The organism is Streptomyces sp. NPDC090106 (assembly GCF_044747265.1).
Lineage (GTDB): Bacteria > Actinomycetota > Actinomycetes > Streptomycetales > Streptomycetaceae > Streptomyces.
This window is the reverse complement of record NZ_JBIVDS010000020.1, coordinates 1-56822: the sequence shown is the minus strand read 5'-3', so window position 1 is coordinate 56822 and position 56822 is coordinate 1. Positions and strand designations below refer to the sequence as shown.

Annotated in this window: 51 protein-coding genes and 1 riboswitch (1 of these 52 running past the window's edge); of the genes, 25 read left to right on the top strand and 26 right to left on the bottom strand. The window is 74.5% G+C overall.

Annotated elements, in window-relative coordinates:
- Position 1, top strand: a 1-nt sliver of a protein-coding gene (locus ACIPSE_RS42570) for a DUF4442 domain-containing protein (RefSeq protein WP_401674591.1). 437 nt of this gene lie to the left of the window's left edge; only 1 of the gene's 438 nt is visible here; the start codon falls outside the window, past its left edge; the stop codon is cut by the window's left edge — 1 of its three bases falls inside, at position 1.
- Between the two features lie 100 nt (positions 2 to 101).
- Here the strand turns inward: ACIPSE_RS42570 and galU are convergent, their stop codons facing one another.
- Positions 102 to 1052 (bottom strand): UTP--glucose-1-phosphate uridylyltransferase GalU, encoded by a 951-nt coding sequence (gene galU / locus ACIPSE_RS42565; RefSeq protein WP_401674401.1) that lies wholly within the window; start codon positions 1050 to 1052, stop codon positions 102 to 104.
- A gap of 397 nt (positions 1053 to 1449) precedes the next feature.
- Between galU and ACIPSE_RS42560 the strand changes: the two genes are divergently transcribed.
- From ACIPSE_RS42560 to ACIPSE_RS42550, 3 genes are all read left to right on the top strand, one after another.
- Positions 1450 to 3243 (top strand): RICIN domain-containing protein, encoded by a 1794-nt coding sequence (locus ACIPSE_RS42560; RefSeq protein ID WP_401674399.1) that lies wholly within the window; start codon positions 1450 to 1452, stop codon positions 3241 to 3243.
- A gap of 235 nt (positions 3244 to 3478) precedes the next feature.
- Entirely contained in the window at positions 3479 to 5947 is a 2469-nt protein-coding gene (locus ACIPSE_RS42555) for a beta-glucosidase (RefSeq protein WP_401674397.1), read from the top strand.
- A gap of 116 nt (positions 5948 to 6063) precedes the next feature.
- Positions 6064 to 6714 (top strand): DedA family protein, encoded by a 651-nt coding sequence (locus ACIPSE_RS42550; protein WP_401674395.1) that lies wholly within the window; start codon positions 6064 to 6066, stop codon positions 6712 to 6714.
- 18 nt (positions 6715 to 6732) lie between these two features.
- Here ACIPSE_RS42550 and ACIPSE_RS42545 read toward each other — a convergent pair whose 3' ends face one another.
- The gene (locus ACIPSE_RS42545) at positions 6733 to 7266 is read right to left on the bottom strand and encodes a gamma carbonic anhydrase family protein (RefSeq protein WP_401674392.1); all 534 of its coding nucleotides are present in this window, start codon (positions 7264 to 7266) and stop codon (positions 6733 to 6735) included.
- Between the two features lie 114 nt (positions 7267 to 7380).
- Here ACIPSE_RS42545 and ACIPSE_RS42540 point away from each other — a divergent pair, with 114 nt between their 5' ends.
- A complete protein-coding gene (locus ACIPSE_RS42540) occupies positions 7381 to 8130 on the top strand; it encodes an acyltransferase (RefSeq protein WP_401674389.1) in 750 nt (249 codons plus the stop codon).
- Positions 8131 to 8140: 10 nt separating this feature from the next.
- Here the strand turns inward: ACIPSE_RS42540 and ACIPSE_RS42535 are convergent, their stop codons facing one another.
- Entirely contained in the window at positions 8141 to 8998 is an 858-nt protein-coding gene (locus tag ACIPSE_RS42535) for an EamA family transporter (protein WP_401674387.1), read from the bottom strand.
- A gap of 93 nt (positions 8999 to 9091) precedes the next feature.
- Between ACIPSE_RS42535 and ACIPSE_RS42530 the strand changes: the two genes are divergently transcribed.
- Positions 9092 to 9664: a helix-turn-helix domain-containing protein gene (locus ACIPSE_RS42530; RefSeq protein ID WP_401674384.1), complete on the top strand. Its 573-nt coding sequence runs from the start codon at positions 9092 to 9094 to the stop codon at positions 9662 to 9664.
- Between the two features lie 43 nt (positions 9665 to 9707).
- Positions 9708 to 10262, top strand: coding sequence for a YbaK/EbsC family protein (locus ACIPSE_RS42525; protein ID WP_401674382.1), 555 nt, complete (start codon positions 9708 to 9710; stop codon positions 10260 to 10262).
- A 1-nt stretch (position 10263) separates the two neighbouring features.
- On the opposite strand, the gene ACIPSE_RS42520 is transcribed toward ACIPSE_RS42525, so the two are convergent.
- A complete protein-coding gene (locus tag ACIPSE_RS42520; protein WP_401674379.1) occupies positions 10264 to 11325 on the bottom strand; it encodes a cation diffusion facilitator family transporter in 1062 nt (353 codons plus the stop codon).
- 61 nt (positions 11326 to 11386) lie between these two features.
- Here ACIPSE_RS42520 and ACIPSE_RS42515 point away from each other — a divergent pair, with 61 nt between their 5' ends.
- Entirely contained in the window at positions 11387 to 11746 is a 360-nt protein-coding gene (locus ACIPSE_RS42515; protein ID WP_401674376.1) for an ArsR/SmtB family transcription factor, read from the top strand.
- Between the two features lie 9 nt (positions 11747 to 11755).
- Here ACIPSE_RS42515 and ACIPSE_RS42510 read toward each other — a convergent pair whose 3' ends face one another.
- Positions 11756 to 12988 carry a 4-hydroxybenzoate 3-monooxygenase gene (locus ACIPSE_RS42510; protein ID WP_401674374.1) on the bottom strand — a complete coding sequence of 411 codons (1233 nt, stop codon included), beginning with the start codon at positions 12986 to 12988 and terminating at the stop codon, positions 11756 to 11758.
- A gap of 82 nt (positions 12989 to 13070) precedes the next feature.
- Here ACIPSE_RS42510 and ACIPSE_RS42505 point away from each other — a divergent pair, with 82 nt between their 5' ends.
- Together ACIPSE_RS42505 and ACIPSE_RS42500 are read left to right on the top strand one after the other, a co-directional pair.
- Positions 13071 to 14207: a radical SAM protein gene (locus ACIPSE_RS42505; protein ID WP_401674371.1), complete on the top strand. Its 1137-nt coding sequence runs from the start codon at positions 13071 to 13073 to the stop codon at positions 14205 to 14207.
- A 10-nt stretch (positions 14208 to 14217) separates the two neighbouring features.
- Positions 14218 to 14430, top strand: coding sequence for a radical SAM-modified peptide, FtsH ternary system-associated (locus ACIPSE_RS42500; RefSeq protein WP_401674368.1), 213 nt, complete (start codon positions 14218 to 14220; stop codon positions 14428 to 14430).
- A gap of 18 nt (positions 14431 to 14448) precedes the next feature.
- Here the strand turns inward: ACIPSE_RS42500 and ACIPSE_RS42495 are convergent, their stop codons facing one another.
- The 16 genes from ACIPSE_RS42495 to ACIPSE_RS42420 form a co-directional block, all read right to left on the bottom strand.
- Complete coding sequence (locus ACIPSE_RS42495) at positions 14449 to 15756, bottom strand: VWA-like domain-containing protein (protein ID WP_401674366.1); 1308 nt, start codon at positions 15754 to 15756, stop codon at positions 14449 to 14451.
- Between the two features lie 227 nt (positions 15757 to 15983).
- Positions 15984 to 17246, bottom strand: a complete 1263-nt coding sequence (locus tag ACIPSE_RS42490; RefSeq protein WP_401674363.1) for an AAA family ATPase — start codon at positions 17244 to 17246, stop codon at positions 15984 to 15986.
- A 52-nt stretch (positions 17247 to 17298) separates the two neighbouring features.
- A complete protein-coding gene (locus ACIPSE_RS42485; RefSeq protein ID WP_401674361.1) occupies positions 17299 to 18678 on the bottom strand; it encodes a hypothetical protein in 1380 nt (459 codons plus the stop codon).
- Positions 18679 to 18853: 175 nt separating this feature from the next.
- A complete protein-coding gene (locus ACIPSE_RS42480) occupies positions 18854 to 21985 on the bottom strand; it encodes a hypothetical protein (RefSeq protein ID WP_401674358.1) in 3132 nt (1043 codons plus the stop codon).
- A gap of 241 nt (positions 21986 to 22226) precedes the next feature.
- Entirely contained in the window at positions 22227 to 23996 is a 1770-nt protein-coding gene (locus ACIPSE_RS42475) for a hypothetical protein (RefSeq protein WP_401674356.1), read from the bottom strand.
- Positions 23993 to 24697, bottom strand: coding sequence for a hypothetical protein (locus ACIPSE_RS42470; RefSeq protein WP_401674353.1), 705 nt, complete (start codon positions 24695 to 24697; stop codon positions 23993 to 23995). Before ACIPSE_RS42470 ends, ACIPSE_RS42475 begins: the two co-directional genes overlap by 4 nt.
- Complete coding sequence (locus ACIPSE_RS42465) at positions 24694 to 24984, bottom strand: hypothetical protein (protein ID WP_401674351.1); 291 nt, start codon at positions 24982 to 24984, stop codon at positions 24694 to 24696. Before ACIPSE_RS42465 ends, ACIPSE_RS42470 begins: the two co-directional genes overlap by 4 nt.
- Before the next feature lie 3 nt (positions 24985 to 24987).
- Positions 24988 to 25797, bottom strand: a complete 810-nt coding sequence (locus tag ACIPSE_RS42460; RefSeq protein WP_401674348.1) for a hypothetical protein — start codon at positions 25795 to 25797, stop codon at positions 24988 to 24990.
- Between the two features lie 54 nt (positions 25798 to 25851).
- Positions 25852 to 27009 (bottom strand): AAA family ATPase, encoded by a 1158-nt coding sequence (locus tag ACIPSE_RS42455; RefSeq protein WP_401674346.1) that lies wholly within the window; start codon positions 27007 to 27009, stop codon positions 25852 to 25854.
- Positions 27006 to 28883 (bottom strand): ATP-binding protein, encoded by a 1878-nt coding sequence (locus ACIPSE_RS42450; protein ID WP_401674344.1) that lies wholly within the window; start codon positions 28881 to 28883, stop codon positions 27006 to 27008. Before ACIPSE_RS42450 ends, ACIPSE_RS42455 begins: the two co-directional genes overlap by 4 nt.
- Entirely contained in the window at positions 28880 to 29782 is a 903-nt protein-coding gene (locus tag ACIPSE_RS42445) for a hypothetical protein (RefSeq protein ID WP_401674342.1), read from the bottom strand. The genes ACIPSE_RS42450 and ACIPSE_RS42445 overlap by 4 nt, the downstream gene beginning before the upstream one ends.
- The gene (locus ACIPSE_RS42440; RefSeq protein ID WP_401674339.1) at positions 29730 to 30767 is read right to left on the bottom strand and encodes a JAB N-terminal domain-containing protein; all 1038 of its coding nucleotides are present in this window, start codon (positions 30765 to 30767) and stop codon (positions 29730 to 29732) included. Before ACIPSE_RS42440 ends, ACIPSE_RS42445 begins: the two co-directional genes overlap by 53 nt.
- A complete protein-coding gene (locus ACIPSE_RS42435; protein ID WP_401674338.1) occupies positions 30757 to 32226 on the bottom strand; it encodes an effector-associated domain EAD1-containing protein in 1470 nt (489 codons plus the stop codon). Before ACIPSE_RS42435 ends, ACIPSE_RS42440 begins: the two co-directional genes overlap by 11 nt.
- On the bottom strand, positions 32223 to 33314 hold the full coding sequence (locus tag ACIPSE_RS42430; RefSeq protein WP_401674336.1) for a HesA/MoeB/ThiF family protein: 1092 nt from the start codon (positions 33312 to 33314) through the stop codon (positions 32223 to 32225). The genes ACIPSE_RS42435 and ACIPSE_RS42430 overlap by 4 nt, the downstream gene beginning before the upstream one ends.
- Positions 33311 to 34057, bottom strand: a complete 747-nt coding sequence (locus ACIPSE_RS42425) for a hypothetical protein (RefSeq protein WP_401674334.1) — start codon at positions 34055 to 34057, stop codon at positions 33311 to 33313. The genes ACIPSE_RS42430 and ACIPSE_RS42425 overlap by 4 nt, the downstream gene beginning before the upstream one ends.
- Complete coding sequence (locus tag ACIPSE_RS42420) at positions 34054 to 34914, bottom strand: effector-associated domain EAD1-containing protein (protein ID WP_401674332.1); 861 nt, start codon at positions 34912 to 34914, stop codon at positions 34054 to 34056. Before ACIPSE_RS42420 ends, ACIPSE_RS42425 begins: the two co-directional genes overlap by 4 nt.
- Positions 34915 to 35144: 230 nt before the next feature.
- Here ACIPSE_RS42420 and ACIPSE_RS42415 point away from each other — a divergent pair, with 230 nt between their 5' ends.
- Genes ACIPSE_RS42415 through ACIPSE_RS42400 form a run of 4 tightly spaced genes read left to right on the top strand, consistent with a single transcriptional unit; the run spans position 35145 to position 40942 of the window.
- Complete coding sequence (locus ACIPSE_RS42415; RefSeq protein ID WP_401674329.1) at positions 35145 to 37274, top strand: hypothetical protein; 2130 nt, start codon at positions 35145 to 35147, stop codon at positions 37272 to 37274.
- Positions 37271 to 39097 (top strand): hypothetical protein, encoded by a 1827-nt coding sequence (locus ACIPSE_RS42410; protein ID WP_401674327.1) that lies wholly within the window; start codon positions 37271 to 37273, stop codon positions 39095 to 39097. The genes ACIPSE_RS42415 and ACIPSE_RS42410 overlap by 4 nt, the downstream gene beginning before the upstream one ends.
- A 10-nt stretch (positions 39098 to 39107) precedes the next feature.
- Positions 39108 to 40364, top strand: coding sequence for a hypothetical protein (locus tag ACIPSE_RS42405; RefSeq protein WP_401674325.1), 1257 nt, complete (start codon positions 39108 to 39110; stop codon positions 40362 to 40364).
- Positions 40361 to 40942: a hypothetical protein gene (locus ACIPSE_RS42400; protein ID WP_401674322.1), complete on the top strand. Its 582-nt coding sequence runs from the start codon at positions 40361 to 40363 to the stop codon at positions 40940 to 40942. Before ACIPSE_RS42405 ends, ACIPSE_RS42400 begins: the two co-directional genes overlap by 4 nt.
- A gap of 10 nt (positions 40943 to 40952) precedes the next feature.
- On the opposite strand, the gene ACIPSE_RS42395 is transcribed toward ACIPSE_RS42400, so the two are convergent.
- Positions 40953 to 41846 (bottom strand): formylglycine-generating enzyme family protein, encoded by an 894-nt coding sequence (locus tag ACIPSE_RS42395; RefSeq protein ID WP_401674320.1) that lies wholly within the window; start codon positions 41844 to 41846, stop codon positions 40953 to 40955.
- A 58-nt stretch (positions 41847 to 41904) separates the two neighbouring features.
- Complete coding sequence (locus tag ACIPSE_RS42390) at positions 41905 to 42312, bottom strand: CoA-binding protein (RefSeq protein ID WP_401674318.1); 408 nt, start codon at positions 42310 to 42312, stop codon at positions 41905 to 41907.
- Positions 42313 to 42386: 74 nt separating this feature from the next.
- Positions 42387 to 42575, top strand: a riboswitch (cobalamin riboswitch).
- Positions 42576 to 42617: 42 nt separating this feature from the next.
- Here ACIPSE_RS42390 and ACIPSE_RS42385 point away from each other — a divergent pair.
- The 9 genes from ACIPSE_RS42385 (at position 42618) to ACIPSE_RS42345 (ending at position 52157) form a co-directional block, all read left to right on the top strand.
- A complete protein-coding gene (locus tag ACIPSE_RS42385) occupies positions 42618 to 43631 on the top strand; it encodes an ABC transporter substrate-binding protein (RefSeq protein ID WP_401674316.1) in 1014 nt (337 codons plus the stop codon).
- Positions 43628 to 44644 (top strand): FecCD family ABC transporter permease, encoded by a 1017-nt coding sequence (locus ACIPSE_RS42380; RefSeq protein WP_401674314.1) that lies wholly within the window; start codon positions 43628 to 43630, stop codon positions 44642 to 44644. Before ACIPSE_RS42385 ends, ACIPSE_RS42380 begins: the two co-directional genes overlap by 4 nt.
- The gene (locus ACIPSE_RS42375; RefSeq protein WP_401674312.1) at positions 44641 to 45411 is read left to right on the top strand and encodes an ABC transporter ATP-binding protein; all 771 of its coding nucleotides are present in this window, start codon (positions 44641 to 44643) and stop codon (positions 45409 to 45411) included. Before ACIPSE_RS42380 ends, ACIPSE_RS42375 begins: the two co-directional genes overlap by 4 nt.
- Before the next feature lie 95 nt (positions 45412 to 45506).
- Complete coding sequence (locus ACIPSE_RS42370) at positions 45507 to 46211, top strand: hypothetical protein (RefSeq protein WP_401674588.1); 705 nt, start codon at positions 45507 to 45509, stop codon at positions 46209 to 46211.
- Positions 46208 to 46750 carry a SixA phosphatase family protein gene (locus ACIPSE_RS42365; protein WP_401674310.1) on the top strand — a complete coding sequence of 181 codons (543 nt, stop codon included), beginning with the start codon at positions 46208 to 46210 and terminating at the stop codon, positions 46748 to 46750. Before ACIPSE_RS42370 ends, ACIPSE_RS42365 begins: the two co-directional genes overlap by 4 nt.
- Before the next feature lie 17 nt (positions 46751 to 46767).
- Positions 46768 to 47193 (top strand): DUF6210 family protein, encoded by a 426-nt coding sequence (locus tag ACIPSE_RS42360; RefSeq protein ID WP_401674308.1) that lies wholly within the window; start codon positions 46768 to 46770, stop codon positions 47191 to 47193.
- Between the two features lie 87 nt (positions 47194 to 47280).
- The gene (locus tag ACIPSE_RS42355) at positions 47281 to 47907 is read left to right on the top strand and encodes a YigZ family protein (RefSeq protein ID WP_401674306.1); all 627 of its coding nucleotides are present in this window, start codon (positions 47281 to 47283) and stop codon (positions 47905 to 47907) included.
- A gap of 72 nt (positions 47908 to 47979) precedes the next feature.
- A complete protein-coding gene (locus ACIPSE_RS42350; protein ID WP_401674303.1) occupies positions 47980 to 49143 on the top strand; it encodes an exonuclease SbcCD subunit D in 1164 nt (387 codons plus the stop codon).
- Positions 49140 to 52157 (top strand): AAA family ATPase, encoded by a 3018-nt coding sequence (locus ACIPSE_RS42345; protein WP_401674300.1) that lies wholly within the window; start codon positions 49140 to 49142, stop codon positions 52155 to 52157. The genes ACIPSE_RS42350 and ACIPSE_RS42345 overlap by 4 nt, the downstream gene beginning before the upstream one ends.
- On the opposite strand, the gene ACIPSE_RS42340 is transcribed toward ACIPSE_RS42345, so the two are convergent.
- Complete coding sequence (locus tag ACIPSE_RS42340) at positions 52125 to 52571, bottom strand: Lrp/AsnC family transcriptional regulator (protein ID WP_401674298.1); 447 nt, start codon at positions 52569 to 52571, stop codon at positions 52125 to 52127. The two genes, ACIPSE_RS42345 and ACIPSE_RS42340, sit on opposite strands and share 33 nt — an antisense overlap.
- Positions 52572 to 52713: 142 nt before the next feature.
- Here ACIPSE_RS42340 and ACIPSE_RS42335 point away from each other — a divergent pair, with 142 nt between their 5' ends.
- Positions 52714 to 53196: a rhodanese-like domain-containing protein gene (locus ACIPSE_RS42335; protein WP_401674295.1), complete on the top strand. Its 483-nt coding sequence runs from the start codon at positions 52714 to 52716 to the stop codon at positions 53194 to 53196.
- A gap of 73 nt (positions 53197 to 53269) precedes the next feature.
- Here the strand turns inward: ACIPSE_RS42335 and ACIPSE_RS42330 are convergent, their stop codons facing one another.
- Both ACIPSE_RS42330 and ACIPSE_RS42325 read right to left on the bottom strand, forming a co-directional pair.
- Positions 53270 to 54958, bottom strand: coding sequence for a DUF885 domain-containing protein (locus ACIPSE_RS42330; protein ID WP_401674292.1), 1689 nt, complete (start codon positions 54956 to 54958; stop codon positions 53270 to 53272).
- A gap of 33 nt (positions 54959 to 54991) precedes the next feature.
- A complete protein-coding gene (locus ACIPSE_RS42325; RefSeq protein ID WP_401674290.1) occupies positions 54992 to 55483 on the bottom strand; it encodes an Lrp/AsnC family transcriptional regulator in 492 nt (163 codons plus the stop codon).
- Positions 55484 to 55543: 60 nt separating this feature from the next.
- On the opposite strand from ACIPSE_RS42325, the gene ACIPSE_RS42320 reads away from it, so the two are divergent.
- The gene (locus ACIPSE_RS42320; protein WP_401674287.1) at positions 55544 to 56731 is read left to right on the top strand and encodes a trans-sulfuration enzyme family protein; all 1188 of its coding nucleotides are present in this window, start codon (positions 55544 to 55546) and stop codon (positions 56729 to 56731) included.
- Positions 56732 to 56822: the final 91 nt, after the last annotated feature.

Genomic DNA, 56822 nt, shown 5'->3' with positions numbered 1-56822 from the left:
AGCGCACCGCCGAAGCGGCGCTACGAGGCCCCGGTGGCGTACGGCCGCCGGGGCGGGGACGCGTGCGGTCACCGTGGCCGGGGGGCGATGCCGGGACGCGGTCAGGCGGCGAGCCGGCGGCCGTCCGTCTCCGCCGTCGCCACGAACTCCTTGAGCCAGGACAGGAACTCGGGCCCCAGGTCGGGGCGGTCGCAGGCCAGGCGCACCACGGTGCGCAGGTAGTCGGCCTTGTCGCCGGTGTCGTAGCGCAGCCCGTCGAAGACGACCCCGTGGACCGTGCCGTCGGCGGCGAGTTCCTGGAGCGCGTCGGTGAGCTGGATCTCGCCGCCGCGCCCGGGCTCGGTGCGCTCCAGCGCGTCGAAGACTCCGGGGTCGAGGACATAGCGCCCGATCACGGCGTAGTTGCTGGGCGCCTCCTCGCGCGCGGGCTTCTCGACGAGCCCGGTGACCTTGACGACACCGTCCTCGCCGGTGGGTTCGACGGCCGCGCAGCCGTAGAGGTGGGTCTGCTCCGGCGCCACCTCCATCAGGGCGACCACGGTGCCCGCGTACCGCTCGCGCACGTCGAGCATCTCGCCGAGCAGCGTCTCGCGCGGGTCGATCAGGTCGTCGCCGAGGAGCACGGCGAAGGGCTCGTCGCCCACGTGCCGGCGGGCGCAGAGCACCGCGTGGCCGAGGCCGAGGGGCTCGCCCTGGCGGATGTGGTGGATGTTGGCGAGCCGCGCCGGGTCGCGCACGGCGTCGAGGCGGACCGTGTCGCCCTTGGCGGCGAGCGCCTGCTCCAGCTCGAAGGCGTTGTCGAAGTGGTCCTCGATGGCCCGCTTGTGGCGGCCGGTGATCATCAGTACGTCGTCGAGCCCGGCGGCTGCGGCCTCCTCGACGACGTACTGGATGGCCGGCTTGTCGACGACCGGCAGCATCTCCTTGGGCGTGGCCTTCGTCGCGGGCAGGAACCGCGTGCCGAGACCGGCGGCCGGGACGACCGCCTTGCGCACGGTCCTGGCGGGCGTGGTGGGGGTGGCGGGGGTGGCGGGGGTGTGGGGGACGATCATGCGGCCCATGGTGGCCGACGGTGATGAGAGCCGGCCCAAAGAACCATGGGAGCCCGCTGTGCGTCCGATCCGAGCCGCCTGAGGGTGAGGAGATTTCGTGCGCCAACTGCCTTTGCGTGTACACAACTTGATGCCGTTCTGACAGCGGTGTCGAATACGGGTGCGGATACCGCCGGTAACTTTTCTGAATTCACGGCTTTTTGAACTTCGGTCACTCGAACTTCTTGTTCCCTGTGAGAAGCGTGTGCGAAAGTGACCGCCCCGAATGCCGATGCGGTAACCCGTGCTGCACTCCGTGCCGTACTCCGCGAGGCATAGGTATGCACCAATCACGCACCTGCTTTCCGACGGGAGCGCTTTCCCCGGCGTGACCCGCGGCTTGGAAGGAAATGGTTCAGTGCAATCCCCTCACCCTCCCCGGCCCCCTTACCCGCCGTACCTCGGGGCCGTCCCGGAGGAGTCCGACCGCGGTCTCGTGGCCCAGCTGGGCGGTGCCCAGGGCGGAGCGCGCGCGGTGTCCCTGCTGCTGGCCCGGCACTGGCGGGCCGCCCACGAGTACGCCGTCATCTGCCTGGCCTCCTCGGCGAGTTCGGCGGACCTCGTGACCGCCGCGGCCTTCCAGCGGCTGTTCGGCCGGGTGACCGGGGGCGCGGTGCGGCCCCAACTCCTCGTCGCGGTACGGGACACGGTCAAGGAGTGGGCCGCGGACGACCGAATTGCCGCCGCCCTGCCGGAACTTCGCAAGCCCGCCGGCGGGCGGGGGCTGCGGGCCGCCCGGGCCGTCACACCCGAAAGGCGGCGGATCGCCGAGCGCGCATTCCAGGCGCTTCCCGGGGCCTCGCAATGCCTCTTGTGGCATGTCGAGGTCGAGGCCGAACCCATATCCGTACCGGCCGGTCTGTCGGCGGTCGACGTGGGCCGGGCGGCCGACGCCCTGGAACAGGCCAGGGAGCAATTCCGGCAGGGCTGCGTCAGGGCCCACCGGGAACTCGCGCCCACCAAGGAATGCCGCTTCCACAACCGGCTCCTCGACGTCCCGATGCGCCGGGGCGGGGCACTGCTGCCCGATGTGCGACAGCATCTGCTGGTGTGCCGTCACTGCCGGCACGCCGCCGAACAGCTCAGCCATTTCGACGGCGGTCTGGGGGAACTCCTCGCCGAGACCGTCCTCGGCTGGGGCGCCCGCCGCTATCTCGACTCCCGTCCCGGACGCGCCGGAGCCGCCCGGCGGACCACGTCGAGGCGCGCCACGGGCGGCCGGCACCGCCCCGTCCCGCGCCGCCCGCGTCCCAGGGCCGTGGCGGTCGTCGGGCTGGTCTCCCTCGCCCTGCTGGCGACCGTGCTCGTCGCCCGGAGCTGGTCCGACGACGACGGCGTCCCCGTCCCGCGCGCCACCTGGGGGGCGCCGAGCGGTCAGGACACCGTGCCGGGCCCCGTGCCCACCGAGCCCGGCTCCTCCCCGTCCGCGGCCTCCGCGACCGAACCGGTGGAGACCGGCGGCGGCAGGCTTCGCGGCCTCGTCTCCGGACTCTGTCTCGACCTGCGCGGCGGCCGGGTCCGGGACGGCGTCGCGGCGACGCTCGCCACCTGCTCGACCGCCCCGTCCCAGCAGTGGACCCACCAGGACGACGGACTGCTGCGCAGCCTCGCCGACCCGGGGCTCTGCCTCGGCTCCGACCCCGCCGGACGCTCGGTCTCCCTGGTCGGCTGCCTGGTCCACGCGGGCGAGGTCCAGTACGACCTCACCGTGAGCGGGCGGATCCTCCTGCGCTGGCACAAGGAGCTCGCCGTCGTGCCCGACCGGGCCGGGCATGTGGTCGTGGCCGAGAAGGACGCGTCCGCGGCGCAGCGCTGGCTGCTGGAGAGCGTGGCGTCCGCGGGGTCCGCGGGGTCCGCGGGGCATGGGGAGGCCGAGCCGAAGGGGGAGGCGGCGGCTGCGGAGCCCCGGCTCTCCGCGACCCCGTCGCGGTCACCGGCCGCGGAGGCGCCCGGGTCGGGTGGGTCGGGTGGACCGGTCGAGCCGGTCGAGCCGGTCGAGCCGAGGGTGGCTCGGGTGGGGCACGGCGGGGCCGGGTCCGCGCAGGTGGGGGCCGGTGAGGGTGCCGCCGAGGGGCCCGTTCCCCTCAAGGAGGTCGCCGTGCTCCCGGTCGCGCGGACGGTCGTGACCGCGCTGGAGTCCGTTCTTCGGTGAGGCCCGGTGGGGACTGGTGGGGCCCCGAGGAGACCGGTGGGGCCCGGTGGGGACCGGTGGGGTGAGTGAGGGCCGGTGCGGGGGAGTCCCTCGCACGCACTCGCCATTGTCATGCACATTGACACGAGTCATCGTCGGTTCTAAGTTCCCGCCGCGTCCCTGGCGTTTCTGACGAAGCGTCAAGTCGGTCCTGGCGCATAGTGCGCTGAGATGCACACCGAAGGAGTGACGGCTCATGACCGACACCGTCTCCCGGCGATCCACCCTGCGTCTGCTGGGTGCGGCCATCGCCGTGGCCGCGGCGGCCACCGGCGGGCTCCCACCCGACCGCGCCCACGCCGTCGCCGGACCGGAGCGGGGTGCGAGTCCCCGCGTCGCGGACCTCCTCGCCGACCTCACCCTCGACGAGAAGATCTCCCTCCTGCACGGCGCCACCGACCCCGCCTCGCTCGGCCAGGCGGGCTACGTCCCCGGCGTCCCCCGCCTCGGCATCCCCCCGCTCCGCCTCGCGGACGGCCCGGCGGGCGTCCGTGTCACCCGGCACGCGACCGCGCTGCCCGCCCCGGTGCTGCTGGCCTCCGCCTTCGATCCCGCTCTGGCCCGCCGCTACGGCCGGGTCATCGGCCACGAGGGGCGTGCCCTCGGCCAGGACGTGCTGCTCTCCCCGATGGTCAACCTGATCCGCACCCCCTACGCGGGCCGCAACTTCGAGACGTTCGGCGAGGACCCGCTGCTCTCCGCCGATCTGGTCGCCGCCGAGATCGAGGGCATCCAGGGCGAGGGGCTGATCGCGACCGTCAAGCACTACGCGCTCAACAACCAGGAGAAGGACCGCATGACCGTCGACGTGCACGTCGACGAACAGACCCTGCGCGAGGTCGAGCTGCGCGGCTTCGAGGCCGCCGTGGACGCGGGCACCGGTGCCGTGATGGGCGCCTACAACAAGGTCGACGGCGACTACGCCTGCGAGAACGAGCCCCTCCTCACCGGCGTCCTGCGCGACGGCTGGGGCTTCGACGGCTGGGTCATGACCGACTGGTTCGCCGCCCACAGCACCGCGAAGGCCCTCGCCGCCGGTCTCGACATGGAGATGCCCTCCGGCACCTACTTCGGGCCGGCCCTGAAGCAGGCCGTGCAGGACGGCACCGTCCCCGAGGAGCATGTCGACCGTTCCGTACGCCGGATCCTCGCCGTCATGGACCGCTTCGGCCTCCTCGACGGCACCCCGCCCGCACGTCCCGAGCGCGACGCGGCGGCCGGAGCGGCCGTGGCCCGGGAGGTCGCCGAGGCGGGCGCGACCCTGCTCCGCAACGCGCACCGCACCCTGCCGCTCGCGCCCGGCGGCCCGGTCGCCGTCATCGGCCCCACCGGGACGCTGCCCTTCGTCAGCGGCGGCGGCAGCGCGCATGTCGTCCCGGACCACGCCGACAGCCCCCTCGACGCCATCGCGTCCCGTGCCGCGACGGTCACGCACGCCCTCGGCGAGGACCTCTTCGGCAAGGCGATCCCGGCCTCCGCGCTCACTCCGGCCTTCGACACCGAGGGCCAGGGCCTGGACGCCGGCAAGGTCTGGAGCCACGACGGCACGCTCACCGTCGCCGAGGACGACGAGTGGACCTTCGTCCTGCACTTCTCCTCGGCGCCCACCGCCCGCCCCAAGGTGCTCCTCGACGGCACGGAACTCTTCCCGCAGGCCGCCGGATACGGGGAGTACTTCGCGGGCGGGCTCGTCTCCGCGGCCCCCGACGGGCTGTCCGTGCGCCGGGGCACCCGTCGGCTCGCCGCGGGCACCCATACGCTGCGGATCACCGCGCAGGGCGGCGCCGACGGGCTGCTGTTCCGGCTGCGCCGCATCACCGGAGCCACGCGCGCCGACGACGTGGCCGAAGCGGTCGCGGTCGCACGGGCCGCCCGGGACGTCGTCCTGTTCGCCTACGAGGACGCCACCGAGGGCCAGGACCGCACGACCGTCGCCCTCCCCGGCCACCAGGGGCGCCTCATCGAGGCGGTCACGGCGGCCAACCCGCGCACCACGGTCGTCCTCAACACCTCGTCCGCGACCTCGATGCCCTGGCTGGAGCGGACCGGGGCCGTGCTGCAGATGTACTACCCCGGCCAGGAGGGCGCCGCCGCCACCGCCGCCGTCCTGTTCGGCGAGACCGACCCCGGAGGCCGCCTCACCCAGTCCTTCCCGGTGGACGACGACCACCACCCGACCGCCGGTGACCCCCGCCGCTACCCCGGCGTCGACGGCGTCGAGGAGTACACGGAGGGCATCCGGCTCGGCTACCGCTGGTACGACGCGGAAGGCGTGCGGCCCCTCTTCCCGTTCGGGCACGGACTGTCGTACACCTCCTTCTCCTACGGGGAGCTGAGCGTGCGGGCCGACCGGCGGGGGCTGGCGGTGAGCTTCGACGTGCGCAACACGGGGCGCCGGGCGGGCATCGCGGTGCCGCAGGTGTACGTCGGCCGCTCACCGGACCTCCGGCTCGACCAGGCGGTACGGGTGCTGGGCGGCTACCGGAGGCTCTCCCTGCGGGCGGGGGAGCGGAAGCGGGTCACGGTGCGGGTCGACCGGCGCACGCTCTCGTCCTGGGACGCCGCACGCCACGACTGGGTGCTGGGCACCGGGCGGCGGGACGTGTGGGTGGGGTCGTCCGCCGGGTCGTTCGCGTTGCGGGGCAGCGCGGAGGTCGGGCGCTGAGCGGGCGAGGCGCCGCAGGACCGGGTCCGTCGCCGCGAGCCGTGAGCGGGTAGGCTTCCCCGGCGCACGCTCGTACGAGCGTGCGCCGGGGAAGACAGGACTGGGAGGAACCTGCGGTGCACGTCCAGGAGTGGCTCGAGACCGTACCCGCGGTCAGCATCTACCTGCTGGTGGGGCTGGTCATCGGCCTGGAGAGCCTGGGCATCCCGCTGCCGGGCGAGATCATCCTCGTCTCGTCGGCGCTGCTGGCCTCCCAGCACGGCGACATCGACCCGGTGATCCTCGGCGTCTGCGCCAGCGCCGGTGCGATCATCGGCGACTCCATCGGGTACGCCATCGGCCGCAAGGGCGGCAGGCCGCTGCTGGCCTGGCTCGGCGCGAAGTTCCCGCGGCACTTCGGCGAGGCGCACATCGCGACCGCCGAGCGGTCCTTCGAGAAGTGGGGCATGTGGGCCGTCTTCTTCGGCCGCTTCGTCGCCCTGCTCCGCATCTTCGCCGGGCCCCTCGCCGGCGTGCTGCGGATGCCGTACTGGAAGTTCCTCATCGCCAACGTGCTCGGCGGCATCGTCTGGGCGGGCGGCACGACGGCCGTCATCTACTACGTGGGTGTCGTCGCAGAGTCGTGGCTGAAGCGGTTCTCGTGGCTGGGCCTGGTCGCCGCCGTGCTGGTCGGCCTCACCTCGATGCTGGTGCTCAAGCGCAAGGCGAAGAAGGCGGCGGCCCAGCACCCGGCGGCCGAACCGGAAGCCGTCCCGGCCGCCGACTGAGCGTCGCCCGCCCGGGGGTCACGGCTCCCGGTGCACCTCGCCGTGGGCCTTCGCGAGGTCCGCGTACAGGGTGCCGTTCAGGGTGACGCCCTGCCGCTCCTCCTCCGTCAGCTCCCGCCGCACCTTCGCCGGCACGCCCGCGACCAGTGACCCCGGCGGGACGACCATGCCCTGCGGCACCAGCGCCTGCGCCGCGACCAGCGAGCCCGCGCCGATCACCGCCCCGTTCAGCACGGTCGCGCCCATCCCGATCAGGCAGTCGTCCTCGACGGTCGCCCCGTGCACGACGGCGTTGTGACCGACGGACACCCGCGCGCCCACGGTGACCGGGAACCCGGGGTCGGCGTGCAGGGTGCAGTTGTCCTGGATGTTGCTCTGCGCGCCCACGGAGATCCGCTCGACGTCGCCGCGCACGACGGCCCCGTACCAGACGCTCGCCTCCGCGTGGAGCGTCACGTCGCCGATCACCGTCGCGCCCGGCGCCACGAAGGCCGTTCCGTCGATGTCCGGTTCCCGGCCGCCGATGCCCGTGATCAACGCCTTGTGCGTCATCGCCCTCTCCTCCTCGTCGTGGTCAGTGGCACCGTACGCCACCCGGTGGGGCGAAGATCACAAGGCCCCGGACTGACCGGGCACGGGTCCGCCCCGTACGGTGAGCGGGTGCTCATGCGCAAGAACACGTTCTCATCCTGGCGACGCCGCACGGCGCAGCGTGCCGTCCACGCGGGCTGGTCCTGGGTGCAGCGCACGGGCTCCGTGACCGCCGAACACCCCGGCCGCTTCCGCTTCGGCGCCATGGGAACGAGTACCAGACTCGCCTTCCCGCTCGGCACCGTCTTCGGTGAACCGTGGATCCATCTCGGCTCCCACTGCATCGTCGGGGAGCAGGTCACCCTGACGGCGGGCCTCATGCCCGACCTCGACCTCGGCCCCGACCCGATCCTGCGTATCGGCGACGGCGTGGTCCTCGGCCGCGGCAGCCATGTCATCGCCGACACCACGGTCACCATCGGCAGCGACTGCTACTTCGGCCCGTACGTCTACGTCACCTCCACGAACCACTCCTACGACGATCCGCACGAGCCCATCGGTAAGCAGTGGCCGCGGATGGAGCCCGTCCGGATCGGCTCCGGCTGCTGGATCGGCACCGGCGCGGTGATCCTGCCGGGCGCGCGGATCGGCCGGAACGTGGTCGTCGCCGCGGGGGCCGTGGTGCGGGGCGAGGTGCCCGACCACGCCGTGGTGGCGGGGGCGCCCGCCCGTGTCGTACGGCGCTGGACGGCGGGGGAGGGCTGGCAGCCGCCGCTCAGGACGCCCGCCCCGGTGCCGATCCCGGACGGGGTCACCCCGGAGCAGCTCAACGCGCTGGCCGGGATGGACGAGGCGACGGCGGCGCGCCTCGCGGAGCTGGACTGACCCGGCGGGGTCAGCCCGTGGCCAGGAGCAGGGTGCCCATCAGGGCCAGGCCCGCGCCGGCCGTCTGGACCGCGCGCAGCCGCTCGTGCAGGAGGCCGCGGGCCGCCAGTGCCGTCACCACCGGGTACAGCGAGGCGAGGACCGCGGCCACGGTGACCGGACCGAGCCGGGCGGCGACCGCGTAGGTGCCGTTCGCGGCGACGTCCGCGAGGCCCACGAAGGCGAGCGCCGGGAGCGCGGACCAGGGGAAGCCGTCGGCGGGCAGGGCGGGGGAGCCCCGGCGGACGGAGGCGTACAGGGCGGTGCCGCCGACCGCGACATTGGTCAGGCGCTGCACGAACAGGGCGAGGAACAGACCGGTGACGTCGGTGGAGGCCTCGGCGATCAGCGCGAACACGGTCCCGAAGCCCAGGGCGGCGACGAGGGTCAGCAGGATGGCCTGCCGCTGGACCGGGGCGCCCCTGAGCTGGGGCCCGCCCGCCAGGACGATACCGAGGACGGCCACCGCGATGCCCGCCACCTGCGTCACTCCCGGCCGCTCGCCGAGGAAGAGGCCCACGCCGACCGGTACGGCCACGCCGAGGGTGCCGAGCGGCGAGACGACGCCCATCGGACCGAGGGCGAGCGCCTTGTAGAAGCAGATCAGCGCGACCGGCCCGACCAGACCCGCGGCGACCGCGAACCACAGGCGGGGGCCCGCCGCGCTCCAGGCGCCGGTGGCGGTCACGATCACCCCGAGCACGGTCGCCGCGATGCCCTGCGAGACCACGACCACCGTGAGCGCGGGGACGCGCCGGGTCAGCAGTCCGCCGCCGAAGTCCGCGAGCCCCCACAGGAGGCTGGTGGCCAGGGCGAAGAATGCTGTCACTGGAAGCCTCGCAGTACAGTTCGGTGAACGATCGGGTGCACCACACCGTAGTTCATTACCTTGAACTGTGTCATTCAGAATATTGGACGTGATGTGTCGGACCTCGAACTGCTGACCCAGTCCCTCGCGCGCAACGTGAAGCGCTGGCGCACCGAGCGCGGCTACACGCTGGACACGCTCGCGGCGCGCGCCGGGGTCAGCCGCGGCATGCTCATCCAGATCGAGCAGGCCCGCACCAACCCGAGCATCGGCACGGTCGTCAAGATCGGCGACGCCCTCGGCGTCAGCGTCACCACCCTGCTCGACTACGAACAGGGCCCCAAGGTGCGGATCGTCCCGCCCGGGCAGGTCGTCCGCCTGTGGCACACCGACGCGGGCAGCTACAGCAAGCTCCTCGCGGGCACCGAGGCACCGGGACCGCTGGAGATGTGGGGCTGGAAGCTGATGCCGGGCGAGGGCAGCTCCTCCGACCCGCATCCCGTCGGCACCGTCGAGATCTGCCATGTCACCGCCGGTGAACTGACCCTCACCGTCGACGGCACCGAGTACCGCGTCCCGGCCGGCTCCAGCGCCACCTTCGAGGCCAACGCCGCGCACACGTACGGCAATCAGGGCGAGGTCCCGACGGAGATGCTGCTCGCCATCTCGGTGCCGCCCGCCACCTGAGACGCCGTCCGAGCCGCCGCGGGGGCTGTTCTAGCATGCGGCCATGGACGCACCCATCGGACACTTCGACCACGCCGCCCCCGCCCCCGACCGCCTCGACGAACTGACCGCCCCTGTGGCCGACGCGATCCGGGGCTGGAGCGGGAGCATCCCCGCCGACCAGATCGTCTACGTCGACACCGACCCGGAGTGGGCCGACACCGCCGTCTTCGTCGAGCACTACGGGCGGGAACTGCTCGAACAGTCCGCGAACTGCGTCGTGGTGGCCGGCAAGCGGGGCGGCGAGACCCAACTCGCCGCGTGCGTGGTCCTGTCCACCACCCGCGTCGACGTCAACGGCGTCGTCCGCCGTCAACTGGGCGCCCGCAAGGCGTCGTTCGCCTCGATGGACGTCGCCACGGGCGAGACCGGCATGGAGTACGGCGGCATCACGCCCGTCGGACTCCCCGCCGACTGGGCCGTGCTGGTGGACGCGCGGGTCGTCGAGCTGCCGTACGTCCTCGTCGGCAGCGGGCGTCGGCGCGGCAAGCTGCTGGTGCCGGGCAAGGCGTTCGCGGAACTGCCGGGCGCCGTGGTGATCGAGGGGCTCGGCGGCTGACTCAGGCCGCCGTGTGATGGGCGAGCGCGTGGTGCGGATCGTCCTCGCCGGGCAGCGGCGCCGGATCGGCGTGCACCAGGGCGGCCGTCAGCCGCGGTACGGCGTGCAGCAGCGCGTGTTCCGCGTCGACGGCGATCGCGTGGGCCTGCCGTACGGTCGCGTCGCCGTCCACGACCACCGCGACCTCGGCGCGCAGCCGGTGCCCGATCCAGCGCAGCCGCAACTCGCCCACCCCGCGCACCCCTTCGACGTCCCGCAGGGCGTGCTCGGCCCGGTCGACGAGGGCCGGGTCGACCGCGTCCATCACCCGCCGGAACACCTCCCGCGCGGCGTCCCGCAGCACCAGCAGGATCGCCGCGGTGATCGCCAGCCCCACGAGGGGGTCGGCCGCCTGCCAGCCCAGCGCCGAGCCGCCCGCGCCGACCAGCACCGCCAGGGACGTGAAACCGTCCGTGCGGGCGTGCAACCCGTCGGCGACCAGCGCGGCCGAGCCGATGTCCCGGCCCACCCTGATCCGGTACCGGGCCACCCACTCGTTGCCCGCGAACCCGACGAGCGCGGCCACCGCCACCGCGGGGACGTGCTGCACGGGGCGCGGATCGAGGAGCCGTTCGAACGCCGTCCACCCGGCGAACGCCGCCGACGCCGCGATCGTCAGCACGATGGCGATACCGGCCAGGTCCTCGGCCCGCCCGTACCCGTAGGTGAAACGCCGGGTCGCGGCCCGCCGCCCGAGCACGAACGCGATGCCCAGCGGTACGGCCGTCAGCGCGTCGGCCGCGTTGTGCGCGGTGTCGCCCAGCAGCGCCACCGAACCCGACACCGCGACGACCACCGCCTGCGCGACCGCCGTCACCCCGAGCACCGCCAGCGACACCCACAGGGCCCGCATGCCACGCGCCGAGGACTCCAGGGCCGCGTCCAGCTTGTCGGCGGTGTCGTGGGAGTGGGGCGTGAGGAGATGCGCGAGACGGTGCCGGAGCGCGCGCGGGCGCTGATGGGTGTGGGGGTGCTCGTGGTGGTCCTGCGGGTGGTGGTGTCCGTGGTGGTGCTGGTGGCTCACGTCGATCCCCTTCCGGCGCGGTGTGGTGGACGTACCCGCCTCACGGGGCCATTATGTGCGTATGAGCGCACGCATGCACCTGTCACCTGCGCATCATGCGCACCCGCGTACCCCCGGCGACGAACAGTTCGCCCTCGCCGCCGAACTCCTCGCCCTCCTCGGCGACCGCACCCGGCTCACGCTGCTGCACGCCCTCGCGGGAGGGGAGGCCGACGTCACCACCCTCACCGAGACGTGCGGGGCGGCCCGTCCGGCCGTCAGCCAGCATCTGGCCCGGCTGCGGCTCGCGGGACTCGTCGGCACCCGCAAGGAGGGGCGCAGGGTGATCTACTCCCTGCGCGACGGGCATCTGCGCCGCCTGGTCGACGAGGCGCTGAACGTGGCGGACCACCGGCTCGGCGACCGGCCGGAGCACGACTGAGCGCGCCGCTCAGTACTCCTGCGGGTCCGGGTCCTTGCCCAGGTACTGCTCCGCGAAGGCCAGCCCCGCCGCCGGGGAGGCGAAGATGCGGCGCAGGCGGGCCTGCGTGGTCCCGGCGAGGTAGGGGTCGCCGGACGAGGTGCCGTGGTAGACGTCCGAGAGCCACTGGGAGAACTCCTGGTAGTCCCAGACCCGGCCGAGACAGGCCGCCGAATAGCCGGCGAGACCCGTGCCGTCGCCCCGGGTGAGGCGGGAGACGAGCGCGTCGCCGAGCAGGAACGCGTCGTGCAGGGCCAGGTTCATGCCCTTCGCGGCGATCGGCGCGGTCAGGTGCGCGGCGTCCCCGGCGAGGAGGAGGCGGCCGAACCGCATCGGCTCCACCACGTAGTTGTGCATGTCCAGGACACGCTTCTCGATGAGGGGGCCCTCGGTGAGCGGCGGCGCGCCGTTCGCCCCCAGACGCTTTCTGAGCTCCGACCAGACCCGGTCGTCCGGCCAGTCGGCGGGGTCGTCGCCGGGCGGGCACTCCAGGTAGTAGCGGGTCACCTCGGGGCTGCGGGCCATGTGCCCGGCGAAGCCGTCCGGGTGGATGCCGAAGACCACGCAGTCGTTCGAGGGCGGCGCCTCGGCGAGCAGGGCCAACCAGCCTATGGCGTAGTCGTGCCGCGATATGTGCGCCCGGTCAGGCGTGAGGAGCGTACGCGTCACACCTCGCGCCCCGTCGGCGCCCACCACGAAGTCACAGGGGATCAGCCGGTGTTCACCGGTGTCCGGGTCGGTGTACTCGACGGTGGGGCGGTCGCCGTCCAGGTCGTGCAGCCGTACGTCCCGCACCCCGAACCGGATGTCCCCGCCGCGCACGTCGGCGTACTCCCGCACCAGGTCCGTCACCAGCAACGGCTGCGGATACACCCAGTGATGACGATCCGTCAGGCCGGTGTACCCGAAGCGGTACCGTTCTCCGCCGAACCGGAACTCGCACTCGCTGTGCCGCTGGGCCCGCGCCAGGAGGTTCACCGCGAGTCCCCGCCGTTCGAGGCCGCGGACCGCCCACTCCTCCAACACCCCGGCCCGGGGCCGCTGTTCGATGAAAGCGCGGCTCTCGGTCTCCAGGACGACACAGTCCACGGACGCGGCCCGCAGGATGTTCCCGACCGTGAGACCGGCCGGTCCGGCGCCGATGACGACGACCGGCTTGTGGAGGGGGAGCGCGCCGCTGGGGAGGGGGGAGGCATCGGTCACCCGAGCATTATGTCCGCGCCCTGCGGCGGCCGGGAACCGAGTACGGTGGACATCAGGGTGACCACGGGGTGGGGGTGACGCGGTGGTCGCATGGGTGCCCGCGGACTTCTACCGGGCCGTCGACGGCGGACTCCAGTGCACGCTCTGCCCGTTCCGCTGCCGCCTGCGCGACGGCGACACCGGCGCCTGCGAGGTGCGGCGACGCGACGGCGACCGGGTGCTGACCGCGACCTGGTCCACGACCGTCGAGCACTGGTCCTCCGTGGAGCGCAAACCCTTCTACCACTTCCGCCCCGGCCTGCCGCTGCTGACCCTGGCCCCGCCCGGCTGCTCCTTCCGCTGCGACTACTGCGTCAATCACCGTGTCTCGCAGTACGGCAGGGACCCCGACGCCCGGGTCACCGCGCACACCGTCGATGTCGGGAAGCTGGTCGGGTCCGCGGCCGAGCGGGGCGCGGGCCTCGCCCTGTCGTACTCCGAACCCTCCCTCGCCGCCGAACTCACCCTCGAACTCGGCGCCCGGGCGGGCCCGTTGGGCGTCCCGCTGGTCTGGAAGAGCAACGGCTTCCTCACGCCGGAGGCCGTCGAACGCGTCGCGCCCGTCCTCGCCGCCGTCAACATCGACGTCAAGGCGGCCGGGGAGAGTGAACACCGGCGGCTCACCGGGGCGTCCCTGGCCCCGGTGCTGGAGGCGGCCCGGCTCTTCCGGGACGCGGGCGTGTGGGTCGAGATCAGCACGCCCGTCATCCCCGGCACCAGCTCGGACGACCGCCAACTCGCCTCCATCGCCGGGTTCGTGGCCTCCCTGGGCGCCGACACCCCCTGGCACCTGCTGCGCTTCACCCCCACCTACCGGATGGGCGACCACCGTCCCACCGCCCCCGAACGCCTCGCGTCCGCCGCCCGCGTCGGCCGCGCCGCCGGGCTCCGGCACATCTACGTCGAACGGGCACTGGGCGCCACCGGACGGGCCACGCACTGCCCCGGCTGCGGGGTCGAAGTGGTGACCCGGGGGGTATGGGGTCGGGCGGAGAGCCGTCTGCGGGGCGGAAGTTGCCCGGCATGCGGGGAACGGATCGCCGGGGTGTGGGACGGCGACGCCCCCGGGGACCCGTGCGCGGGGCCCCGGCCGGAGGATGCCGATGCGAGCCGAGCCCGTGCGAGCCGAGAAGAGGCGAGCGAGTCGCCGCGAGCCAGTGGATCCGAGCAACCGACGTGAGGAGCCCGACGTGAGTGCCGAGTACCGGTTCGTGGAGGACCTGCCCGATCTCATCGACGCGTCCGAGTACGACGACCACCCCGAGGGAGGGCTCGTACGGCTGCGCATCAGCTGGGACGAGAAGGGCGTCCAGGTGCTCGGCGACGCCTTCCGGCCCGACCTGCTGGAAGCCCTCCTGGAGAGGATGGGACCCGACGAGGTGGAGCAGATGCTCTGCGGCTGAGGCCCGCCCGCCGGACCCTCACCCGATCTCGACGACCCGCGCCCACGACGGCGGCGCCTCCGGGACGTAGTCCGGGTCCTGCTCGTCCACGGCACGGGCCGGACGCGGGAAGAGGCCGACGACGACCCGGCTCGGGGGCTGCGCCGACGGCCACGGCGTCTGGCCGTCCGTCAGGGCGACGATCACGTCCGGGCGGGGCCGCGACGCCTGGGCCCGCGCGAAACCCGAGCGCAGGTCCGTCCCGCCCCCGCCGAGGAGTTCGATGTGCTCGGCCCGGCACAGCGGCACGGCGACCCCGGCCGCCGCGTCGCAGGAGATCACGGACACGAGGTCCCGCCGCCCGCCCACCGCACGGGTGATCGCCGCCACCTCCAGCAGCGCACCGCCCAGTTCGGCGTCGCTCACCGACGCCGACGTGTCGATCACCACGCAGACATGGGGCGGCGTACGGCGCAGACTCGGCAGCACCACCCCCGGCAGGGCGGCCGAGCGGCGGGACGGGCGCCGGTAGCTGTGGTTCTCGCCCGTCCCCGGCGCACCCGCCGCCGACCGGATCGCCGCCCCCAGCAGGCGCCGCCACGGCTGCGGCGGATGGAACGCCTCCTCCGCCCACCGCTGCCACGCCTTCGGAGTGCTGCCCGGCCGCGCCTTGATCGCCTCGGCGACCCGGAACCGGACCGCGTCCCGCTGCTGCCGGGTCAGCCCCTGCGCCCCGTCGGGCCCCAGCTCCCACGGCCGGACCTGGCCGTCGGCTCCGCTGCCGCAGTCCAGCCAGGCCAGGCTCGCGGCGAGCCCGGACATCGACGACGCCCGCAGGTACTCCTCCATCAGCTGCCCTTCGGGCAGCCCGAGCAGCGACGGCAGGATCGCCCCGGCGGGCCGGGGCAGACCGTCGCCGTAGATGTCGTCGTTGATCTCGAAGTCGGCGGCGATGTTCCGCCGCCGCGCCTCGCCGGGCCCGAACTCCTCGTTCTCCCGGGCGTACCGCTCGCCGCGCCCGTGATGGTCGCGCAGCAGATGGGACACCTCGTGCACCCACACGCCCGCCAGATCCTCCACGGACATCCGGGCCACGAAGGCGGGGGAGACGTAGCAGCGCCAGTGCGCGTCCACCCCCATGGTCGGCACCGAGGGGTCCTCGACCACGTGCAGGGCGAAGAGCGCGGTCGCGAGATACGGGCGGACCTTCACCGCGTGCAGCCGCGCCGCCAGCAACTTCTCCCGGTCCAGCGGCAGTCCGGGCGGACCGGGCGGCCCCGTGTGGCCGGGCGGCGGCGGCCGGCGCACCGTGACCCGCACCGGGCGGGGCGCCGGGGGCGGGGACATGGGGTGCGGCACGGGGCGGGGCGGCCGGCGGGCCCGGGGCCGCGCGCTGTCCGCGGGACCGCCTGGGAGGGTGCCGTTTGTGGTGCTACCTGGGAGGGCGCTGTCCGCGGGACCACCGGGGAGGGCGCCGTTTGCGGAGCCACCTGGGAGGGCGCCGTCCGCGGTGTCACCCGGGAGGGCTTCGGCGCCGCTCGTGGGGTGCTCCGTGCGCGGGCCGTCGGCGCTCGTCATCGCGTCACCTTCTGTCCCGGGCCGGCCGTGGCGCCCGCCACCGAGCGGTCCGCGCGTTCGGCGAGGCCGATGATCCCGGCCAGGCGCTCCACCGACGCCGGCACCTCCCACGCGTCGCGCCGCAGCCCGGCCAGCGCCTTCGCCGGACCCACCAGCAGATCGGGGGAGCCCGTCTCCAGCGCCCGGACCAGCACGGCCCAGGCCGCCTCCCAGCGTTCGGCGCTCGGCCGTGCCCCGATGGCGGCCACCACCCCCTCCAGCGCGGCCTGCCGCAGATCGCCCCGCTGAGGCAGCTCGGCGAGCGGCGGGTCGGCCAGCAGCGCCTCCGGGTCCGGAAGGTCCAACCGGTCCAGGTGGGCGAGGAGTTCGAGGCCCGGACCGTCCCCCACGGCACCGCGCACCAGGAGCGCCAGCACCTCCCGGGACACGGACGCCGCCGTACCGAAGGCCAGCAGCGTCAGCGCCGCCTCCCAGCTGCGGGGCGAGGGCCAGGCCCCACCGCGCCGGGTCTCGGTGCTGGGCAGCCGGTGGATCAGCGTGGGCCGCGCGTCCAGGAAGCCGCACACCACGCGCCGGGCGAACGCCACCGCGTCCGCGAGCCGTTCGGGTGCGAGGCGGGGCAGCTCGGCGCGGGGCCAGACCCCGCCGAGGCCGCGCACCACCACCTCACGGTCGTGCACCCAGTGCAGGTGCACGAACCGGTTGGCCAGCGGCGGGCTCAGCTCCCACCCGTCCGCCGCCGAGGCACGCGGGTTGGCGGCGGCCACGATCCGTACGCCCGGCGGCAGTCGCAGCGCGCCGACCCGCCGTTCCAGCACGACCCGCAGCAGCGCGGCCTGCACCGCCGGGGTGGCGGTGGACAGTTCGTCGAGGAAGAGCAGGCCCCGCCCGGCCCGTACGAGGTCCACGGCCCACTGCGGCGGTGCCATCGGCACGCCCTGGGTCGCCGGGTCGTCGCCGACGATCGGCAGTCCGGAGAAGTCGGACGGTTCATGGACGGAGGCGATCACGGTCGTGAGCGGCAGACCGAGCGAGGCGGCGAGCTGGGTCAGTGCCGCCGTCTTGCCGATGCCCGGCTCGCCCCACAGCAGCACGGGCAGATCGGCGGCCACGGCCAGGGTGAGCGCTTCGAGCTGTTCGTCGGGGCGGGGCTCGGTGGTTGTCGTCCGCAGCAGGGTCAAGAGACCGTCCGCTACGGCGAGTTGCGTGTCCGTGACGGTGTCGGTCGTCGATTCGGGCATGAGCGCGCTGGAGATCATGGGCATCACCTTGGGAGGTAGGAGAGGGAAGAAGGAGGGGGAGTGCGGCGCGTCAGCGGAACTGGCCGGTGCGGTGCCGGCCTCGCAGCTCCCGCTTGCGGCGCATCGGCACGGGGGTCCCGCGGTCGAGGCGGGGCCGGACGCCGGGCGTCGTGCGGTCCGGGTCGAGGGCGTCGCCGGCGCCGGGGTGTTCGGCGACGAGTCCGGAGCGGAACAGACCGTGGTCGATCCGACCGGCCACGGCCGCCTCCAGCTCCTCCCGCAGCGGCCCGTCCCGCAGCACCGCCGCGGGACCGAGCAGTCCCTCGACCGCGGCCAGCGCCCCCGTCACATCACCGTGGGCGAGCCGCTCCCGGACGGCCGGGAGCGCCTCCGGGGTGCGGTGCGCCGCGTCGATCGCCCGCAGGCAGGGCAGCGGAGGACCGCCGAACGCCACCAGCAGTTCCTCGCGGCGCAGTTGGACCGCGTCATGGTCGACCGCGGTCAGCACACCGTCCCGCAGCGCGATCCGGTGCACCTCGCCCCGGCACTCCACCCGGTGCGGATCACCAGGAGTGTCATCGAGGGGTTCGGGCGGTGTGCCGTACCCCGGGAGCGCGGCGGCGACGAGCGGATGCAGCCGTTCGCGCGCCAGCAACCCGGCCCGCAGCAGCTCCAGATCGGGCAGCGTCCGGGCCGCCGCCTCCGGCAGCACCGGCAGTTCCGCGATCCGCTGGGCGGGCAGCGTCTCCCGCAGCGGCCGGCACACCGGGGCGTGGCTGTCGTCGGGCGCGGTGAGTTCCAGCACCGCGTGGCGCCGCGCGCCCAAGCGCACGGTGAACGCCCCGCGCGGCGCCTTCCCCTCGGCCCGCAGCAGCAACTCGGCCTCGGCGGCCCAGCGTTGCCGGGCCCACGGGGTCTCGTCGCCGCCACAGCGCCCCGCCAGGTCCCCGCTCCGCCCGGCGTCCCACAGATGCCGGTGCAGGTCGAGCCGGAAGCGCCGGTCGGGGTGCGGGTGCGGGTGATGCCTCGGGGCGCCTTGGCCGGACGCGTCCCACAGGGCCAGCGACATCCGCTGCCCGGCGTCCGCCCAGGCCGGCGGTGTCCGCACCACGAGGTTCAGCGAACTACCGTAGCGCGCGAGGGAGATGGTGAGGCCGGGCCGCAGCCGCCCGTCGGGGGCGATCCGGGGCATGTGCCAGCGCAGCAGATCAGGCGCCAGCCGGCGCAGATCGGCCTTGAGGCGGCAGAACAGTTCGGTGCCGTGGCGTTCACGCACGGCGCGCAGATCGAGATCGACGTCGACACGGGCGGCGGCACAGGCCCCGGCCCAGTCACCGACCGCACGCCGGGCGGTCGCGGTCTCGATCATGGACGGTGGCACGGCGTACTCGCGCACGCGCTGCCACAGGGAGAGGCGGGTCGGAATGCTCTTCGCGAAGTGAGATGCCATCAGCACTCACCGGTCGCGAGAGATTCCCCCCATCCGGAACAGGAGGAGTGAGTCATCGGCGGCATCATAGGCACGGAGTCGGTGATCTGTCAGTCGGGATTCTCTCCCCGGGTTCTCCGGGTTCTCCGGGTTCCCCGGGTTCCTCGGGTTCCCCGGCTCCCGCCTCCCCTCGACCTCACAGCCGTTCAAGGAGCTGCGTCAGCACGCGCCGCAGCTCCTCGGCGGTCGGTTCCGGGGCCAGCACCCAGGAGTCCGGGCCCGTCGTCGGCACCGGCCGGTGCGGGTAGTGCACGCGAAGGGTCAGCGCGTCCGGCAGCGGCAGGGGCGGTTCGTGGACATGGGTGAGCAGCAGGGTGCGGGGCGCGCCGGAGTCGACGGCGGTCAGGTTCCGTGCCGCCTCCCGGGCCAGCGCCGCCGCCCGTGCCGGGTCGGCGGGTTCGGGCATCACCGGCGTCCACAGCCGCCGCAGGTCCGCCGGTGACGTCAGCCGGGCCGGCGTATCGCGGCCGTCCAGCCGTACCAGGGCCAGCGCGCGGCCGGCCTCCAGGAGCGCCGTCGCGAGGAGGTGCGCGCACAGCCGCAGACAACTGCCCACCTGGCCCTGGGCGGCGGCCCCCGTGTCCAGGACGAGGACGGCGTCCCGCTCGGTCCACGGCAGACGGCCGCGCCGGGTCCGGTACAGCAGGGCGTCCTGGGCCCACAGGGCGTTCAACAGGTCCGGGGGGAGCGCCAGTTGGCCGGGGACGAGCCGGTCCGGCGGGCCGTGGCGGGCCCAGCCCGCGGGGGCGCCCGCGGTGGCGGGGCCCTGGACGTCGTCGCCCAGTGGCACGGGCAGCCGGGAGGGCAGGTCCGGCAGCCGGGCGGCGGCCTGCGCGGCCGAGGCCCACGGGGTGTCCGCGAGGCGCAGCGGCAGCGCCGGATCCTGGCAGACCGCGTCCGGCCCCAACAGGGCCAGCAGGGGCAGGAGTTCGCCTTGCACGCGGTTCAGGGCGGCGTCCAGCGCGTCCGCCGGGACGGACGGCTTCTCCGGCTGTTCGCCACTGCCTCCGAGCCCCCACTCCAGGGTCGTCCGCAGCTCCTGGAGGGGCACGCCGGGCGGCGGCGCGTACCGGGGGTCGGGCGGCAGCCGGGACGCGACGACCGCGGTCAGCGCCGGATGCGCGGAGCGCGGCCAGCCGAGGTCCCGCAGGGCCCGGGCGGCCCGGCCGCCGTGGACGAGGCGGCGGCCGGGGCGGGCGTCGGGCCGCAGCAGCGCGGAGAGGTCCGCGAGCGCGTCCAGCGGCACGGCCGCGTCGACCGCGGCGGCCATCGTGCCCAACTCGGCCAGGTACTCGGGGGATTCGGGCAGCGGCGGGCCCGGTTCGGTGGCCTCGCCGGAGGTGAGGACGTCCCACAGGAGGGTGCGTCCGCCGCTGTACGTCGTCGCCAGTCGCCGTCCGTCGAAGGACCAGCGCACGGACCACACATGGCCGGGCACCGGCCCGTCGGGTTCCAGGGTCATCGCGACGGTGCCCCGGGTCACGTCCCACACCTCGACCTGGGTGGTGCCCGGGCCGGGGCCCGGCGCGGCGAGCAGCGAGCCGTCCGGGGACCAGGCCAGCGCCGGTGCCCAGCCGGGCCCGCCGGGGGTGCCGAACTCCCGTTGCAGCCGCCAGGTGAGCGTCGACCACACCGTCAGCGGCCCCTGCCCGGCGAGGGGCGCGGCGGCGAGGCGGCTGCCGTCCGGGGACCAGGCGACCCGGGCGGTGAACCCGCCGGACGGCAGCTCCAGACGCCCGGCCCGCACCTGCCGTGCCATGTCCCACAGCTGCACCCCTCCCCGGGTGCCGGCCGCGAGCATCGCCCCGTCCGGCGACCAGTCGGGGCGCCCGACCCCCTCGGCCAGGTACAGGCTGCGGTGCTTGCGGAGGGGGGTGCCGCGCGGGTCGAGCGTGTGGACGTACAGGTGGGTCGGGCCGGGGCCCGGCTCGGGGACCGCGAGCACGGCGGTGCCCTCGGCGGGGGCCGGACACCAGGCGGGGGCCTGCCCGCCGGCGAGCACGGACCGGGTCTCGCCGGTGTCGGCGTCGAGCACGCTCAGCCCGGTGCGCCCCTCGCGGGAGGCGCAGGCGAGCAGCCCGGCTCCGGCGCAGAGTTCCAGGTCGTGGGCGCCGCCCGGGCCGGTGGCCGCGCCCGCCGACCACTCGGTGCCCGTCCCGCCGGGGACGCGGGCCGCGAGGGTGCCCGGTTCGGTCTCCAGGACGTACCGGCCCTCGCGCGACCAGGCGCCGGACGGGGCCCACAGTCCGTCGCCGCCGTCGTGCAGCAGGGCCGGGCCGGCGATCCGGGGCGCCCGGTCCCGCAGCGACGGCAGGGCGCGGCCCACGGACCGGCACATCGCCGCGGCCCAACTGCGCAGCAGCACACCGACCCGCCGCCCGGCCGGGTACGGCGCCGCGTCCGGCAGCTCCCACAGCTCCGGGCCGGTCCGGCCGGTGAACAGCAGGCGGCCGGTCGGCGAGACGCTCAGGCCGCGCGCCGACGTCACCCGCGCGGGCAGATGCGCCACCGGTTCCAGGGTCCGGTCCAGGACGAGCAGCGTCTCCTGGTCGGTGGCGGCCACCAGGAACCGTCCGGTGCGGCTGAATCCCAGCCCGACCACGGCACCCGGCAGTGGCGCGTCCGCCAGGGGGCGGCCCATCGCCCGGTCGACCAGGTGGAGGCCGGAGGTGTCGGCGAAGGCGAGCGCGTCCCGGTCCGGGGACCAGGCGACGGCGGTGATGCCGGTGCGGCTGGTGCAGGGCGCGAAGTCCATGCGGACCGGGGAGACGTTCCACAGCTGGAGCGCGGTGGGTGTGGCCAGACACAGCTGACGGCCCTGCGGGTCCCAGGCCGGTGCGACCACCGGGTCCGGCAGCATCGGCAGCGTGGCCGAGGTGAGGGTGCCGCGGTGGTGGAGCTGCACCCAGTCGCCGACGCAGGCCACCCACAGCCCGTCCGGCGACACCGCGAGGGTGTGCGCGCCGGTCGGCGCCGGGAAGCCGTCGTCGGCCCGGACGCCGCTGTCACCGTCGTACACCTCCACGCGGCCGTCCCGCAGGACGAACACCTCGCCGCCGTCCGGGCCCCACGCCACGTCCTGCGGCGGCCCCTCGCCGGGCGTCGACCACAGCACCCGGCCGGTGTCGTCACGGCAGGTCAAGGCGGCCTCCGCGAGCTGGAGGAACGCGGTGCCGTCCCGGGAGAGCCCCGCGCCCGGCTCCGCGCCGGTCAGCGCGAGAAGCCGGCGCGGGAGGGAGGGAGCCGCGATGCCGGTGTCGGCGGTCACTCGGCCTCCGCCCTCTCCGGTGGAGTCGGTTCGCACAGCCCGGTCGCCGTCCGCGGGGAAGGGGCGCCGGGGGAGGGAGGGCGCCGGGGTACCGGGTCGGGTGTCACTGCTGTTCCGCTTGGCGTGGCGCCGCCTGTTCCCGCTCCCGCGTCGCCTCGCGTGGCGCTGCTCGCTCCCGCTCCGCCCCGCGCGGCGCTGCTCGTCCTCACGACCGCTCGCTCCCGCCCCGCGCTGCCCGCCGTCACTCCTCCTCCGCCCCCTCCAGTGCCGCCCGTTCGAAGAGGCGGGCCGCTTCCAGCAGGTCGCCCGCCGTGCGGAACGCCTCCGCCGCGCCTTCGCGGTCGCCGAGGGCCCGCAGGCGGGTGGCGCGCTCCAGGGCCTCGCCGGGGTCGTGCGGGGAGGGGGCGTCCGGGGTGGGCGGGGGCCGGTCGGTGCCGGCCAGCGCGGAGAGCGCGTCGAGGAGTTCACGGCCGGCGGCGGAGAGCCCCGCCGACACCTCGACCGGCTCCGGCGGCGCCCACAGCGTCCACAGCGGCACCATCGGGTCGAGCGTGAAGCGGTGCCGTCCGCCGTGCCAGCAGACCACCGCGGAGAGGCCGTCGAGGGCGAAGAGCCGGGCGCGGGCGGCGGGCGGCAGGGGCGGGGCGAGGGCGTGCCCCGACTCCAGGAACAGGCTGCCGGGACCGATGCGCCGCAACGGCACCCCGAACGGCAGGTCCCGGGCCAACCCGACCGGTTCCAGGAGCAGATGGTGGCCGGGACCCGGCAGCAGGAACCCCGTCTCGCCGAGCGGGCGGCCCGGCAAGTAGCGCCTCAGCAGGGGAAGTTCGTCGTCGGTCAGCAGGACCGCGTCGATCGCGGGGTCCGCGACGGGGTCCGCGACGACCCGTACCTCGACCGACGGCATCCTCGCCTCGTCGGGCAGACGCCAGTTCGCCGGGTCCGGTTCGCGGGCCACGCCCGCCAGTTCGGCGGACAGCGGCGCCGCCGCCCCGAGCGGGTCCAGGCGCAGCGGCGGCCACTCCTCCCGGTCCCCGACCAGCCACAACTCCCCCTCGGGCACAGGGGAGTGGAGCAGCTCGTCGGCCACGGGAGGACACAGCCGTACGTCGAGCAGGAGCCGTTCGCAGGCCGCCACCGGTCGGCAGACCGCCGTGCGGGGGAGCGCGGCGAGGGCCACGGTCAGGGCGGGCGGGACCGTCTCGGGCGCGGTCAGCCGCAGCAGGGTCGTGTCGACGTCGGTGCCGTGATCGTCGTCCAGACGGCGCACGCGCACCACGAGCGTCTCGACCTCCACGCCGAAGGCGAGCGCCTGCCGGGCCACGGACGACTGGAGTTGAGGCACCGTCAGGACCATGAGGGTGCGCAGCCCGGTCCCGTCGGGCGGGGACAACGGGAGCCGGGAGACCAGGTCGACGACGGTGAGACGGGGCCAGGACAGCACCTCGGTCACCTGGGCGGGTTCCCCGCCGAGCACGCCGTGCGGCAGGACCGGGCGGGGCTCGCCGCCGTGCAGGGCCAGCAGTTCGGCGCCGACCGCCGCGCCGATGTCGCTCAGCAGCCACACCGCCGCGTCACCGGGTTCCGCGTGGCAGCTCCACTCGCCCGCGCCCGACCGGTGCAGCGCCTCGATCGCGCCGAGCACCCGGTGCGCCACCGTGAACCGGGCGGCGACCCGCCACTCCACGACCGGCGGCGCGGTGTACGGGACGGGCGGCAGCGGAGCCGGCCGCTCCTCCTCGTCGGGCTTGCGGGCCGGGCGCACCGTGAAGCGGACGCCGTGGTCGTGGGAGGCGCCCGTCTGCCGGGGCGGGCGGGCCGCCGAGTGCGTCGGCGCCGGCGGGGACGGGGGAGCGGCCGGCACCGGAGCGGCGGCGGGCGGGGGAGCACCGCGCGGCGCCGGGCGGGCCACGAACGGGGCCTGCGGGGCGGCCGTCGCGGTGCCCTCGTTCTCCGAGGTGATCCGGTTGAGGAGGCGGCGCAGCGGGTTCTCGGGGCGGTCCACGCTCATGGCCCTCCCACCCCGTCGGGGGCGGACTCCACCGGCGGTCCCGACGGCAGCCAGGCCGCCGAGCCGAGGCGGTCGGTGGCCCACTCACGCCACCGGTTCAGCACATCGCCGCCGCCCTGACCGTCGTACGCCGCCCGGAACAGCCGGGCGCCCCAGTCGTAGCGCTCGACCCGGTCGGCGGCCTCGACGCCCCAGTCCAGGGTGAGACGGCGTTCGGTGCGGGCGGCCAGCGTGGGCAGGCGGGCCTCGACGCGCGGGAACAGGTCGAGCAGCGGACCCGCCGGGCCGCCGCCGAGCCGGTCGGCGAGGGCGCGGGCCAGCTGCAGCCGCAGCATCTGGGGTCCCTTGCCGACGCCGCTGCCCGGGTCGCGGCTCGCGACGGCCAGCAGGCCCCGCGCCGAGGGGATGTCACCGGCGAGCAGCAGCTCCCAGGCCGCCTCCAGCCTGCGGCCCCGCTCCTGCCAGCAGCGGGCGGCGAGCTCGGGGCGCCCCAGCAGCCGGTAGCAGCGGGCGGCCTGCTCGGGGTGGCCGGCCTGCCGGTAGGTGCGCGCCGCGTGCTCCAGCTCCCCGGCGCGCTGGTAGGCGTCCGCCGCCGACCACTGCCAGCCCAGCAGGTCGTAGCAGCGGGCGGCCTCGGTGTGCGCCTGGGCCTCGGAGTAGCAGCGCGCGGCCTTCAGCAGCAGCCGGGTGCGGCGGTTCACGCCGTCTCCTGCTCACCCGGCTCGGCGGCCTCGGCGTCCTCCTCCTGGCCGGACGGGCCGGACGACGGGGTCTGCGGTGCCGGATCGTGCCGCAGGCGCGGCGGCTCCTCCAGCGGCGTGACCTCCTCGACGTCCGGTCTGCGCGCCAGGACCGCGCCCAGCTCGGCGCTGATCCGGTCGTGCTCCGCGTCGTGCCGGGGCCCGGAGCCCTCGCCGATGTCGTCGACCTGGAACACCTCGACCTCTCCGGTGTCCGTGTTGAACCGGAACCGCACCCGCACCCGCATCGGTCAGTTCTCCGTCCCGCCGAAGTCGATCTCGAACTCGATGTCGATGCCGCCGTCGGACTCCTCCTGCCGGATGCCGGTGGCACCGTGCTGCCGGGCGAACTCCAGCAGGGCCCGCTGGTAGGCCGTGGCCAGCACGCCGTTGACGGCACGCAGTCCGTCCTCGCCCAGCCGGGCGATGCGTTCGCGGTTGCGGCCGTCCAGGTCCGCCCTGACCCGCTCGCGCTCCTCGGCGAGCCGGGCCCGCGCGTCGTCGTCGGCGGCCCGCCGCAGCCGTTCCTCGGCGGCGGCGGCGGCCGACGACTGCTCGCGTCCCGCCTGTTCCCGCAGCCGGTCCGTGAGCTGCCGCGCCCGGTCCACGGCGTCGGCCTCGGCGACCGCCCGCGCCTCCCGCTCGGCGACCTCACGGGTGCGGCCCGCGAACCCGTCGGCGTAGTAGCGGCCCACACCGCTGCCGGTCGCCTCTTCGCGGACCGTGCCGCGCAGCGTCTCGGCGGCGTGGCCCTCGACGGTGACCTGGTCCTCCAGCCGGGCGGTGACGACGAGTTCACCGGTTCCCGGGTCGTAGCGGACCCGTCCGTCGGGCAGGGGCAGCACATGGCCGCCGTTCTCGGCGTGCCAGCCGTCGGCGGTGCCGAGCGTGCGTTCGAAGATCTGACGGGTGGCCTGCCCGAGGGTGCCGCCGAAGGGATGGCGCACCTCCAGTTCGCTGACCACGGAGTCGCTGGCCCGAGCGCTGCGCTCCAGGGCCAGTTCCCACGCCTCGACGACTTCCCTGGTGGCCTCGACGCGGACCCTGCGCGGATTGCACATAGAGCTGGTTTCCCCCTGATTCCGCGGCCGGGCGCTCGCGCCCGGACGTGTGCGTCAGCCCTGGTCCAGCAAGGCCAGAGTGCTGTCGATGATACTCGTGAGCTCCCTCTCACCCTCCCTGTTGCCCGGAACCGCACGCCGCAACTCAAGGCGCAGTGTGTTGAGTTGACGCAGGGTGTGCTCGACGGCCGCGGGCGGCGAACCCGGCCCCACCTGGCGTGCGACGATCCGCGCCTCCGCGAGCAGGCGCGTTGCCGTTCGGGCGGGTTCGTCGGGGTCGTCCCCCGGCCCTCCGGTGCGACGGCGTACCGCCTCCTGTACCACCGGAGCGTGCGCCGGGTCCGACCAGAAGTGCTCCAGCGGCCACAGGTCGGCGGTCGCCGCCCGCACCTGCTCGGAGCGGAGCGCGGCGGCGGCGACCAGCCGCAGCCCCCGGATGATCCGCCGGTCGGACAACGTCACCCCCTGGCCGAGGAGTTCGCGGATCAGGTCGGCGTACTCCGGGAGCACGCCGCCCAGTTCGACGTGGGCGAGCTGACGACCGAGCCGCTCCAGGGCGGGCGCGTCGATCCACGCGTGGTCCTCCCCGGCGGCGGACGTGCTCCGGGACAGCGCCGACCCCTTCTCCAGCAGCTCGTCCAGCCGGCTCGACGCCACCGGCGGGATCGTCAGCCGCAGCATGAACCGGTCCGCGAAGGCCAGCAGCGACGGGTCCTGCGGCAGGCTGTTGGCGGCGCCGACGAGCGTGACGAGCGGCACGGTCTCCACGTCGTGGCCGTTGTGGAAGACCCGCTCGTTCATCACCGTCAGCAGGGTGTTGAGGATCGGGCTGCCGCTCTGGAAGATCTCGTCGAGGAACGCCACCTGCGCGCGCGGCAGCATCCCCTCGGTGCGGAAGCGGTACTGGTCGCCGCTCTGGAACGCGGGCACGTCCACCGGCCCGAACAGCTCGGCCGGTTCGGTGAACCGGGTCAGCAGCCGCACGAACGGGCGCCCGCCGAGACCCGCCGCGAACCGGCTCACCAGGTCCGTCTTCCCGGTGCCCGGCGGGCCGAGCAGCAGCACGTGCTCATGGGCGAGGACCGCGACCTCCAGCAGGTCCAGGGCGAGCCGCCGCCCCACGAAATGCTGCTCGACACTGCGGCCGAGGGCTTTGAGACGCCGTACGGCGCCCAGGTCGTCGGCGCTCCAGGTGGGCGTCGCGGTCGTCATCGGCGCTCCGAGATCATTTCCAGGCGCCCCTGCTGAAGGCGGCCCACCAGCCAGCCCAGTTGGCGCGCGTCGGGTTCGATGCCGTGCATGTGCCGGCCGACGAACGCGTCCCGCATCAGGGAGCGCAGCTCGTCGCCGTTGCGGCCGTTGGTGGCGTCCGCGATCAGCTCCAGCACCTCGTCGTCCAGGGAGATGTGGTAGCGGCCCGCGTGATGGCGCAGGATCGCCCGCCGCGCGGTCACGTCGGGCAGGGAGATGGCGATGGAGCGGAACCGGCTCGGCCGCAGCAGCGCCTTGTCGATGATGTCGATGCGGTTCGTGGTGCCGATGACCAGCATCGGCACCTCCGGGCGGAAGCCGTCCATCTCCGTGAGGATCTGCGCGACCACGCTGTTCCCGGCCCGGCTGCCCCCGTCGGGGCGGCTGCTGCGCTCCATCGTGATCGCGTCGATCTCGTCGAAGACGATCACCGAGGGGGCGCTGCGCCGCGCGGACGCGAAGATCTCCCGGACCTTGCGCTCGCTCTCGCCGACGTACATGTCGGTGACCTCGGGCCCGGACACCACCTGGATGGTGGCGTTCATGCCGTTGGCGATGGCCTTGGCGAACAGGGTCTTACCGGTGCCGGGCGGGCCGTAGAAGATGATGCCGCGCGGGACGAGTTCGGAGCGGACCTCCTCCATGTCGTCGGGCAGGCTCTGCGCGCCGCTGATGATGGCGAGGGTCTGCCGGATCTCGTCCTTGACCTCGTCGTAGCCGCCGATGTCGCCCAGGGTGACGTTGGGGACCTCGAAGTGGGAGGACTGCTGGGCCTTGAAGGTCAGCAGGGTCTCCCGCAGGTCCTGGAGGGTGGCCCGCTGGGGCTGGTCGCGGTGCTTCTCGAAGGCGTACCGCATGGCCTGCCGCAGCCGTACCGGGTTCATGCCGGCGACGTGCTTGTAGAACTCCTTCGGCTTGAACCCCTGGAACGCGTCGGCCTCCTCCCGGGTGACCAGCGCGGCGCCCAGCAGCGTCTCCTCCGACTCCGGGGTGCGCACCTTGGGCGGCAGACCGCTGAGGGTGACCCGGGCGCTGAAGCGTTCGGCGAGGACGTCGGGCAGCGGCAGCGTCGGGTCGGCGAACGCGAGGACGAGCTGGTCGGGGAAGGCGTACAGCAGCTCGACCAGTTCCCGCGCCTCGGCGTGCCGCCCCAGGTCGGCGCTGCCCGCCAGCAGGTCGAGATGGGTGAGGACGATGACGTCGCCCTCCTTCAGCTCCTCCAGCTGGGTGCGGAGCCGGGCCAGCCGCCGCTGGCGCAGGTTCATCGACGCGCCCGACATGTCGGCGACCGGATCGTCGGAACGCCGGTCGCCGTTCTCGTCCTGGGAGTCGTCGTCCAGGCGGATCGCCCGGCAGCCCGCGAGGGTGACCATCTCCTCCCACAGATGGGTGACGATGAGCTTCTCGCTGATCACCAGGACGGGCAGCCGGCTGCGCAGCAGGGACGCGACCCGCTCGATGTGCGGGTAGTAGGCGAGCCGGACGGCCTCGGCGTCGGTGATCCGGTCCGGATGGACGACCGGTTCACCGTCGGCGGGGGCCTCCACCCCGGGCGGGTGCGCTGGCGGGGGAGGCGCCGGGGGAGGCGGCTCCTTGACCAGTGAGGGAACACCGGGCGGCGCGAACAGCGCGGTCCCCGGCGGGAGTTCGGCCCGCAGGAAGATCTCCGGACCGAACTCCGACCAGGGCCAGTCGAGCAGTTCGGCGTCGAGCGCGTCCAGCAGCCACACCTCGCACGAGGCGAGCACCTCGCGCAGCGGCCGGTCGCCCGCCGCGCCCCGCAGGTCCATCCGGTCGCCGTGGCCCGCGGCGGCCAGGCGCAGGGGTCGGCTCATCGGTCGAGCACCTCGCGCAGCCCCTCGAACTCCCGCACCCGGCCGTAGAACCGGTGCAGTGCCACGCCCGTGCGGTAGTCGCGCAGCAGTGCGCGGCTCCGCAGTTCCTCCGGATGGCGCCGGGCCAGCACCGCGAGCGGCTCCCACCAGTCGAGCGTGGCCCGCGCCCACCGCCCCCGCTCGTCGTCGTCCAGCAGCCGGGCGGGACTGTCCCGCACCAGCCGGCGTACGTCGTCGGTGTGTTCGCGGTACCGGTCGCGATGGCGCAGCAGCGCCGTCTCGTACACCTCGTACACGACTGTTCTCTCCCCCGGGGTGAAACGGAACCGGCGCAGCAGCGCCGCACGGTGGCGGGCGGCCTCGGGCGACGGCGGCGGTGCGGCGAGCGCCGCGACGGCCGTGCGTCTGCCCTCGGCGTGGTCGACGAGCCGGTCGAAGAGCTGCCCGCAGCGCTCCTCGGTCCCGGGTGGCGGACGGTCGAACAGCGCGGTGAGCGGAGAGGCCCGCAGCAGCCCCGTGCGCAGCCCGGGATCGAGCGGGGCCGTCGCCAGCGCCCGCGCGACCAGGGCGTGCCGGGCCAGCAGATCGCGCACCGTGCCCGTTCCGGCGACCGCTCCCGCCGCCTGGAGCGCCCGCTCGGGATCGTCCCGCAGTGCCAGGGCGGCGGCGATCAGCAGCGGCTCCGGGCCCGCCGGACCCGGGTCGCCGAGCGGCGGGTCCGACAGGTGCAGCCGGGCCGCGGTGACCCGGGCCAGCCGCTCCAGCAGGACGACGGGGTCCGCGCCGCCGCTCGCGGTCCCGGCCGGGGTGGTCGGGGGCGGCGGGTCCGCGCCGCCCGGGGCGGGTTCACTTGTGGCCCAGTGAAGGATGCGCACTACGGTGGCTGTCAGCGTCGTCATCGAGGTTCCGGATCGGGCAGGGGGCCATCCAGTCGTCGGAGGAGGCGTAACAGGTCAGCACCCGCCGCCGTGAGGTCAGGTTGATCAGGGCGGCCACCTGCCAGGGGCGCCGGAAGGTGTCCCGGTGCAGATCGATGTCGGTGCGGGACAGACCGATCGTGCGCTCCGTCTGGAACAGATGCGTGTGGTACCAGCCGACGAGCTGACGGTCCCCGAGCAGACCGCTCATCGCCCGGAACGAGTCCCCGGTGAACGTGAAGTGCATCAACGAGGCCCCCGAGTGCTCGGCGGGCAGCACCTCGTCGACGATCACCGCGTGCCGCCCCGGATCGTCCGCCCGCCGGAAGGCCCGGCCCACCAGGAAGCCGCCCTCCTCGATCTCCGTGGACAGCTCCATGTCCATCAGATGGCGCTGCACCCCGGCGCCCAGCAGCACCGCCACGGGCACCTCGGGGTCGGTGAGCGTCACCCCGTACTCCGCGAGGTCCAGCAGCGGGATCTCCGGTTCGGCCGCCGGGCGGATGCCGAACGGCAGGCGGGCCGAGCGCGAGACGTCGATGTCGTCCGTGCCGTCCACCACCGGGGGCAGCCGCTGCGGGGAGTCCCCGTCGCCGCCGTCCTCGGACGAGGGCAGCCCCGCGATCCGGAACGCCCACCGGCGCTCCTCGGGGGCGAGTTCGCGGGCCATCCGGGCGAGCACCGGACCGACGAGCGAGTTCACGGAGTAGGGCTTCTGGTAGACCACGCGTCCCTCCATATGGATCGCGACATGGATGTACCCGAAGTCGGCACGGAGATTGGTGAGTTCGAGGTCCCCGTCGTACGTCTCGGGGCCGGGGTCGTTGCGCAGCATCAGTACGAAACGCGGGTTCCCCCGGAAGGGGGCCGTCTCCGCCGCGAAGGCCGGGCGCAGCAGGGCGATCAGCGGCTCGGTGCGCACCAGTTGCCGCGACTCGCCCTGGTAGAGCTCGACGTCAAGTGCCATCGGCCACCCCGTCCGTACGCGCTATCCGCAGGGCGCCCACGCGCAGCGCGCCGTCGTCGGGAGGCGGGGCCGGCACCGGCGGCTTGCCCCCGATGGCCTGGATCATGGCCGCACCTTCCTCGGTCCGCGCCCAATGTGCCGCGATCGGGTTGAAATAGTCCGTGATCTCGTAGGAACGATACCCAGCCATGTCCACGAGCATCTGGCACAGCTGCCCGAAGTCCAGCGTGGGACGCCAGTTGTGCGCCAGTGCGCCCAGGCAGACCGCCCCCTCCGCCTCCGGGTACTGCGGGTCCGGGCCCTTGATGTTCGGGTGGAAGATCGGGCTCAGCCAGAACACGGCCGGGGCGATCAACGGGAAGTCCGGGCCCAGCAGGACCAGCAGATTGTGCTTGTCCTGCACCTCGGGGCGCGGCGCGCTGTTCACGCCCTGTCCGTCCGGGACCCTCAGCCCCGGGCCGCGGAAGCGGATCTCGTAGTCGGTCGGGAACTCCGGGTCGTCGGTGTCGACGATCTCGAAGTCCTCGTGCTGGTCCGCGTAGCGCTGCATCTCCTCCCGGACCCGGATGATCGCCTGCATCCTCAACTGGACGTGCCCGGCGGTCGCCTCGGGGTACACGTTGAGCGTCTCGCCCTCGCGCACGCCCTCGTTGTGCAGGGACTGCGCCGGGTCCAGCCGGCGGAAACTCCCGTCCGGCTGCTGGTGGTCGACCACGGTCCGCGGACGGCGCCCCATCCGGCCCTCGTAGTGCGCCAGGACGGCCGCGGCGATGTCCCGCACCGGGGTGATCGACGGGACGCCCGCCAGGTCGTAGGGCTGCTGGTCGGGGCCGTTGACCCGCAACGCCTCCAGCAGATAGGGGCGGTGGTCGTACACCTCCTGGAGGACCTCCAGGTCCGGCGGCGCGCCCGCCGCCACCAGCCGCCCGCGCAGGTCGTCGATCTGCTCCGGCGCCAGCTCGAACGTCAGGGACAGCGCGATCTGCCCGACCTGCGCGCCCTCGCCCTGACTGACGAAGTACAGCTCGGCACGCGGGTCCAGCCGCCGGACCTCCTCGATGAACGAGGCGTGGTGCGTGCTGCACACGAACACCAGCGTGGGATACGTCCGCGGCTCGGCCGGCTGCGGCGCGGGCGCGGGACCCGACGGCAGCGGCGCCGGTCCGTGGCGCTCCGCGCGCGCCGGCTGCGGCGGCTCGGTGACCGGCTCCAGCGCCTCGACGGAGTCCCGGAAGGTGGGGTTGCCCGGATACTCGTTGCGCACCGCGCGGGCCAGCCGCGCCTCGCCGTCCTCCAGCACGCCCGCGTCGATCAGCCGGCGCACCTCGGACCAGTAGAACCGGGCCGCCAACTCCGTGGACGGCAGGCGCCCTTCGCGGAATCCGATCGACCGCAGGATGATCTCGCCCTCCTGCGGGGTGATCACCCGCTCCAGCTCGTTGTACAGCTCGTCCCTCACAGGACACCCTCCGTTGTCGCGCGCCGCCGCCCGGACGGTCCGCCTCGCGGGTCGCGCGGGTCGCTCGCTCCGTCGTCCAACTCGACGTACCGCAGGCCCGATCCGTCCCGCCGGGCCACCGGCAGTACTTCGCGTGGCGCCACCCCCAGCTCGCTCAGCCGCGCCGAGGCGGGCGCGGACCGCAGCCGGGAGGTGACGGCGCGCACCGGCGCCCGCCGCCCGACCGGCCTGCTGAAGCCTGCCCAGGTGAGCGGCTCTTCGTGCACGCCCACGTGGTCCAGCAGCCGCGCCACCGTCGCCTCCCGGTCCAGCGGCAGCACCGGCACCTCGGCGGGCAGCCGCTCGTGCAGCGGACACTCCGCCTCGGGCACCTCCCGCGACGGCCCCCCGGACAGCGGTACGGCGAGCCCCGCGGCGTCGATCCGCAACGGCTCGCCCGGCACGGACAGCCCGAGCAGCAGCCGTACGGCGAGGTTCGCCAGCCACGCGCCGACCAGCGCGGACACCGGCGCCGAGGCGCCCGCCGCAGCGGCCGGGTCGGGCGCCGCGCACGACCACGGGTCGTCCTGCACGGCCCGTTCGGCCGGCAGCAGACCGCACGCCCAGCAGCGGCCCCCGGGCGGATACCAGGCGACCTCGCCGCCCCACGCGTGCGTGCCGCCGTCCAGCATCCCCGTCCCGGCGAGCGTGCACCGCCCGGCCAGCGCGATCCGGGCCGCCCTGCTGTCCAGCGCGCTCACCACCAGATCCGCGTCGCGCAGTTCGGCCAGACCCGCGCCGGAGACGTGCGGTGCCTCGCGGGCGTCGACGGCCGTGCCCGGGGCGAGAGCGGAGAGCGCCTCGGCGACCACCCGCGCCTTGGGCCGCCCCACGTCCGCCGGGCGGAACAGGGGGCAGCGGCTGAGGTTGCTGACGGCGACCGTGTCCGGGTCGCACACCACGAGACGGCCCACCCCGGCGAGCGCCAGCGTCTGCGCCAGCGTGTTGCCGAGCGCGCCGGCGCCCGCCAGGACCACCGTCGCCCCGGCGAGCCGCTTCTGGTCCCAGCCCGGGATCAGGGCGTGCCGCGCGAAGCGGTCCCCGCTCACCGGCTGTCCCGCAGCGCGTTGAGCATCAGACAGGGCACGCCCGGATGCTGCGCCTTCCAGTCGTCGTAGCAGACCAGACCGTGGTCCGGGTCGCGGTGCACGGCGCTCGCGCAGTTCGGCGCGTCCGGCGAGCAGGTGCAGTGGATGACCACCTCGTCCGGCCGGAAGGTGTGCCCGCACACCCAGCACCGGTGCCGCGAGGGCGCCCCGCCGCCCGGCCCCGGATGCACCCGCAGCAGGTCGTGGCCGCGGCGCAGCCGCACCGTGCCCAGGTCGGAGGGGGGCGGGTTCGCCTCGTCGAGACCCGCGTGGAAGAGCTCGGCCGCCGCCGAGGAGGCCGCGTCCGCCCCGGCGTGGAGACAGTCCAGCCGCCGGCTGTGGTGCTTGAGGACGACCCCGGGCCCGCTCTCCGCCCGCTCGATGGAGATCTGCTCGCCGAGCCGGAAGGAGTGATGGCAGACCGGACACGTCGTCCCCGCCGAGCCCAGCTGGCGCAGCAACTGCGAGGTGACGACGGTGACCTCCTCGCCCGGCTCGCCGTCCGCCACCGGCCCGTCCGTCGCCTCGCGCCGACCGCCCGCCTGCCCCAGCAGGAAGTCGTACGCCGCCGGACTCGGCCCGCCCGCGGCGGCCTCCTGGGCCTCCTCGGCCCGCTCCCGCTCCTGGCTGCGCCGGCGCCGTTCCGCCACGTCCACACCGCGCGGGACATGGACGCTGACCGGGCGGCCCCGCTGCTCCGTCATACCGCGCCGCCCTCCCGCACCCGCACCTCGCGCCGGAGGTCCGGCAGGCCGGGGCGGGTCAGCCCCACGCCCGCCCGGCCCTGCTTGAAGGCGCTCTCCCAGGACTCGCCGAGGGAGAGGGCCGCGTAGTAGTCCCGGCAGAAGGCCAGCGCGTCACCGTCCTCCAGCCGCTCGGCGCAGCCGATGACCTCGCCCGTGTACGGGGCGATCGCCTCCAGGTAGCGGCCCAGGTGGCAGGCGTTGAGGACGACGACCCGGACGCCGCCCACCGCCTCCAGCACCCCGGCCAGCGCCTTCGCGGAGACCGGGGCGGCCGAGCCGTCGTCGGCCTCCAGGAGCAGCTCGCCCCGCGCGGAGCCGTGGCCGCCGAAGTGCAGGACGTCCGGCCGGTGTTCGGTGAGCGCCGGGATCACGTCACGGGGGCGGGTCGCCGCCGACACCTCGACGCGCAGCGCACGGGCCCGGCCCCGGCGGGCGGCCTCCTGGATCGTGCGGTGCTCCTCGCGGAGCTGGAGCCGCGACGCCCGCGCGGGACCCGCGAGCAGGCACAGCACCGTCACCTCGTCCTCCGGGGCCGCGTCACCGGACGACCCGCGCAGCACCGCGTTGCCCGGGAACTCCCTCCGGGCCGCCGCCAGCAACTCCTCCAGGGTGAACGGGAACGCCCCGTGCTCGATGGTCAGACAGATCCGGAACCAGCGGTTCGCCGGGGCCTGCGTCCCCGCGGGCGGCAGCCGGGACATGTCCGCGCCCAGCCGCCGCAGCAGCATCTCGGTCCGGTCGGCGTCGGCGTACAGCTCGGCCAGTTCCCGCAGCACCCCGTCACGCTGGAGTCCGGCCGTCGTCAGTCCCGCCATGGATACCCCTGCCCCCGTAGTGGTCACTCGACTGTAGCGGCCCCCGCAGCCCCACCGACTGGGCTTTCCCCAACGGGAACTGATCAACCGTCAGAGTGCGTCGGGGGAATCGTGAACACCTGGTGCACTCATTCTGATGCTCTGCCGGAAGGCGGGTCCGGGTGGGCGACATTCTGTGATAGTTGGTGTTCAGGGGAGCAGGACGGGTCCAACGGGGAGGAGACACGGGGGTGGTGGAGTTCCGGGGACGACGGCCCGGCTCCGGAGACGGGGAGGACGCCGTCTTCGGCCTGGAGGAAGTGACCGGGGACGACGCCCGGTTCGAGTCACCGCCCTACCGGGTGCGCCGGTACCGCAGGGCACCGGGACGGCATCCCGTCATGGTGCAGGAGGCGGTGGGGCCCGACGCCGAACGGCGCATGCGCCACCACTTCGACCTCTTCGGCGCACTCGCCGACTTCCACGGCCCGCACCTGCCACGGCAGTTGGCCCACGTCCTCGCCTACGACGACACCGAGCGACCGCACCGCCTCCTCGTCGACTGCCGCGGCACCCGGCTGTGCGACCTCGACTCACCCGACCTGCTGCACGGGCCGATGCTGCGCACCGTCGTGCAGGACCTGTTCGAGGCGCTCGCCGGACTGCACGAACCCCGCCTGGTGCACGGCCGGATCAGCCCCGAACACCTGTGGTGGGACGAGGCCGAGGGACTCCAGCTGGCCGGACTCGACGGCGCGGTGTACGCGACCGAACCCCTGCCGGAGCGGCCCGCCGGCCCCTGGGACGGACGCGGCTTCCGGCCCGGACTGCCGGCCGCCGCCGACCAGGACGTGACCAGCGCCGCCCTCGTGGCCTTCTGGATGGCCACCGGCGAGACCCTCCCGCGCGGCGCCTCCCACGAACACGTCCACGCCCAGCTCGGACAGGGCCACGAGGAGTGGCTCCAGGACCTGCTGCGCGCGGCGTTCCCGCTCGGCTCCGCGGTCTCCCCGCCCGCCCGGGAACTCGTACGGCGGCTCGCCGAGGGCGGCGGGCCGCAGCTCCCCTTCGAACGGCCCCTCGCCGAACGGGCCCGGGAGCGCGAGGCCCTCGCCCGCCAGGAGTTCCGCGCCCTGCGCGCCCGGCAGCGCACCGGTGCCGCGGGCCTGCGGGCGAGCCGGTTCGTGCCCGCCGCGGTACGGCGCCCCGGCTGGTGGCGCCGCGCGGCCGTGCGGCTCGGCCTGATCGACCTGCGCCCCCAGGCCGCCCGCGGCCCTGTCGAGTGCCCCATGTGCCTGAGCGGCCTGGACTGGGGCACCGCCGAACGCGTCGTCCTCGACGAGTCCCGGGGCGGCCTGGTCGCCGAGTCGGAGCTGCCCCCGGTCAGCGGCCCCGCCCGGACCGCCCAACTGGCCCGCACCTACGTCGTCTGCCCCGGCAACGACGACGTCCCCCGGCACGAACTGCCCTACCGCTACCCGACGTTCGACACCGAACCCCTGCGCATCGGACTCGTCGGCGCCTCCACCACCGGCAAGTCCCACCTGCTGGCCGCGATGATCGACCAGGCCCGCAAGTCGACCGTGATGGGCCGCTACGGACTGCGCGTCGAGGCCCTGGACCCGCAGCGCTACCACCGCTACCTCAGCGAGGTCGTCACCCCGTTCATCGACGGCCGCCAGGAACTGCCCGCGACCGCCGACCGCCCCGAACTGCGCTACTCCACCGGCCTCATCGTCACCGACGAGCACTCCGGCCGCTCGCACAGCGTCGTCTTCTTCGACGTCGCCGGCGGCCGGCTGGAACGCACCGGACGCGAATCCGACTTCCTCAACCGGCTCGGCGCCCTGCTCTGCGTCGTCGACCCCACCCGTGTGCCCGGCCTGACCGCGCGCGGCGGCACCCTCGGCCGCGACCCCGCCTTCGAGCACGTCCGCCAGCGCCTGCGGCTCCAGCAGGGCGACCCCTCCGTCCCCTTCCTGCCGCTGCCCTGCGCCCTGGTGGTCACCAAGTCCGACCTGCTGCGCTTCCGCGGCTACCGCGAGATCGACGGCTGGCTGCACGAGAAACCGGACGCCGAGGGCGACCTGGCCACCGTCGAACGGGAGAGCGAGGACGTCTACGCCTTCCTCGGCGCCCGCGGCGGCGGCGACTGGCTCCAGCTCGCCGGGGAGTGCCAGGGCTCCACCCTGCACCTCGCCTCCGCGACCGGCACCGGCCCCCGGGACCCGGGCGACCAGGCGGCGGCCCGCCGCTTCGACGAGGCCCTGTTCCGCCAGCACCGGGTGCTGCGGCCCCTGCTGGCCCTGCTCGCGATGAAGGGCGTCATGACCGGCCCCGCGGCGGACGCCCTGCTGCGCGGCAGAGGTCACGGCACATGACCGTGCCCGCGCGGAACGGGCCCCGCGCCGACATCACCGTCTACCGCTGGTCGGAACGCTCCCTGACCGGACGCGGCGACGTCGGCCCGGTCGCCAGCTCCCTGGAGCGCGCGGACCTCCTGCGCTGGAACAGCCGGATCGAGCACCTGGTGTGGGCCACCCAGGAACACCCCGGCGACACCGCGCCCGGCTTCGTCTACCTGCGGCACGACAACGAGGCTGCCCTCCTGCGCAAGCTGCCCGTCCGCGACCCGCACGGCCGCGCGGGCTCCACCCTCACCCACGTCCTGACCGGCCCGGCGAACGGGGTCGACCTCGCCCTCGCGCTCGCCGCCTGCCGCAGCGACTGGGACAGCTGGCTGCCCCCGCAGGTCCTGGAGGACGCCCTGCGCGACGGCCCCGACTCCGCGGAACGGGTGCAACGCGTCCCGCTGGACCGGCTGCGCGCCCTGCTCCTGGAGGAGGAACACCTCCTCGACGCCCTCGACGAGGCCGCCGCCGGCATCCCCGACGACCTGCTCGTCCGGCTCGCCGAGACGCTCATGGAACGGCCCGGTGCACCCCTCACGGTCGTCGGTTCGCCGGTCGACGGGGAGGCGGTCGTGCACGCCCTGGCCGGGCTGCTGGGCCGGGTGGTGCTCAGCAGCTGGACCTTCGCCACCCGCGAGGAGAACGACGGCGCCAAGGACCTGCCCCAGTTCGTGTTCGTCCGGGGCGACGGCAACGGCACCCTCCAGTCGGCCCGCCACCGTGTCGACGTCCGCGCCGACCCCGGCCCGCCCGGGCCCCTGCACGACGACGCGACCCGCCTGCTCGCCCTGCACCGGCGGCGCGGCACGAGCGCGCTCAGCCGCCTCGCCCCCGACCGGCCGATGGCCAGCGCGGCCAAGGTCCGCGAGTGGGCCGCCGGCCACCAGGTCGCGCCCGGCCTGATGAGCGACGTCACGAGCCTGCTGGAGGAGGCACCGCAGGGGGAGCTGACGCAGAAGGAGGACGCGTACCTCAGCAGCAGGACGGCGGTGCCCCGGGTACGCCTCGAACTGGAGCGCATGAACTCCGGACAGCTGGCCCGGCTCGTCGCCCTCTGGCGCCCCGACACCCTCGAACTCCAGCGCTACCGGCACCTGCGGGCCGAGATCCACGTCCGCGCCCTGCACCGCTGCTTCGACCTCGGCAGCCCGGACCTCGCCCGCGAACTGGCCGTCACCCCGCCCACGGGCGCCGTCGTACGGCGGGTGTTCGAGGAGCGGCTGGAGAGCGCCGTGAACCGGCACCTCCCCTTCGACGTGCCGCCCCTGCTGTCGACCGCCCGCCAGATCGGCATCTCCGGCGCGGACCTCGACGACTGGATGAAGGCCCTCGTGGAACGGCTCACCATGGCCGACACGCTCAAGGAGGTCGACCGGATCAGCCGCGTCGCCCCCGAACAGGCCCGCGCCCTGCTGGAGAACAGCGCCGACAGCCGTGGCTCCCGGGGCCGTTCCGACCCCTTCGACGTCCTGCGCCGCACCCGGTTCCTCGCCGAGGCCGTCGACCGCATGGCCCCCCACGACCCCTGGCGGGCGGTGCATCTGTACCGGCTGATCCTGCTCGGCACGGTGGGGGACCGGACCGGTCAGCGCGAGGTGCTGGAGGCCCTGGACGCCGCGGGGCCCCGGCCGTCGCCCGCCCTGCTGCGCGCGCTCGTCGACAGCTGCCGGGGCGGCAAGGCGCAGGACACCGTGCACGCCGCCGTCGTCCAGCAGTACTTCCACGACCATCTGCCCGCCCGGCCGCAGGACGGACACCGCCGCGGCCCGCACGACCACGGTCCCAGGGACTGAGGGGGAGATCTTGACCAGGGGGAATCAGGAGAACAAGGCGGCGGCCGGCGCGCCGCCGGCACCCGAACCGTCCGCGGCGCTGCGCGAGGCCGCGACCGAACTGGCCCGGCTGGCCGAGGACTGCCCGAGCCCCGGGCGCTCGGTCCTGGGCTGGATCGCCGACGACGCCCGGGACGGCGGCCGGGCCCTGTCCGGCGTCAACCTGCTGCACGCCTACCCGCCCGACGTCCTCGTCCCCGACGGCGAGCCGCGCCGCGGCGCGCTCATGGCGGCCGTCTCCACCGGGCGGGACGCCGCCGTGTTCCTGCCGATCGTGCTGACCTGGCTGTCGCTGTGGTTCGCGTTCCAGGACTTCGGGGACGCCGGGGAGGGCACCAACTTCCTGAAGCTGTGGGCCTCCGGGTTCGGCGGGACCGCCGTCCTGCTCGTGGTCCTCCTCATCGCGGCCGTCGTCGTCGCCACCGTGTGGCTGCAACGCCTGGAGTGGACCGCCGAACGCACCGCCTCCCGGGAACGGCTGCGCGGCCAGGTGTCCGGACAACTCGCCGTCCTCACCATGGAGTTGTCCAAGTACGCCGTGCTGGAGGCGCAGGCCGTGCCGGCCGGTCAGCTCGTCGGCATCGCCCGGGACATCACTCGCAGCACGGCCGAACTGTCCCGCACCCTGTCCGACAGCGCCGACCGCATGGAGAAGATCTTCGATCCGGGACCCGACGGCAGTGTCGTCGCGGCCCTCGACAAGTGGACGCGCTCCGCCGGTGAGTTGAGCGAGATGGGCCGCTCCCTGACGGTGCCGCACCAACTCCTGCGCGACTTCTCGCGGATGCGCGACGAACTGCGCGGCGACGAACAGGCCACCCGGGAGTCGCTCGCGGCCCTGCTCACCGAACTCCGCAAGGCCGCGGGCAGCTCCCAGCAGGCCAACCGGGTGCACGCCACCGTCGCCGACGAGGTCTCCGAGACCACCCGACGGGTCGGCGAGGCGATGGGCGTCCTCAACGACAACAGCGAACGCATGTACTTCTACATGGACGCCCTGGAACGCGTCCTCGCCTTCCTCCAGCACGGCGGCGGCCCCGGCGACGGCCCCGGACCCGACCCGATGTCCAACTCCCGGGGCCCGTTCCCCACCGGCCCGTACAACGGCAACGGCAACGGTCACCCGGCCGCCCCGACCCCGCCCGCCCCGCCCGGGACCGGCGGCACCGCCGCTCCGCCGCCGCCTCGCCGCCCCAGCGACTCCTGGTACGGCGAGGAGCAGCGGTGAGGCGCCGCCCCGCGGGCCTGGGCATCGCCCCGCGCCACCTCGCGGGCTGGCTCTTCGCCGACCTCTTCCTCGTCCTGTTCCTCGTCGTGCTCGGCATGGTCGCCTCCGACGGCACCAACGCGTCCGGCACGGCCGGCCACCGTTCCCCGACCCCCACCCCGACACCCCCGACCACCGCACCGCCCCCGTCCCCCACCCCGAAGGGACCCACGGGCCTGGACCCCAAACGCCACACCATCGCCGTGACCCTCTCCGGCGGCGCGACCGGTCGCGCCGCCGGAAAGGGCGGCCTGAGCGCCGGGGACCGCAAGAGGATCGTGGCGGCCGTCGACCAGGAGATGCGCGCGAGCGCCAAGGGCCGCCGCATCGGCATGGTCATCACCTTCGGCATCGCGCCCCAGGCCCAGCTGGGCGCCGCCACCGATCTCGCCGAGGACGTCAACGCCACCCTCAAGTCCCGGCGCCCGCAAGCCTTCTGCGGCGGCAACGTGGGCACCCGGCCGTTCTGGGGCGGCGGACCGGCGGACCACGTGGAGATAGAGCTCTACTACATCAACGCGTGCGAGGACGGCCGTTAGGCAGCCGGGCTCACCCCGCGCAGCGGAACCCCGTGTGGCCGCTGGACGAGTCCGGGGTGTTCGCGCTTCTGGCGGCCACGCGGTAGCGGTTGCAGTACGAGCGGTGGCACAGGTACGAGCCGCCGCGGATGACCCGTGACGCCTCCGTGCGGTCCCACGGGTCGGCGCACCACTCCCACACATTGCCGGAGACGTTGTACAGCCCGAAGCCGTTGGGTTCGAAGGCGGTCACGGGGGCGGTGCCCCGGTGGCCGTCGGCGGCCGTGTTCCTCGTCGGGAAGGTGCCCCGCCAGATGTTGCAGCGGAACGCACCGCCGGGGTCGAGTTCGTCGCCCCACGGGTAGCGCTTCTGCTCCAGGCCGCCGCGGGCCGCGTACTCCCACTCCGCCTCCGTGGGCAGCCGCCGGCCCGCCCAGGCCGCGTAGGCCGCCGCGTCGTGCCACGACACGTGCACGACGGGATGGTCCGCCCGGTCGGCGACCGAACTCCCGGGCCCCTCCGGCATGTTCCACGCCGCGCCGGCGACCGCGCACCACCACGGCGTCTGCTCGGGACGCGGCGCGCCCCGGCGCAGCGCGGCGGGCAGGAACCCGGCGAAGACGTACGACCAGTCCAGCCGCTCGGCGTCGGTGACGTACCCGGTGTCGTCGACGAACGCCGCGAACCGTTCGTTGGTCACCGCGTACGCGTCGATACGGAACGGCTCGACCCGTACCGTCCGCACCGGCCCCTCTCCGTCGGCCGGGAAGCCCTGCGCGTCCTCGGCGCCCATGAGGAACGCGCCGCCGGGCAGCGCCACCGTCCCGTCGTCGCCGACCGGCGTCCGGGCCGGCGGCACCGCGATCCGCGGCAGGTCCACGGCACCGGAGGAGGGCGCGCAGCAGGGCGAGGGGGAGTCGTGCATGGTCGGCGAGCCTACGCCGCCTCCCTGTGCCGAGGGCCGGGGCCGGCGACCGCCGGGGTCAGCCCAGCCGGGGGATCTCGATCGCCGGGCAGCGGTCCATGACCATGTCGAGTCCGGCGGCGCGTGTCCGGTCGTACGCCTCCTCGTCGATCACCCCGAGCTGGAACCAGACCGCCCTGGCCCCCTTGGCGACGGCCTCGTCCGCGACGGCCCCGGCGAGGTCGCTGTTGACGAAGACGTCGACGACGTCCACGTCGAAGGGGATCTCGGCGAGGGAGGCGTAGCCCTGCTCGCCGTGCACGGTCTCCGCCTTGGGGTGCACGGGCACGACCCGCTTGCCGTACCGCTGGAGCGCCGCGGCCACGCCGTACGCGGCGCGCCGCGTGTTGGACGACAGGCCCACCACGGCCCAGGTGTCCCCGCTCTCGGTGAGCATCCTGCGGATCGTCGCTTCGTCGCCGTGCACGGTCGTCTCCCAAGGTCGCGTGGCCGGTCGGGCCCTTGGCACAACAGTGCGCGGCGCCCGGCGATTCCCGGCCGTGATAGCTTGCCGAGGCCAGTCGAACCCATGTACGTGGGTCAGGGAATCCGGTGTGAATCCGGAACTGACGCGCAGCGGTGAGGGGGACGGGCGGGGCCTTTCGCCACTGGACGCCGTACGCGTCCGGGAAGGCGCCCCGTGCCGGACGAACCCGAGTCCGAAGACCTGCTGGCGCGTTCCGTACGACCGGGCTCCGCGTTCGAGCCCTCGACGACTGAGGACCTGTTCCCGTGCCCCAAGCACGTTCCACCGCCCTGCTCCTGGCGGGCGCCTTCCTGCTGACCGCCTGCTCCGACGGCGGTTCCGGCGCCGCCGACACCAAGGCCGCCGTGACCCTGAAAAACTGCGGCGAGACCGTCCGCGTCGAGACGCCCCCGAAGCGGGCCGTCTCCCTCAACCAGGGCACCACCGAGATCATGCTGTCCCTCGGCCTCGCCGACCGCATAGTGGGCACCGCGACCTGGACCGACCCCGTACTGAAGAACCTGGAGAAGGCGAACGCGAAGGTGCCGCGCCTCGCCGACAACGCGCCCTCCTACGAGAAGGTCCTGGCCGCCGAACCCGACTTCGTCGCCGCCTCCTTCGTCTCCACGCTCGGCAAGGGCGGCGTCGCCACCCGCGAGCAGTTCGGGAAGCTGGGCGTGCCGACGTACGTCTCCCCGTCGGACTGCGCGGGCAAGGACAACACCGGGGACGGCGACGGCTCGCGCAGGACGCCGCTGGGGATCGACGCCGTCTACGGCGAGATCCGCGACCTCGCGGCCGTGTTCGGCGTGGAGGAGCGCGGCGAGAAACTCGTCGCCACGCTCAAGCAGCGGATGAAGAAGGCCACTTCGGGCCTCGACGCCTCGGACGTCAGCGTCCTGTACTGGTTCGCCAACGCCGAGTCGCCCTACATGGCGGGCTGTTGCGGCGCGCCCGGCATCATCACCCGCAGCCTCGGCGCGAAGAACGTCTTCGACGACTCGCACGAGGAGTGGCCGCAGATCAACTGGGAGACGGTCGCCGACCGCGACCCGGACGTCCTCGTCATCGGCGACCTCACCCGCAAGTCGCAGACCGCCGAATCCGCCGCGCGGAAGATCGGGTTCCTGGAGAGCGACCCGGTCACCAGGAACATGACCGCCGTCCGCGAGAAGCGGTACGTGCTGCTCAGCGGGCAGGCCATGAACCCGAGCATCCGCACCGTCGACGGCGTGGAGACGGTCGCGGCCGGGCTCCGCGCGGCCGGGCTCGGCACGTGACGGTGCGGCCCTGGGCGCTCGGGACCGCCGGCGCGCTGCTGCTCGCCGGCTCCCTCGCCGTCGCGATCACCATCGGCCCGGCGGACATCGGCGTCGCCGACGTGTGGTCGACCGTGCTGGCCCATCTCGGCCTCGGCACCTCAGGGCTCCCGCCCATCCGCGACGGCATCGTCTGGGAGCTGCGGCTGCCCCGCACCCTCCTGGCCGCCGTCTGCGGGGCCGGGCTCGCCGTGTGCGGCGCGGTCATGCAGTCGCTGCTGCGCAACCCGCTCGCCGACCCCTTCGTCCTCGGCGTCTCCTCCGGCGCCTCGACCGGGGCCGTCGCGGTGGTCGTCCTGGGCGTCGGCGGCGGGCTCGTCCCGGTGTCGGCCGGCGCGTTCCTCGGCGCCCTCGTCTCCTTCGCGCTCGTCCTGCTGCTCAGCCACACCCTCGGCGGCAGCACCGACCGGGTCGTCCTCGCGGGTGTCGCCGCGATGCAGCTCTTCTCCGCGCTCACCTCGTTCGTGGTGATGACCGCCGCCGACGCCGAGACCACCCGCGGCGTCCTGTTCTGGCTCCTCGGCTCGCTGAGCGGCGCGGGCTGGACCGACGTCGCCGTCTGCACGGCCGTCCTCGCCGCCGCGCTCGTCGTCTGCCTGTCGTACGCCCGCACCCTCGACGCGTTCGCCTTCGGCCAGGACGCCGCCGCGGCCCTCGGCGTCTCCGTGGCCCGCACCCGGCTCGTCCTGCTCTGCGTCACGGCGCTGCTCACCGCCGCGCTGGTCAGCTCGGCCGGGGCGATCGGCTTCGTGGGCCTCGTGCTGCCGCACGCCGTCCGGGCGCTCGTCGGCCCCGGGCACGCGCGGCTGCTGCCGCTGTCGGCGCTCGCCGGGGCGGTGTTCCTGGTGTGGGTGGACACCCTCGCCCGTACCGTCCTCGACCCGCAGGAGGTCCCCGTGGGCGTCGTGACCTCCCTGATCGGCGTACCCGCGTTCGTGGCGGTGCTGTACCGGACCCGGGGGGCGGCGCGATGAGCCTCGCCGCGGACCGGGTCGGGCGGACGACCGACGGCCATCTCCTCCTCGACGGCGTCACCCTCGCCCCCGCGCCGGGCTCCGTCGTCGGGCTCCTCGGGCCCAACGGCTCCGGCAAGTCCACGCTCATCCGCCTCCTCGCCGGACTCCTCGCGCCGACCGCCGGGGTCGTCACGCTCGACGACGCCCCGCTGGCCGGCCTGCCCCGCCGCGAGGTCGCCCGGCGCCTCGCGGTGGTCGAGCAGCAGGCCGACACCCAGGTCGAGCTGACGGTCCTGGACGTCGTCCGGCTGGGCCGGGTCCCGCACCGCCGTGCCTGGACGCCCGCGACCGGGCGGGACGAGCGGGCCGTACGCGCCGCCCTGGAGCGCACCGGCCTCGCCGACCGCACCCACCAGCGCTGGCACACGCTCTCCGGCGGCGAACGCCAGCGCGTGCAGATCGCCCGCACCCTCGCCCAGGAACCCCGCGAACTCCTCCTCGACGAACCGACCAACCACCTCGACATCCACCACCAGCTCGACCTGCTGAACCTGGTCGCCGGACTCCCCGTCACCACCGTCGTCGCCCTGCACGACCTGAACCTCGCCGCGATGTACTGCGACCAGGTCGTGGTCCTGCGCACCGGCCGCGTCCACGCCTGCGGCACCCCCGGGGACGTCCTGACCCGGGAGCTGATCGGCGAGGTGTACGGCGTGCGGGCCGCCGTCAGCCGGGAGGGCGACGACGGACGCCCGCACGTCCGCTTCCTGGGCACCCTGGCGTGAACGCCTGTTCGGCCCGGCGGCGGGACGGTACCGTTCGGTGCAGTCAGCGCACCGGGGGGTGGCCGATGCAGGGGTCCGTCGTGCAGGCTCGGCCCGTGCTGCGCATCATCGACGCCCGAACCGGCGAACCCGTCCCCGTCCGCCGCGCCCTCACCCGCGTCGAGACCCATGTCCCGGGACCCGGCCCGACCGCTCCACGCCTCCTCCTGGTCGCCGACACCCTGGTCCGCGCCCTCGACCTCGGCTCCACGCCGGCCTGGGCGGTCCTGATCACGGACCCGGACGGGGACCCGACCGCGCTGCGGGCCACCGCCAAGGCCCTCGGCACCCGCCCCTTCGAGGACGCCCGGGACGACGGGGCGGCCCGGACCTTCCACGTGCTGGACACCGGAGCACGCGGCGGTGCACCCGACGGGGTGCGGCTCGTGGTGGCCCCCGTCGAGGGCGCCGCACCGCCGGACACCGACCCCGCCGTCCTCCGCCTCGCCCTGCTGGGCAGCCACCGCGCCACGCCCGTCCGGCTCGACGCCGAGACCCTCACCGACGCCCACGACACCCTCGTCCGCTGGCGCAGCGCGGTGGCCGGGTGGGCGCGCGAACCGTCGCGGCCGATGCCCGACGAGGTGCGCGACGCGCTGCGCGCCGCCCGGGAGGACGACCTGGACACACCCGGTGTCCTGCGCGTGCTGCGCCAGGTGGAGGACTCGGACCTGCCGGCCGGGGCCCGCTTCGAGACGTACGTGCACGCGGACCGGCTCCTCGGCCTCGACCTCGCCCGCGACCTCGGAAGCCCCGCGTGACCGCCCGTACCGGCGCCGGGCCGCTGCGCCGGCTCGTCGTGCTGCGGCACGCCAAGTCGGCCTGGCCGGAGGGGGTCGCCGACCACCGCCGCCCGCTCGCCCCGCGCGGACGGCGCGACGCGCCCGCCGCGGGCCGCGCCCTCGCCGAGGCGGACTGCCTGCCCGACCTCGCGCTCTGCTCGACCGCGGTGCGCACCCGCCAGACCTGGGACCTGGCCTCCGCCCAGTGGGGCACCCCGCCCCCGGTCCGCCACGACCCCCGGCTCTACGGCGCCGACGTGCCCGAACTCCTCGACGTCGTCCACGAGGTCCCCGCCGAGGTCGAGACCCTGCTCCTCATCGGCCACAACCCCGGCCTGGAGGAACTCGTCCTCACCCTCGCCGGGGACGGCCTCGACGACACCCTCGACCAGGTACGCCTGAAGTTCCCCACCTCCGCCCTCGCCGTCCTCACCTGGTACGGCACCACCTGGCAGGCCCTGTCCCCGGGCCGCGCCCTGCTCACCGGCGTCACGGTGGCCCGCGGGAAGAAGGAGTGAGCCTCCGGGAAGAAGGAGTGAGCCCTCGGTACGTCTTCCTGGACCCGGACGGCACGGGCCAGGGCTGGGCGCACCTCGTGGTGGCCGCGCCGACCGGCGTGGTCCACCAGACCCAGGGCGGCGGCCACGGCTGCGTCCCCTACGAACAGGAGGGCTACCTCATCCCCCTGTTCGGCCGGAACCTCACCGAGGACCTGGAGGCGCTCTTCGTCGGTGAACTGAAGGGCTGGGGAACCCGGGGACGGCAGTGGCCGGACGGCCTGCTCGCCCGGCTCAGGAGCGCGGTCGCCGCCTTCCACGTGTACGGCTCCGCGCACCGCGACGACACCTGGCCCGCCCCGCTCGCCCTGGACGAGTCCCGGCTGGCCAAGGCCGACGAGGCCTGGGTGCCGGTCCTGACACCCGACGGTCCCGGCTATCTGACCTGGGAGAACTCCGACTGACCGGTCCACCCGCGCGCGTGGGTGTCCCTCCGCCCTGACTCGGCCCTCTGGCACAGGCGGCCGGAACGGTGCACGTAGGCTGGCCCGATGCAGGACGAGTACCGCACCGTCGCCCACGCGGGCGTGCACGAGACCGAGGTCAACCGCTCCCGCTTCCTGTGCGCCCTCGCCCCGGCGGCCACCGAACGGGAGGCGCAGGACTTCGTCGCCGCGATCCGCAAGGAGCACCCGGACGCGAGCCACCACTGCTTCGCGTACGTCATCGGCGCCGACGCCGCGGTCCAGAGGGCGAGCGACGACGGCGAACCGGGCGGCACCGCCGGCGTCCCCATGCTCCAGATGCTGCTGCGCCGCGACATGCGGTACGTCGTCGCCGTCGTCACCCGCTACTACGGCGGCGTCAAGCTCGGCGCGGGCGGACTCATCCGCGCCTACGGCGGGTCCGTGGGCGAGGCCCTGGACGCCCTCGGCACCCTCACCCGCCGCCGCTTCCGCCTCGCCACGGTGACTGTCGACCACCAGCGCGCGGGCAAGCTCCAGAACGACCTGCGCGCCACCGGCCGCGAGGTCCGCGACGTCCGCTACGGCGAGGCCGTCACCCTGGAGATCGGCCTCCCGGACGCCGACGTCCCCGCCTTCCGGGCCTGGCTCGCGGACGCCACCGCCGGGACGGCCGGCCTGGAGCTGGGCGGGGAGGCGTACGGGGATGCGTGAGTGGCCTCCTGCGGTGCCTGAAAGGCCGGTAACCGCCCGTGATGTCAGACCCTGCCGTTAGTCTCGGGGATCATGAGACTGCTGCACACGTCCGACTGGCATCTCGGCAGGTCGTTCCACCGCGTCAACATGCTCGGAGCGCAGGCCGGGTTCATCGGCCACCTCGTCACCACCGTGCGTGAGCGCGCCGTGGACGCGGTGGTCGTGTCGGGCGACGTGTACGACCGCGCGGTGCCGCCGCTCGCCGCGGTCGAGCTGTTCGACGACGCCCTGCACCGGCTCGCCGGCCTCGGTGTGCCGACGGTGATGATCTCCGGGAACCACGACTCCGCGCGCCGCCTCGGGGTGGGCGCCGGGCTCATCGACCGCGCGGGCATCCACCTGCGAACGGAACCGTCGGCCTGCGGGACGCCGGTCGTCCTGCCGGACGCCTTCGGCGACGTGGCCTTCTACGGACTGCCGTACCTCGAACCCGCCCTGGTGAAGGACGAGTTCGGGGTCGAGAAGCCCGGCCACGAGGCGGTGCTCGCCGCCGCCATGGACCGGGTCCGCGCCGACCTCGCGGCCCGCGCGCCCGGCACCCGCTCCGTCGTCCTCGCGCACGCCTTCGTCACCGGCGGCGAGGCCAGCGACAGCGAACGCGACATCACCGTCGGCGGCGTCGCCGCGGTGCCCGCCGGAGTCTTCGACGGCGTCGACTACGCGGCCCTTGGCCATCTGCACGGCTGCCAGACCATCACCGAGCGCGTCCGCTACTCCGGCTCCCCGCTGCCGTACTCCTTCTCCGAGGCCGACCACCGCAAGAGCATGTGGCTGATCGACCTGGACGCCACGGGCGCGGTCGCCGCCGAGCGCGTGGACTGCCCCGTGCCGCGCGACCTGGCCCGGCTGCGGGGCACGCTGGAGGAGCTGCTCGCCGACCCCGGCCTCGCCCGGCACGAGGAGGCGTGGGTCGAGGCGACCCTCACCGACGCGCTGCGCCCCGCCGACCCCATGGCCCGCCTCACCGAACGCTTCCCGCACACCCTGAGCCTAGTCTTCGCCCCCGACCGGGCCCCGGACGACCCCGACGTGTCCTACGCCAGACGGCTCGCGGGCCGCAGCGACCAGGAGATCGCCGAGGACTTCGTCGCCCATGTGCGTGGCGCCGGACCCGACGACGACGAGCGGGGCGTGCTGCGCGAGGCGTTCGACACGGTGCGCACCGACGAGGCCGTGCAGGAGGTCGCCCGGTGAGGCTGCACCGACTCGACGTCACCGCCTTCGGCCCCTTCGGCGGTTCCCAGGCCGTCGACTTCGACGAACTGTCCGCCGCCGGGCTCTTCCTGCTGCACGGCCCGACCGGCGCCGGGAAGACCTCGGTCCTGGACGCCGTCTGCTACGCCCTGTACGGCGCGGTCCCCGGAGCCCGGCAGAGCGGCCAGGGCCTCACCCTGCGCAGCGACCACGCCGCCCCCGGCACCCGCACCGAGGTCCGCCTCGAACTCACCGTCGCCGGACGCCGCCTGGAGGTCACCCGGCAGCCGCCCTGGGAACGCCCCAAGAAGGGCAAACGGGCGGGCACCACCGTCGACAAGGCCCAGAGCTGGCTGCGCGAGTACGACGCGACGGCCGGCGCCTGGAAGGACCTCAGCCGCTCCCACCAGGAGATCGGCGAGGAGATCACCCAGCTCCTCGGCATGAGCCGCGAACAGTTCTGCCAGGTCGTCCTGTTGCCCCAGGGCGACTTCGCCCGCTTCCTGCGCGCCGACGCCGAGGCCCGCGGCAGGCTCCTCGGCCGTCTCTTCGACACCCACCGCTTCGCCGAGGTCGAGAAGCGCCTCGCCGAACGCCGCCGCGCCGCCGAGACCCAGGTGCGCGACGGCGACACCGAACTCCTCGCCGACGCGCACCGCATGCAGCAGGCCGCGGGCGACGCGATGGAACTGCCGGACGCGGCACCGGGGGAGCCCGGCCTCGCCGCCGCCGTGCTCGGCGCGGCGGCGGTCGCCCGCAGCACCGCCCGCGAACAGCTCGGCATCGCGCACGGCCGGCTCGCCGCCGCCGAGTCCGCGCAGGCCGCCGCCGAACGCGCGCTGACCGACGTACGCGAAACGGCCCGTCTTCAGCAGCGGTTCACCCAGGCGCGGGAGCGGGCCGCGCTCATGGAGGAGCGGTCCGCCAACTACCGTCAGGCCGTGGCGCGGATGGAGCGGGCCCGCAAGGCCGAGGCCGTGGCGCCCGCCCTGGAGCTGCGGGACGCCGCCGACGCCGAGCACCGCGCGGCGGACTCCGCCGAGGCCCGCACCCGCGCGCTGCTGCCGGACACCTTCACCGGCGCCGGGGCGGCCGGACTCGCCACCGCCGCGCGCCGCGCCGCCGAGGAACTGGGCGGCCTGGAGTCGGCCCGCCGCGGTGAACAGCGGCTGGCCGAACTCGTCGCCGAACGGGACCAGTTGGACCGTCAGGAGCGGGCCGACGACGAGGTGCTCCAGGAGGCCGACCAGTGGCTCGCCGCCTGGGACACGACCCGTACCGGCCTCCAGACCCGCATCGACTCCGCCCAGGAGGCCGCGACCCGGGCCGAACAGCTCTCCGTGCAGCGCGAACCGGCCCGCAAGCGGCTCAACGCGGCCCGCATGCGCGACCAGTTGGCCGGGGACACGGACGCCGCCGCCGAGCAGGTGCGCAAGGCCCGTGAGGCCGCCCTGGCGCTGAAGGCCGAGTGGCTCGACGTCAAGGAGCGGCGGCTGAACGGGATCGCCGCCGAACTCGCCGCCCAGCTCCAGGACGGCGAGCCCTGCGCCGTCTGCGGGGCGACCGAACACCCCGCCCCGGCCCGCAAGGACGCCGGACACGTCGGCCGGGAGGCGGAGGAACGGGCGCTCACCGCCTACCAGCGCGCCGAGGAACAGCACACGGACGAGGAACGGCTCCTGGCCACCGTACGCGAGGCACTGGCCGCCGCGACCGCCGAGGCCGGGGACGCCCCCACCGCGCAACTCGCCGCCGAGACAGAGGAGTTGGAGCGGCAGTACGCCAAGGCGCGGCAGGCGGGTTCGGCCCTGCACCCCGCGCACGAGGAGCTGCGCGGCGCCGAGCAGGAGCACGAACGGCGCACCGCGCTGCGCCAGCAGGCCGCCGTCAGGGCCGCCGCGCGCGTGGGCCGGCGCGACCGCCTGGACCTGGAACGGACCTCCATGGAGGAGGAGTTGGCGCAGGCCCGGGGCGCCCTGGACAGCGTGGCCGCACGGGCCGCGCAGCTGGAGCGGCAGGTCGCCCTGCTCGGGGACGCCGCCGACGCCGCCCGGATCGCCGAGGACACCGCCCAGCGCCTCAAGGACGCCGACGCCCGGCTCGCCGACGCCGCGTTCAAGGCCGGGTTCGACACCCCGAGGGCCGCCGCGGACGCCCTCCTCGACGACGCGGCCCACCGGGACCTGCAACGGCGCCTGGACGCCTGGGAGTCGGAGGAGGCCGCCGTGCGCGCGGTGCTCGCCGAGCCGGAGACCGTTGCCGCGGCCCAGCAGCCACCCGCCGACCTCGGCGCCGCCGAACGTACGGCCGCGCTCGCCGCCCAGCGGGTCCGGGACGCCGCCTCCGCGGGCGACGCCGCCGCCCGGCGGTGCGCCGACCTCGACCGGCTGTCCGCGCGGGCCACCGGGTCCGTGCGCCGGCTGGCGCCGCTGCGCGAGGAGTACGACCGGGTGGCCCGCCTCGCCTCCCTGACGGCGGGCACCTCCGCCGACAACGAACGCAGGATGCGCCTGGAGTCGTACGTCCTCGCCGCCCGGCTGGAACAGGTCGCCGCCGCCGCGACCCAGCGGCTGCTGCGGATGTCCTCCGGTCGCTACACCCTCGTCCACTCCGACGACCGGGCCGGACGCGGGCGCAGCGGGCTCGGGCTGCATGTCGTCGACGCCTGGACGGGACGGGAGCGGGACACCGCGACGCTGTCCGGCGGCGAGACGTTCTTCGCCTCCCTCGCCCTCGCGCTCGGTCTCGCGGACGTCGTCACCGACGAGGCGGGCGGGGTGCGGCTCGACACCCTCTTCATCGACGAGGGCTTCGGCAGCCTCGACGACCAGACGCTCGACGAGGTCCTCGACGTGCTGGACTCGCTGCGGGAACGGGACCGCAGCGTCGGCATCGTCAGCCATGTCGCCGACCTGCGGCGGCGCGTCCACGCCCAGCTGGAGGTCGTGAAGGGCAGAGCCGGATCGTCCTTGAAGGTGCGCTCAGCGGCCCAGCGGGCGGCGCGGCAGCGGTGAGGAGTAGACGACGCTCGTGGTGACCGCGCCGAGCGTGCCGATCTTCCCCGACACCTCCTCCAGGTGGCGCATCGAACGGGCGGCGACCTTGATGACGAAACAGTCGTCGCCCGTGACATGGTGCGCCTCCAGGATCTCCGGCGTCACCTCGACCAGGTCGTGGAACGGCTTGTAGTTGCCGTTCGGGTAGCGCAGCCGCACGAACGCCAGGATCGGCAGTCCCAGCCGGTCCGGGTCGACCACCGCCGCGTACCCCTGGATCACACCCGCCTCCTCCAGGCGCCGCACCCGCTCGGTCACCGCGCTCGGCGACATGGAGACGGCCCGGGCCAGTTCGGCGAAGCTGGCCCGGCCCTCCCGCTGGAGGACATCGAGGATGCGCCAGTCGGTGGCGTCCGGGGAAAACTCGGTCATGCCCGAGAGATAGCAGGGGAATCACCGGCGGATCAAGCGGAACGCCGGGGATCACGGCTTCAGCGCACCGATCACGGCCCGTAGATTTCAGAGCGCAACAGGAGAGACCGGCACACGAGAGCCGCCACGAAAGGCCCCGGACATGAGCAGCAGCACGCACCCCGTGAACCCCGTCCTCAGGGTCGCCCCCGCGGCCCCGGCCGAGGCCGCCGCGTACTTCCGTGCGAGCCTCGTCTTCCACGCCGACGTCTCCGACGTGGCCGCCGCGCTCTCCGCGGGCGGCGACCCCGGCTTCGTCGTCCTCGACTCCCGCTCCACCGAGTCCTGGGACCAGGGTCATGTCCCGGGCGCCGTGCATCTGCCGACCGCGCTCATCCCCGAGCAGGCCGGGCAGCTCCTCGACAGGTCGGTGCCGGTCGTGACGTACTGCTGGGGCCCCGGCTGCAACGGCGCCACCCGGGCCGCCCTCGCCCTCGCCGAACTCGGCTTCCAGGTCAAGGAGATGCTCGGCGGCTTCGAGTACTGGGCCCGCGAGGGCTTCGAGTTCGAGACCTGGGAGGGCAAGTCCCGCCGCGACACCGACCCGTTGACGTCCCCGGTGGACACGGAGAACTGCGGCTGCTGACACCCGCGCGGGGCACGCGGAACGGCGCCCGGCCGGGGGGGGGGACCCGCCGGGCGCCGGACACCTCCGGCGGCTACAGCCGCGCCAGCTCGTCCACCAGGTCGTCCAGGCCCAGGGAGCCCTGGGACAGGGCCGCCATGTGCCAGGCCTTGAGGTCGAAGGCGTCGCCGTGACGGGCGCGGGCCTTCTCCCGGCCGAGCAGCCAGGCGCGTTCGCCCAGCTTGTAGCCGATGGCCTGGCCCGGGATCGTCAGATAGCGGGTGAGCTCGCTCTCCACGAAGTCCGCGGGGCGGCTGCTGTGCGCGCCGAAGAACTCCTGCGCCAGCTCCGGCGTCCAGCGCTCGCCCGGGTGGAACGGGGAGTCCGCCGGGATCTCCAGCTCCAGGTGCATGCCGATGTCGACGATGACCCGCGTCGCCCGCATCATCTGCGCGTCCAGGTACCCGAGCCGCTGCTCGGCGTCGGTCAGGAAGCCCAGCTCGTCCATCAGCCGCTCCGCGTACAGCGCCCAGCCCTCGGCGTTGGCGCTGACCCCGCCGATGGTGGCCTGGTAGCGGGAGAGGTTCCCGGCGACGTACGTCCACTGCGCGAGCTGGAGGTGATGGCCCGGCACGCCCTCGTGGTACCAGGTCGACACCAGGTCGTAGACCGGGAAGCGGGTCTGCCCCATCGTCGGCAGCCAGGTGCGGCCGGGACGGGAGAAGTCCTCCGAGGGGGCCGTGTAGTACGGGGCCGCCGCACCGCCGGGCGGCGCGATCCGCGACTCCACCTTCCGTACCGGCTCGGCCAGTTCGAAGTGCGTGCCGTCCAGCTTCTCGATCGCCTCGTCCATCAGGCCCTGGAGCCAGTCCCGGACCTCGTCGACGCCCTCGATGTGCCGGCCGTGCTCGTCGAGGTGCTTGAGCGCCACCCACGGGGTCTCGGCGCCCGGCAGGATCTTCTCCGCCTCCCGCTCCATCTCGCCCAGCAGCCGGTGGTACTCCGACCAGCCGTACGCGTACGCCTCGTCCAGGTCCAGGTCGGTGCCGTTGAAGTAGCGGGCCCAGCGGGCGTACCGCTCCCGGCCCACGGTGTTCGGGGCGCCTTCGACGGCGGGCGTGTACACGTCCCGCATCCAGTCCCGCAGCTCGACGACCGACGCGGTCGCGCCGCGCGCCGCCTCCGTCAGCTCGGCCCGCAGCGCCTCGGGGCCCTCCGCCGCGAAGTCCTCGAACCAGCCGCGCCCCTCGCCGGTGTCCGCCCACTCGGTGAGCTGCTCGACGAACGTGGCCGTCGGGCGGGGCGCCGCGTACAGCTTGCGCTCCAGACCGAGCGCGAGGGACGCGCGGTAACCGGCGTACGCGGCCGGCACGGCCCGCAGCCGCTCCGCGATCGCCGCCCAGTCCTCCTCCGACTGGTTCGGCGTCACGGTGAACACCTCGCGCACCGCGTGCGCCGCCGTCGCCATGTTGCCGACCGAGCGCAGCCCGTCGTCGGCGTCGTGCACCGCGAGTTCGGCGGTCAGCCGCTCCCGCAGCAGCCGGGCGCAGCGGCGCTCGATGTCACTGTCGGCGCCCGGCCGCCGCTCGGCCTCGTCGAGCGCGGCGAGCGTGGCCCGCTGGAGCTCGGCGAGCCGCTCCTGTCCCGCGGGCGAGGTGTCGGGCAGACGGTTCGAACTCTCCCGCACACCGAGATAGGTGCCGGTGATCGGATCGAGGGCGATGAGCTGGTCGACGTAGGTGTCGGCGACCTGCCTGGGCAGCGCGCTGTTGGTCTGTGACATGCGGTCCATCCTCGTACGGAGGGCCGCCGCACGTCACCCGGATTGAGCCGTGGGCGTAGGCGGCAGCAGCGGACCGCAGTCCCACTGCTGGAAGATCAGCCGCGTCTCGACGCGGGCCACCTCGCCCCGGGCCGTGAACTCGTCGAGGACCAGCCGCTGGAGGTCCGCCATGTCGGCCACCGCGACATGCACGAGGTAGTCGTCGGGCCCCGTCAGATGGAACACGGTGCGCGACTCCGGCAGCGCCCTGATCCGCTCCACGAACGGCCCCACCAACTCCCGCCGGTGCGGCCTGACCTGCACCGACAGCAGCGCCTCCAGACCGCGCCCGAGTTTGGCCGGATCGAGCCGGAGCTGATGCCCGAGGATCACCCCGGCCCGCCGCAGCCGGGTCACCCGGTCCAGACACGTCGAGGGCGCGACACCGACCTGTGCGGCGAGGTCTCGGTAGGTGGTCCGGGCGTCGTTCTGCAACAGCCGCAGCAGATGCAGATCCACCGGATCCAGTACGACGGATTCGGCCATGTGCCGAACGTAGCACGGGGTTTCACTCGTTCGCCCCGGTCGGCGTTCACCTTGAGGGCCATGGAGACTTCCGGACCCGTGAGAGCGCTGGCCACCGAGGCCGTCCACGCCGGCCGCGACGACCTCGCCCGGCAGGGACTGCACGCCCCGCCCATCGACCTGTCGACCACCTACCCGTCGTACGACAGCCGCGGCGAGGCCGCCCGCATCGACGCGTTCGCCACCACCGGCGCCGACCCCGAGGGGCCGCCCGTCTACGGCCGCCTCGGCAACCCCACGGTCGCCCGCTTCGAGACCGCTCTGGCCCGGCTGGAGGGCACCGAGGCCGCGGTCGCCTTCGCCAGCGGCATGGCCGCGCTGACCGCGGTCCTCCTCGTCCGGGCCTCCCTCGGCCTGCGCCATGTCGTCGCGGTCCGGCCCCTGTACGGGTGCAGCGACCATCTGCTGAACGCCGGGCTCCTCGGCACCGAGGTCACCTGGACCGACCCGGCCGGGATCGCCGACGCGCTGCGCCCCGACACCGGCCTGGTCATGGTCGAGTCCCCGGCCAACCCCACCCTCGCCGAGGTCGATCTGCGGGCCGTCGCCCACGCCTGCGGTTCGGTGCCGCTGCTCGCCGACAACACCTTCGCCACGCCGGTGCTGCAACGCCCCGCCGGGCAGGGGGCGCGGCTGGTGCTGCACAGCGCGACGAAGTACCTCGGCGGCCACGGGGACGTCATGGCGGGGGTCGTGGCCTGCGACGAGGAGTTCGCCGGCCGGCTGCGCCAGGTCCGCTTCGCGACCGGCGGCGTCCTGCACCCGCTGGCCGGCTATCTCCTGCTGCGCGGCCTGTCCACGCTCCCGGTCCGGGTCCGCGCCGCCTCCGCGACCGCCGCCGAACTGGCCCGCCGGTTGGCCGCCGACCCGCGCGTCGCCCGGGTCCACTACCCGCGCATCGGCGGCGCCATGATCGCCTTCGAGGTCCACGGCGACCCGCACGAGGTGATCGCGGCCGTCCGGCTGATCACCCCGGCGGTGAGCCTGGGCAGCGTCGACACCCTGATCCAGCACCCGGCGTCGATCAGCCACCGCATCGTGGACGAGGGCGACCGGCGCGGCGCCGGGGTGAGCGACGGCCTGCTGCGGATGTCGGTGGGCCTGGAGGACGTGGACGACCTCTGGACGGATCTGTCCCACGCCCTCGCGGCCTCCGCGGCCGGGGGCGCGGGCGGCTGCGACGAAGCCGCAGCCGCCACGGTGCGCTAAAGGGTGTTGCACAAGGCGCTGAGCTGGGCACCTTCCGTGTATGGCTGGGGTTTTACGTGCTGAGCGGGTGTGGGTGGAGACGTTCACGGGG

Coding starts and splice junctions, on each gene's coding strand:
- galU (WP_401674401.1), bottom strand. CDS start 1,052: ATGATCGTCCCCCACACCCCCGCCACCCCCGCCACCCCCACCACGCCC.
- ACIPSE_RS42555 (WP_401674397.1), top strand. CDS start 3,479: ATGACCGACACCGTCTCCCGGCGATCCACCCTGCGTCTGCTGGGTGCG.
- ACIPSE_RS42545 (WP_401674392.1), bottom strand. CDS start 7,266: ATGACGCACAAGGCGTTGATCACGGGCATCGGCGGCCGGGAACCGGAC.
- ACIPSE_RS42540 (WP_401674389.1), top strand. CDS start 7,381: ATGCGCAAGAACACGTTCTCATCCTGGCGACGCCGCACGGCGCAGCGT.
- ACIPSE_RS42525 (WP_401674382.1), top strand. CDS start 9,708: ATGGACGCACCCATCGGACACTTCGACCACGCCGCCCCCGCCCCCGAC.
- ACIPSE_RS42515 (WP_401674376.1), top strand. CDS start 11,387: ATGAGCGCACGCATGCACCTGTCACCTGCGCATCATGCGCACCCGCGT.
- ACIPSE_RS42495 (WP_401674366.1), bottom strand. CDS start 15,756: ATGTCCCCGCCCCCGGCGCCCCGCCCGGTGCGGGTCACGGTGCGCCGG.
- ACIPSE_RS42490 (WP_401674363.1), bottom strand. CDS start 17,246: ATGATCTCCAGCGCGCTCATGCCCGAATCGACGACCGACACCGTCACG.
- ACIPSE_RS42485 (WP_401674361.1), bottom strand. CDS start 18,678: ATGGCATCTCACTTCGCGAAGAGCATTCCGACCCGCCTCTCCCTGTGG.
- ACIPSE_RS42475 (WP_401674356.1), bottom strand. CDS start 23,996: ATGAGCGTGGACCGCCCCGAGAACCCGCTGCGCCGCCTCCTCAACCGG.
- ACIPSE_RS42465 (WP_401674351.1), bottom strand. CDS start 24,984: ATGCGGGTGCGGGTGCGGTTCCGGTTCAACACGGACACCGGAGAGGTC.
- ACIPSE_RS42460 (WP_401674348.1), bottom strand. CDS start 25,797: ATGTGCAATCCGCGCAGGGTCCGCGTCGAGGCCACCAGGGAAGTCGTC.
- ACIPSE_RS42455 (WP_401674346.1), bottom strand. CDS start 27,009: ATGACGACCGCGACGCCCACCTGGAGCGCCGACGACCTGGGCGCCGTA.
- ACIPSE_RS42450 (WP_401674344.1), bottom strand. CDS start 28,883: ATGAGCCGACCCCTGCGCCTGGCCGCCGCGGGCCACGGCGACCGGATG.
- ACIPSE_RS42445 (WP_401674342.1), bottom strand. CDS start 29,782: ATGACGACGCTGACAGCCACCGTAGTGCGCATCCTTCACTGGGCCACA.
- ACIPSE_RS42440 (WP_401674339.1), bottom strand. CDS start 30,767: ATGGCACTTGACGTCGAGCTCTACCAGGGCGAGTCGCGGCAACTGGTG.
- ACIPSE_RS42425 (WP_401674334.1), bottom strand. CDS start 34,057: ATGACGGAGCAGCGGGGCCGCCCGGTCAGCGTCCATGTCCCGCGCGGT.
- ACIPSE_RS42420 (WP_401674332.1), bottom strand. CDS start 34,914: ATGGCGGGACTGACGACGGCCGGACTCCAGCGTGACGGGGTGCTGCGG.
- ACIPSE_RS42410 (WP_401674327.1), top strand. CDS start 37,271: ATGACCGTGCCCGCGCGGAACGGGCCCCGCGCCGACATCACCGTCTAC.
- ACIPSE_RS42395 (WP_401674320.1), bottom strand. CDS start 41,846: ATGCACGACTCCCCCTCGCCCTGCTGCGCGCCCTCCTCCGGTGCCGTG.
- ACIPSE_RS42375 (WP_401674312.1), top strand. CDS start 44,641: ATGAGCCTCGCCGCGGACCGGGTCGGGCGGACGACCGACGGCCATCTC.
- ACIPSE_RS42355 (WP_401674306.1), top strand. CDS start 47,281: ATGCAGGACGAGTACCGCACCGTCGCCCACGCGGGCGTGCACGAGACC.
- ACIPSE_RS42350 (WP_401674303.1), top strand. CDS start 47,980: ATGAGACTGCTGCACACGTCCGACTGGCATCTCGGCAGGTCGTTCCAC.
- ACIPSE_RS42340 (WP_401674298.1), bottom strand. CDS start 52,571: ATGACCGAGTTTTCCCCGGACGCCACCGACTGGCGCATCCTCGATGTC.
- ACIPSE_RS42335 (WP_401674295.1), top strand. CDS start 52,714: ATGAGCAGCAGCACGCACCCCGTGAACCCCGTCCTCAGGGTCGCCCCC.
- ACIPSE_RS42330 (WP_401674292.1), bottom strand. CDS start 54,958: ATGTCACAGACCAACAGCGCGCTGCCCAGGCAGGTCGCCGACACCTAC.
- ACIPSE_RS42325 (WP_401674290.1), bottom strand. CDS start 55,483: ATGGCCGAATCCGTCGTACTGGATCCGGTGGATCTGCATCTGCTGCGG.
- ACIPSE_RS42320 (WP_401674287.1), top strand. CDS start 55,544: ATGGAGACTTCCGGACCCGTGAGAGCGCTGGCCACCGAGGCCGTCCAC.